This is a genomic window from Endobacter medicaginis, assembly GCF_014192375.1.
GTDB lineage: Bacteria > Pseudomonadota > Alphaproteobacteria > Acetobacterales > Acetobacteraceae > Endobacter > Endobacter medicaginis.
The window spans coordinates 1-55,491 of sequence record NZ_JACHXV010000005.1 but is presented as its reverse complement, the minus strand read 5'-3'; the positions used below and the strand labels follow the sequence as shown (position 1 = coordinate 55,491).

61 protein-coding genes and 2 pseudogenes (1 of these 63 only partly in view) are annotated in these 55,491 nt (G+C 62.0%); 45 read left to right on the top strand and 18 right to left on the bottom strand.

Annotated elements, in window-relative coordinates; genetic code table 11:
- Positions 1–260: the 5' end (the start) of a heavy metal translocating P-type ATPase gene (locus FHR90_RS07775; RefSeq protein WP_018308144.1), read on the bottom strand. Its footprint begins 2,164 nt before the window's first position; 260 of the gene's 2,424 nt are visible here — the first part of the coding sequence; it begins with the start codon at positions 258–260; its stop codon lies off the left edge, out of view.
- A 43-nt stretch (positions 261–303) separates the two neighbouring features.
- Here FHR90_RS07775 and FHR90_RS07770 point away from each other — a divergent pair, with 43 nt between their 5' ends.
- From FHR90_RS07770 to FHR90_RS07700, 15 genes are all read left to right on the top strand, one after another.
- Positions 304–576, top strand: coding sequence for a metal-sensitive transcriptional regulator (locus tag FHR90_RS07770; RefSeq protein WP_007284529.1), 273 nt, complete (start codon positions 304–306; stop codon positions 574–576).
- A gap of 486 nt (positions 577–1,062) precedes the next feature.
- Entirely contained in the window at positions 1,063–2,895 is a 1,833-nt protein-coding gene (locus FHR90_RS07765) for a copper resistance system multicopper oxidase (protein WP_176621533.1), read from the top strand.
- Positions 2,892–3,698, top strand: coding sequence for a copper resistance protein B (locus tag FHR90_RS07760; protein ID WP_023979778.1), 807 nt, complete (start codon positions 2,892–2,894; stop codon positions 3,696–3,698). Before FHR90_RS07765 ends, FHR90_RS07760 begins: the two co-directional genes overlap by 4 nt.
- An 80-nt stretch (positions 3,699–3,778) precedes the next feature.
- Positions 3,779–4,171, top strand: coding sequence for a hypothetical protein (locus FHR90_RS07755; RefSeq protein WP_018308139.1), 393 nt, complete (start codon positions 3,779–3,781; stop codon positions 4,169–4,171).
- Positions 4,172–4,236: 65 nt separating this feature from the next.
- Positions 4,237–4,800 (top strand): c-type cytochrome, encoded by a 564-nt coding sequence (locus FHR90_RS07750; RefSeq protein ID WP_023979779.1) that lies wholly within the window; start codon positions 4,237–4,239, stop codon positions 4,798–4,800.
- Positions 4,801–4,970: 170 nt separating this feature from the next.
- Positions 4,971–7,070, top strand: coding sequence for a 2Fe-2S iron-sulfur cluster-binding protein (locus FHR90_RS07745; RefSeq protein ID WP_183275013.1), 2,100 nt, complete (start codon positions 4,971–4,973; stop codon positions 7,068–7,070).
- Positions 7,070–7,798, top strand: coding sequence for a hypothetical protein (locus FHR90_RS07740; protein WP_010668179.1), 729 nt, complete (start codon positions 7,070–7,072; stop codon positions 7,796–7,798). The genes FHR90_RS07745 and FHR90_RS07740 overlap by 1 nt, the downstream gene beginning before the upstream one ends.
- The gene (locus FHR90_RS07735; protein WP_010668178.1) at positions 7,795–8,577 is read left to right on the top strand and encodes a hypothetical protein; all 783 of its coding nucleotides are present in this window, start codon (positions 7,795–7,797) and stop codon (positions 8,575–8,577) included. Before FHR90_RS07740 ends, FHR90_RS07735 begins: the two co-directional genes overlap by 4 nt.
- A gap of 997 nt (positions 8,578–9,574) precedes the next feature.
- Complete coding sequence (locus FHR90_RS07730; RefSeq protein WP_018308134.1) at positions 9,575–11,629, top strand: ParB/RepB/Spo0J family partition protein; 2,055 nt, start codon at positions 9,575–9,577, stop codon at positions 11,627–11,629.
- An 84-nt stretch (positions 11,630–11,713) separates the two neighbouring features.
- Positions 11,714–12,211: a DUF6878 family protein gene (locus FHR90_RS07725; RefSeq protein WP_010669160.1), complete on the top strand. Its 498-nt coding sequence runs from the start codon at positions 11,714–11,716 to the stop codon at positions 12,209–12,211.
- Entirely contained in the window at positions 12,201–12,563 is a 363-nt protein-coding gene (locus tag FHR90_RS07720) for a DUF6915 family protein (RefSeq protein WP_010669161.1), read from the top strand. Before FHR90_RS07725 ends, FHR90_RS07720 begins: the two co-directional genes overlap by 11 nt.
- A gap of 127 nt (positions 12,564–12,690) precedes the next feature.
- Positions 12,691–13,875 (top strand): hypothetical protein, encoded by a 1,185-nt coding sequence (locus FHR90_RS07715; protein WP_018308133.1) that lies wholly within the window; start codon positions 12,691–12,693, stop codon positions 13,873–13,875.
- Between the two features lie 83 nt (positions 13,876–13,958).
- Positions 13,959–14,399, top strand: coding sequence for a hypothetical protein (locus FHR90_RS07710; RefSeq protein WP_018308132.1), 441 nt, complete (start codon positions 13,959–13,961; stop codon positions 14,397–14,399).
- Positions 14,386–15,432 carry a DUF7146 domain-containing protein gene (locus FHR90_RS07705; RefSeq protein ID WP_010517764.1) on the top strand — a complete coding sequence of 349 codons (1,047 nt, stop codon included), beginning with the start codon at positions 14,386–14,388 and terminating at the stop codon, positions 15,430–15,432. The genes FHR90_RS07710 and FHR90_RS07705 overlap by 14 nt, the downstream gene beginning before the upstream one ends.
- A gap of 320 nt (positions 15,433–15,752) precedes the next feature.
- Complete coding sequence (locus FHR90_RS07700) at positions 15,753–16,682, top strand: DUF2493 domain-containing protein (RefSeq protein WP_010517762.1); 930 nt, start codon at positions 15,753–15,755, stop codon at positions 16,680–16,682.
- A gap of 30 nt (positions 16,683–16,712) precedes the next feature.
- Here the strand turns inward: FHR90_RS07700 and FHR90_RS07695 are convergent, their stop codons facing one another.
- Entirely contained in the window at positions 16,713–17,042 is a 330-nt protein-coding gene (locus FHR90_RS07695) for a helix-turn-helix domain-containing protein (RefSeq protein ID WP_018308131.1), read from the bottom strand.
- The gene (locus tag FHR90_RS07690; RefSeq protein ID WP_010517758.1) at positions 17,020–17,406 is read right to left on the bottom strand and encodes a type II toxin-antitoxin system RelE/ParE family toxin; all 387 of its coding nucleotides are present in this window, start codon (positions 17,404–17,406) and stop codon (positions 17,020–17,022) included. Before FHR90_RS07690 ends, FHR90_RS07695 begins: the two co-directional genes overlap by 23 nt.
- Positions 17,407–17,673: 267 nt before the next feature.
- Here FHR90_RS07690 and FHR90_RS07685 point away from each other — a divergent pair, with 267 nt between their 5' ends.
- From FHR90_RS07685 to FHR90_RS07675, 3 genes are all read left to right on the top strand, one after another.
- Positions 17,674–18,114 carry a hypothetical protein gene (locus FHR90_RS07685; protein ID WP_010517753.1) on the top strand — a complete coding sequence of 147 codons (441 nt, stop codon included), beginning with the start codon at positions 17,674–17,676 and terminating at the stop codon, positions 18,112–18,114.
- A 596-nt stretch (positions 18,115–18,710) separates the two neighbouring features.
- Positions 18,711–19,037, top strand: coding sequence for a DUF736 domain-containing protein (locus FHR90_RS07680; RefSeq protein ID WP_018308129.1), 327 nt, complete (start codon positions 18,711–18,713; stop codon positions 19,035–19,037).
- 340 nt (positions 19,038–19,377) lie between these two features.
- Complete coding sequence (locus FHR90_RS07675; RefSeq protein ID WP_010518334.1) at positions 19,378–19,530, top strand: hypothetical protein; 153 nt, start codon at positions 19,378–19,380, stop codon at positions 19,528–19,530.
- A 174-nt stretch (positions 19,531–19,704) separates the two neighbouring features.
- On the opposite strand, the gene FHR90_RS17855 is transcribed toward FHR90_RS07675, so the two are convergent.
- Positions 19,705–19,935, bottom strand: coding sequence for a hypothetical protein (locus FHR90_RS17855; protein WP_183275012.1), 231 nt, complete (start codon positions 19,933–19,935; stop codon positions 19,705–19,707).
- Positions 19,936–20,125: 190 nt separating this feature from the next.
- Here FHR90_RS17855 and FHR90_RS07665 point away from each other — a divergent pair, with 190 nt between their 5' ends.
- From FHR90_RS07665 to FHR90_RS07580, 19 genes and pseudogenes are all read left to right on the top strand, one after another.
- Entirely contained in the window at positions 20,126–20,389 is a 264-nt protein-coding gene (locus FHR90_RS07665) for a DNA -binding domain-containing protein (protein WP_010518332.1), read from the top strand.
- 138 nt (positions 20,390–20,527) lie between these two features.
- Positions 20,528–20,746, top strand: coding sequence for a transcriptional regulator domain-containing protein (locus tag FHR90_RS17230; protein ID WP_010518331.1), 219 nt, complete (start codon positions 20,528–20,530; stop codon positions 20,744–20,746).
- Between the two features lie 88 nt (positions 20,747–20,834).
- The gene (locus FHR90_RS07655; protein ID WP_231867261.1) at positions 20,835–21,314 is read left to right on the top strand and encodes a DUF2285 domain-containing protein; all 480 of its coding nucleotides are present in this window, start codon (positions 20,835–20,837) and stop codon (positions 21,312–21,314) included.
- A 222-nt stretch (positions 21,315–21,536) separates the two neighbouring features.
- Positions 21,537–21,788 carry a helix-turn-helix transcriptional regulator gene (locus FHR90_RS07650; protein WP_010668883.1) on the top strand — a complete coding sequence of 84 codons (252 nt, stop codon included), beginning with the start codon at positions 21,537–21,539 and terminating at the stop codon, positions 21,786–21,788.
- A complete protein-coding gene (locus FHR90_RS07645) occupies positions 21,785–22,876 on the top strand; it encodes a replication initiator protein A (RefSeq protein ID WP_018308126.1) in 1,092 nt (363 codons plus the stop codon). The genes FHR90_RS07650 and FHR90_RS07645 overlap by 4 nt, the downstream gene beginning before the upstream one ends.
- Positions 22,873–23,511 carry a ParA family partition ATPase gene (parA, locus tag FHR90_RS07640; protein ID WP_018308125.1) on the top strand — a complete coding sequence of 213 codons (639 nt, stop codon included), beginning with the start codon at positions 22,873–22,875 and terminating at the stop codon, positions 23,509–23,511. Before FHR90_RS07645 ends, parA begins: the two co-directional genes overlap by 4 nt.
- Positions 23,508–24,251 (top strand): DNA-methyltransferase, encoded by a 744-nt coding sequence (locus FHR90_RS07635; RefSeq protein WP_018308124.1) that lies wholly within the window; start codon positions 23,508–23,510, stop codon positions 24,249–24,251. The genes parA and FHR90_RS07635 overlap by 4 nt, the downstream gene beginning before the upstream one ends.
- A complete protein-coding gene (locus FHR90_RS07630) occupies positions 24,248–24,490 on the top strand; it encodes a ribbon-helix-helix protein (RefSeq protein WP_018308123.1) in 243 nt (80 codons plus the stop codon). Before FHR90_RS07635 ends, FHR90_RS07630 begins: the two co-directional genes overlap by 4 nt.
- On the top strand, positions 24,487–24,987 hold the full coding sequence (locus FHR90_RS07625; RefSeq protein WP_023979783.1) for a DUF2840 domain-containing protein: 501 nt from the start codon (positions 24,487–24,489) through the stop codon (positions 24,985–24,987). Before FHR90_RS07630 ends, FHR90_RS07625 begins: the two co-directional genes overlap by 4 nt.
- The gene (locus tag FHR90_RS07620) at positions 24,984–25,541 is read left to right on the top strand and encodes a S26 family signal peptidase (protein WP_023979784.1); all 558 of its coding nucleotides are present in this window, start codon (positions 24,984–24,986) and stop codon (positions 25,539–25,541) included. The genes FHR90_RS07625 and FHR90_RS07620 overlap by 4 nt, the downstream gene beginning before the upstream one ends.
- Before the next feature lies 1 nt (position 25,542).
- Entirely contained in the window at positions 25,543–25,881 is a 339-nt protein-coding gene (locus tag FHR90_RS07615) for a DUF736 domain-containing protein (RefSeq protein WP_023979785.1), read from the top strand.
- Between the two features lie 4 nt (positions 25,882–25,885).
- A pseudogene (locus tag FHR90_RS07610) lies at positions 25,886–26,557 on the top strand (lytic transglycosylase domain-containing protein).
- A gap of 294 nt (positions 26,558–26,851) precedes the next feature.
- A complete protein-coding gene (locus FHR90_RS07605; RefSeq protein ID WP_029604265.1) occupies positions 26,852–28,591 on the top strand; it encodes a relaxase/mobilization nuclease domain-containing protein in 1,740 nt (579 codons plus the stop codon).
- A 242-nt stretch (positions 28,592–28,833) separates the two neighbouring features.
- Entirely contained in the window at positions 28,834–29,175 is a 342-nt protein-coding gene (locus FHR90_RS07600) for an ArsR/SmtB family transcription factor (protein WP_018308121.1), read from the top strand.
- An 8-nt stretch (positions 29,176–29,183) separates the two neighbouring features.
- Positions 29,184–29,474: pseudogene (locus tag FHR90_RS17850) on the top strand (arsenate reductase ArsC); the annotation flags it as partial.
- Between the two features lie 189 nt (positions 29,475–29,663).
- Complete coding sequence (arsC, locus tag FHR90_RS17435; RefSeq protein WP_029604264.1) at positions 29,664–30,101, top strand: arsenate reductase (glutaredoxin); 438 nt, start codon at positions 29,664–29,666, stop codon at positions 30,099–30,101.
- Positions 30,101–31,396, top strand: coding sequence for an arsenic transporter (locus tag FHR90_RS07590; protein ID WP_018308119.1), 1,296 nt, complete (start codon positions 30,101–30,103; stop codon positions 31,394–31,396). The genes arsC and FHR90_RS07590 overlap by 1 nt, the downstream gene beginning before the upstream one ends.
- Positions 31,397–31,417: 21 nt before the next feature.
- Entirely contained in the window at positions 31,418–32,116 is a 699-nt protein-coding gene (gene arsH, locus FHR90_RS07585) for an arsenical resistance protein ArsH (RefSeq protein ID WP_018308118.1), read from the top strand.
- Between the two features lie 8 nt (positions 32,117–32,124).
- A complete protein-coding gene (locus FHR90_RS07580; RefSeq protein ID WP_018308117.1) occupies positions 32,125–33,195 on the top strand; it encodes an ArsO family NAD(P)H-dependent flavin-containing monooxygenase in 1,071 nt (356 codons plus the stop codon).
- 91 nt (positions 33,196–33,286) lie between these two features.
- Here FHR90_RS07580 and FHR90_RS07575 read toward each other — a convergent pair whose 3' ends face one another.
- The 6 genes from FHR90_RS07575 to FHR90_RS17790 all read right to left on the bottom strand — a co-directional run bounded on the left by FHR90_RS07575 (position 33,287) and on the right by FHR90_RS17790 (position 40,271).
- Entirely contained in the window at positions 33,287–36,406 is a 3,120-nt protein-coding gene (locus FHR90_RS07575) for an efflux RND transporter permease subunit (RefSeq protein WP_029604263.1), read from the bottom strand.
- Complete coding sequence (locus FHR90_RS07570) at positions 36,403–37,503, bottom strand: efflux RND transporter periplasmic adaptor subunit (RefSeq protein ID WP_243697795.1); 1,101 nt, start codon at positions 37,501–37,503, stop codon at positions 36,403–36,405. The genes FHR90_RS07575 and FHR90_RS07570 overlap by 4 nt, the downstream gene beginning before the upstream one ends.
- 272 nt (positions 37,504–37,775) lie before the next feature.
- Entirely contained in the window at positions 37,776–39,032 is a 1,257-nt protein-coding gene (locus tag FHR90_RS07565) for a TolC family protein (protein ID WP_010667678.1), read from the bottom strand.
- A 1-nt stretch (position 39,033) separates the two neighbouring features.
- Complete coding sequence (locus FHR90_RS07560) at positions 39,034–39,444, bottom strand: FixH family protein (protein WP_010667677.1); 411 nt, start codon at positions 39,442–39,444, stop codon at positions 39,034–39,036.
- Between the two features lie 137 nt (positions 39,445–39,581).
- Positions 39,582–39,953: a hypothetical protein gene (locus FHR90_RS07555; RefSeq protein WP_018308115.1), complete on the bottom strand. Its 372-nt coding sequence runs from the start codon at positions 39,951–39,953 to the stop codon at positions 39,582–39,584.
- A gap of 111 nt (positions 39,954–40,064) precedes the next feature.
- A complete protein-coding gene (locus FHR90_RS17790; RefSeq protein ID WP_231867259.1) occupies positions 40,065–40,271 on the bottom strand; it encodes an SHOCT domain-containing protein in 207 nt (68 codons plus the stop codon).
- 72 nt (positions 40,272–40,343) lie between these two features.
- Here FHR90_RS17790 and FHR90_RS17785 point away from each other — a divergent pair, with 72 nt between their 5' ends.
- Positions 40,344–40,523 (top strand): MerR family DNA-binding protein, encoded by a 180-nt coding sequence (locus tag FHR90_RS17785; RefSeq protein WP_010667674.1) that lies wholly within the window; start codon positions 40,344–40,346, stop codon positions 40,521–40,523.
- Here the strand turns inward: FHR90_RS17785 and FHR90_RS07540 are convergent.
- The 3 genes from FHR90_RS07540 to FHR90_RS07535 all read right to left on the bottom strand — a co-directional run bounded on the left by FHR90_RS07540 (position 40,517) and on the right by FHR90_RS07535 (position 42,424).
- Positions 40,517–41,566: a DMT family transporter gene (locus FHR90_RS07540; protein WP_010667673.1), complete on the bottom strand. Its 1,050-nt coding sequence runs from the start codon at positions 41,564–41,566 to the stop codon at positions 40,517–40,519. The two genes, FHR90_RS17785 and FHR90_RS07540, sit on opposite strands and share 7 nt — an antisense overlap.
- Positions 41,567–41,777: 211 nt before the next feature.
- The gene (locus tag FHR90_RS17635) at positions 41,778–42,002 is read right to left on the bottom strand and encodes a GDCCVxC domain-containing (seleno)protein (protein WP_035979039.1); all 225 of its coding nucleotides are present in this window, start codon (positions 42,000–42,002) and stop codon (positions 41,778–41,780) included.
- On the bottom strand, positions 41,999–42,424 hold the full coding sequence (locus FHR90_RS07535) for a hypothetical protein (protein ID WP_231367962.1): 426 nt from the start codon (positions 42,422–42,424) through the stop codon (positions 41,999–42,001). Before FHR90_RS07535 ends, FHR90_RS17635 begins: the two co-directional genes overlap by 4 nt.
- A 76-nt stretch (positions 42,425–42,500) precedes the next feature.
- On the opposite strand from FHR90_RS07535, the gene FHR90_RS07530 reads away from it, so the two are divergent.
- Positions 42,501–42,923, top strand: a complete 423-nt coding sequence (locus FHR90_RS07530) for a MerR family transcriptional regulator (RefSeq protein WP_018308113.1) — start codon at positions 42,501–42,503, stop codon at positions 42,921–42,923.
- A gap of 67 nt (positions 42,924–42,990) precedes the next feature.
- Here FHR90_RS07530 and FHR90_RS07525 read toward each other — a convergent pair whose 3' ends face one another.
- Together FHR90_RS07525 and FHR90_RS07520 are read right to left on the bottom strand one after the other, a co-directional pair.
- Positions 42,991–43,347: a hypothetical protein gene (locus FHR90_RS07525; RefSeq protein WP_023979792.1), complete on the bottom strand. Its 357-nt coding sequence runs from the start codon at positions 43,345–43,347 to the stop codon at positions 42,991–42,993.
- On the bottom strand, positions 43,344–43,721 hold the full coding sequence (locus tag FHR90_RS07520; RefSeq protein ID WP_010667495.1) for a hypothetical protein: 378 nt from the start codon (positions 43,719–43,721) through the stop codon (positions 43,344–43,346). The genes FHR90_RS07525 and FHR90_RS07520 overlap by 4 nt, the downstream gene beginning before the upstream one ends.
- 105 nt (positions 43,722–43,826) lie before the next feature.
- On the opposite strand from FHR90_RS07520, the gene FHR90_RS07515 reads away from it, so the two are divergent.
- A complete protein-coding gene (locus tag FHR90_RS07515) occupies positions 43,827–44,276 on the top strand; it encodes a MerR family transcriptional regulator (protein ID WP_010667496.1) in 450 nt (149 codons plus the stop codon).
- A 61-nt stretch (positions 44,277–44,337) separates the two neighbouring features.
- On the top strand, positions 44,338–44,943 hold the full coding sequence (locus FHR90_RS07510; RefSeq protein ID WP_010667497.1) for a cation transporter: 606 nt from the start codon (positions 44,338–44,340) through the stop codon (positions 44,941–44,943).
- Positions 44,944–44,953: 10 nt separating this feature from the next.
- Here the strand turns inward: FHR90_RS07510 and FHR90_RS07505 are convergent, their stop codons facing one another.
- The 3 genes from FHR90_RS07505 to FHR90_RS07495 form a co-directional block, all read right to left on the bottom strand.
- On the bottom strand, positions 44,954–45,277 hold the full coding sequence (locus FHR90_RS07505; protein WP_456305513.1) for a YnfA family protein: 324 nt from the start codon (positions 45,275–45,277) through the stop codon (positions 44,954–44,956).
- A gap of 336 nt (positions 45,278–45,613) precedes the next feature.
- Positions 45,614–46,567 carry a cation diffusion facilitator family transporter gene (locus FHR90_RS07500; RefSeq protein ID WP_176621661.1) on the bottom strand — a complete coding sequence of 318 codons (954 nt, stop codon included), beginning with the start codon at positions 46,565–46,567 and terminating at the stop codon, positions 45,614–45,616.
- Between the two features lie 50 nt (positions 46,568–46,617).
- A complete protein-coding gene (locus FHR90_RS07495; RefSeq protein ID WP_176621662.1) occupies positions 46,618–47,061 on the bottom strand; it encodes a MerR family transcriptional regulator in 444 nt (147 codons plus the stop codon).
- 75 nt (positions 47,062–47,136) lie between these two features.
- On the opposite strand from FHR90_RS07495, the gene FHR90_RS07490 reads away from it, so the two are divergent.
- From FHR90_RS07490 to FHR90_RS07475, 4 genes are all read left to right on the top strand, one after another.
- On the top strand, positions 47,137–49,296 hold the full coding sequence (locus tag FHR90_RS07490; protein ID WP_176621663.1) for a heavy metal translocating P-type ATPase: 2,160 nt from the start codon (positions 47,137–47,139) through the stop codon (positions 49,294–49,296).
- A gap of 78 nt (positions 49,297–49,374) precedes the next feature.
- Positions 49,375–50,589 carry a TolC family protein gene (locus FHR90_RS07485; RefSeq protein WP_176621664.1) on the top strand — a complete coding sequence of 405 codons (1,215 nt, stop codon included), beginning with the start codon at positions 49,375–49,377 and terminating at the stop codon, positions 50,587–50,589.
- A gap of 95 nt (positions 50,590–50,684) precedes the next feature.
- Positions 50,685–51,749, top strand: coding sequence for an efflux RND transporter periplasmic adaptor subunit (locus tag FHR90_RS07480; protein WP_236622836.1), 1,065 nt, complete (start codon positions 50,685–50,687; stop codon positions 51,747–51,749).
- Positions 51,750–51,751: 2 nt separating this feature from the next.
- A complete protein-coding gene (locus FHR90_RS07475; RefSeq protein WP_176621665.1) occupies positions 51,752–54,808 on the top strand; it encodes an efflux RND transporter permease subunit in 3,057 nt (1,018 codons plus the stop codon).
- Positions 54,809–55,491 lie beyond the last annotated feature (683 nt).

Genomic DNA, 55,491 nt, shown 5'->3' with positions numbered 1-55,491 from the left:
TGACAGGGGTCGGCTTCGAACTTTGTCTGACAGTGCGCGCTGCAGAAATACCAGGTCTGGCCATCATGGTCGGCATGATGCGTCGCCGTCGCGGGGTCGACTGTCATGCCACACACGGGATCCTTGACCGGGCGCGTCTTAACTCCGGTCGCTGCCGGGGTGGGACCCTCTCCATGGAGATGGGACGCGCAAGCTGCTGTATTGTCGTTCGTCATGAGGTCCCCTTGTTTGTGGCCGCCACGCGGCGCCAGACATGCCATAATCGCTTGCGCTCCATGGTATGCCCCTGTAGGGTATAGTGCAATGAGGCAGTCACGGGTAAAGATTTCGCAGGGCCTGAAACGGGTCGAAGGTCAGGTGCGTGGCATCCAGAAAATGGTGGACGAAGACCGCTATTGCGTGGATGTTCTGCTTCAGCTTCGGGCCGCCAAGGCGGCGTTGCATCGGCTCGAGGGGCTTGTTCTGCGCGAACATATCGCGGGCTGCGTCGTGGAGGCGATCGAATCCGGCGATCCGGTGGAACGTCAGGAAAAGATCGGGGAACTGATCGAAACGGTCAGCAAGATGACGGGGTAGATGTGCAAGAAATCGGCGCGACACGGTTGGGACGGTTGCTGGCCTGCCTGCTTCTGCAGGTGGGACTGATGCTGGCGTCCGTCATGCCGGGTCATGCCGCCACGTTGTCTTCTACAGTTGCTTTGGTTACCCAACCGATGGTTGACATGCCAGGGATGCAGATGCCATCCCATACGGATGCGACGACCGCACATTGCAATCATGAACCGTGCCACGACCATCATCCATCTCATCATTGCGGCGATTGCTGCGCCCAGGGTGCCTGCGTCGCCAATTGGCTGATGCCGCCCTCCGTGACCAGGGCGTTTGATTACTCAGGTGTTACGGCACCTTTCGGCCTGTCTCGTTCGGATCGCATCGTCGGTCATGGGTTCGCGCCGGCCCTGCCACCGCCCAGAGAGATGGCCTGATTCTGTTCTGACAGTCTCAGGGCTGGTCATGGACCTATGACCGGCTCCGCCTTCTCTCTTTTGCGGACTATTATTCATCTCAATACGATCCCTTGCGGGACGGAGCGCGATCACGCGCCGCCGTTTCGTCGTCGGGACGGGCCTGTGGGGAGCGGCGCTGGCCCTCCCGCAGGGCAGCGCGAGCGCCTACGCTTCGGTCTATACACCGGCGTCGGGGCGGCCCGACCCGCTGCCTGGTACCCGTTTCGACCTTACGATCGGTTCTGTACCGATCAATATCACCGGTGCGCGCATGCACGCGGTGGGTGTGAACGGCTCCACGCCCGCGCCGATCCTGCGCTGGCGTCAGGATGACACGGTCGAACTGAACGTCACCAACCGGTTGGATGAGCCCAGTTCGATCCACTGGCACGGCCTCCGGGTGCCGGCCCACATGGATGGCGTGCCCGGTCTGAGCTTTGGCGGGATCGCGCCGGGTGACACGTTCACCTATCGCTTCCCGCTGCATCAGAGCGGCACTTACTGGTATCACAGCCATTCCGGCTTCCAGGAGCAGACGGGCCTGTATGGGGCTCTGATCATCGACCCGAGAGACGGTTACGCGCAGCATTTCGACCGCGATTATGTGATGGTATTGTCCGACTGGACCGACGTCGATCCCGAGGACATCGTCTCAAATCTCAAATTCCAGAGCGATTACTACAATTTCCGCCAGCGTACGGTGGGCACGTTCTTCCGTGACGCGCATCGGCAAGGGCTGGGTGCGACGATCCGGGATCGCCTGCAATGGGGTGCCATGAACATGGCACCGACCGACATTCTGGATGTGTCGGGCATCATCTACACCTACCTGATCAACGGCCAGTCTCCCGGGGCAAACTGGACTGGCCTGTTCCGACCGGGCGAGCGCATACGCCTGCGCTTCATCAATGCGTCGGCGATGACGCTGTTCGACGTGCGGGTTCCCGGCCTGACGATGACCGTCGTTCAGGCCGACGGCAATGACGTGGAGCCCATCCCTGTCGATGAATTCCGCATCGGACCTGCAGAAACCTACGATGTGATTGTCGAGCCCACCGCCGATGGACCGTACACGGTCTTTGCGCAGGCCGAGGATCGCACCGGATACGCGCGCGGCACACTCGCCACCCGTCCGGGCCTTGCCGGGCCGGTTCCCCCCATGGACCCGCGCCCGCTGCGCACCATGACCGACATGGGCATGGGGAATATGGACATGAAGGGCGGCATGGCAGGCATGGAGATGGGGAGTCCGCCGGGGAAGCCCGGTGATGCCCCTGCCAGCGGCGGCATGGACAAGGATCACATGGATATGAAGCAGGCCAACAGGCCCGGAGCCGCCGCGATGGATATGCCGGGCACGGCGGCTGCGCCGCGGCATAAAACAGAGCTGAAGCCCGGCGTCGCGGTGCAGAGTGTCGCCATGATGCCGATCAACCGGCTGGCGGAGCCGGGCGACGGGCTGGAGAATAATGGTCGCCGCGTTCTGACCTATGCCGATCTGCGGGCCACGATCCCGGGCGCGGACCCACGCCCGCCGTCGCGCGAGATCACCCTGCACCTGACCGGCAGCATGGAACGCTTCATCTGGGGATTTGACGGCAAGAAGTTCTCGGAAGCGGAACCGATTCGTCTGACTTTGGGCGAGCGGGTGCGCTTCGTCCTGATCAACGACACGATGATGGAGCACCCAATCCATCTGCATGGATTGTGGAGCGAACTGGAAAATGGGCAGGGTGACTGCCGACCCTACAAGCACACGATTACCGTCAAGCCGGGTGAGCGGCTGAGTTACCTGGTCACGGCGGACGAACCCGGGCTGTGGGCGTATCACTGCCACCTGCTCTACCACATGGAGGTGGGCATGTTCCGCACGGTGGTGGTGTCGTGATCCGGGGTCTGATAGGTGGCACGGTCCTTGCCGCTGGACTGGCTACCGCGGTACCTGGCACGGGACGCGCCCAGTCAGTCCCGGCACGCCAGAGCGAAGGAACCCAGGAAGCGCAGACCGCCTCGGCTCCCGCGCCCGTGGTCTATGTCAACGGCATCCAGCCGGTCATGGACCATAACATCTATGTGCATGCGCTGCTCGACCAGTTCGAGGCGCGCTTTGGTGCCGATGGCGGGCAGTTCCGTTACGATGGGCAGGCTTGGTTCGGCACCGACTACGACAAGCTCTGGCTGAAATCCGAAGGCACGGTCGGCACAAACGGCAAGTTCGGTGATGGAGATCATGAGGCCCTCTATGATCGTGCCATCTCCCGGTATTTCGATGTCCAGACTGGCGTGCGTCTCGATATTGACAACGGCCCCACACGGGCCTGGGGCGCGATCGGGGTCGAGGGACTGGCGCTATATTTCTTCAATGTGGAGGCCACGGCCTATTTCAGTGACCGAGGCGCTGCGGGGCGTCTGCAAGGTTCCTACGACATTCTGCTGACCAATCGCCTGATCCTCCAACCCCAGGTAGAGATGAACTTCTATTCCGCGTCCGATCGTGCGCGCGGGGTCGGAACCGGGCTGTCCGATATCGATACGGGATTGCGGCTTCGCTACGAATGGCATCGGAAATTCGCGCCTTATATCGGCGTGAGTTACTCCGGCACGTTCGGTCAGGCCGCCGACATGGCGCGTTCAAGGAATGAGCGTGTCCATGACCTGAATTTCACCTTCGGGATCAGGACGTGGTTCTGACTATTCCTGCCCGATGTGAAATCGTCGCGGGGCGCATTGTGCGCCTTCGCATCCGATAACCAATGATGAGGAAAAGACCAATGCTGACCATTAATTTCAGATCATCGGCCCTTCTGGTAGCACTCCTGGCCACGGTCTCAGTTGCGCATGCCCAGACACCGGTTCCGGCACCAGCCCAGCCGCAGGGCCAGGATATGTCCGGAATGCAGGGTATGTCAGGCATGTCAGGAATGGACCACGACAAGATGAAAATGGACGGCATGCCCGGATCCGGCATGAAGGGGGCAGAGAAAGGCATGAAAATGAAAGGAAAGATGGGGGGATGTATGAAGATGAAGGGCATGGCCATGCCGAACGGTCAGGCAATGGCACCATCGGATAAAAAGATGAAAATGGGCTGCGGCGACATGGGCGACGGCATGAAAATGCCGATGGGCCCGCAGAGCATGCCCGACGCGGTTCATCAGCGCTGATCGGTTCCTGATGGAGCGGGGCGGCGTCATAAGCGTCGCCCCTGGACATGCCCAGGGAGGCACGCATGAAAAGATTAGCCTGGAGTCTCGCCGGCATTCTGCTGGTCGGGATCGGCGCGGGAACGGCCGTCGTTTTCGGTGGTCTGTATGATGTAGGCGCCACCTCGCCGCATTGGCGGCTGACCTATCGTGTTCTGGAAACGGCACGCTTCCATTCAATCCGGCATCACGCCGAGGGCATTACCACACCTGTCGATCTTGAGACGCAGGCACGGCTCGTCGGCGGTGCATCGCATTTTTCGACGCATTGCGCCTCCTGTCATTCCGCGCCGGGCGTCGAGGCCGAGGATATGGCGGAGGGGATGTATCCGAAGCCGCCGGTTTTGAATGATGTGGCGCAACGCTATACGCAAGGCGAACTGTTCTGGATCCTCAAGCATGGCATCAAGATGTCGGGCATGCCGTCCTGGGCGGATCATGGTGATGATGATCTCTGGAACATTGTCGCGTTTCTCAAAAAGCTTCCGGGAATGAACAGTTCCGACTACCAGGCGCTGGTCGCCCAGGCAGGAGCAGCTGGCGGACATCATATGCATCACGACATGGATATGCCGATGCCCCGACAATAGATGCCGCTGGGATAATTGATCGAGATCAAGGAAAATATGCCATACCCCTGTAGGGTAATAACCCGTGCCCTGACGACATCCGGAAAGCGGGCCGGTATGGGCTTTGCCGAGGATGATGGCGTGTTGGAGAAACCATGAGGCGTGTCTTTTTGAGCGTGAGTGTCGTGATCATGACGCTGCTCGTCAGCATGTCCGAGGGATTCGCTCAGGCACCGGGTGAGTCTCCCGCCGTTCCGGCCATGTCCAGCGGCACTATGACGGGGCCTACGACAGGCAGCCCGCCACCTTCGCTGGCGCTGCGGCGGGATCAGCCGGAAGACGATGGGCCGATGGCAGCGCCCCGGGATGCCGGTCATGGCGCCGAGTCGTCCGGCGGAATGGAGACGACCACCGCTCGACCCGACTCAAGTATGTCCGACATGGACGGCATGATGTCGATGGGTGGTGACGAGCATGCAAGCCATCACCCTGGCATGGGCGCGGCGGGGAACCCCGGTGCGCCACCATCCGGGCCGGCGGTGCAGGGCGATATGATGAGCCGCATGCTGCCTCAGGCTGGGCAGGCATTGAGTGCGGTTCCCGGAGCAGACAAGGCCGACGCGGGTTGTTGCGGAGCGCGCGGTCGCACGCCGCTTTATACTTTCATGATGACGCATCCGAAGCTGACCGACGCCGAACGTCAGATGCTGGCCGATATTGCGGCACAGAGGCTTCAGGACGGTCTTCGCGAAGTCGGCGCCGCATCGGTCGATGCCGCTCAGTCCCTGTCGTGGGAGACGATGCGTCGATCCAGCCAGCATCTCCATGAAGGCGTTGCGTTGCTCGATAGCGGAATGGCCGCGCGCGCGGCCGCGACCGGCCTCGTGAATCCTCAAATGGTGGCATTCAACTGGTTCACGGCACAGATGGGTCTGCCGACAGTCGCGGCGAGCCAGCAGAACGGCCTGTTTTTCGGATTGACGCCGGCCCACCTGGTGTTCATGACGATCCTGATCCTGGTATCGATCGCTCTGCTGATCTTGCAGGTCCTGCGGTTGCATCGCGTGCAAGAGATTCTCAGGACCACCACGGCATTCGCACCGAAACCAACGGTCCCGCCCACGCCACCATCGTCGACCGGCGGCGGTCCAACACCTCCTGTTCCGCCGCCTCCCCCTGTACCGGGACCAGGCGGTGGAACGGCCACTCCGATCGTCGGCGCACCTCGACACGGCCTCTGGCGTGGCGGTCTGAAAGTGGCCCGGATCATTCGGGAGACACCGGCGATCGTGACGTTCTATCTAGTTCCGGCCGATGGGGGGCGGATTCCCTTTGACTTCAAACCCGGCCAGTTCGTGCAACTCACCATCGAGCCGACGTCTGGCAAGCCCGCGAGCCGGTCCTATACGATCGCATCGTCGCCGGGGCAGGTCGAACATCTCGAACTAACGATCAAACGCGAGGAACATGGGTTGGTCTCGCGCTACCTGCACGACACGGTCAAAGAGGGTGATCTTTTAAAGATCGCGGGTCCATCGGGTATGTTCACCTTTACGGGTGACGAGGCAGACTCGATCGTCCTGCTGTCCGGCGGCGTAGGCATCACACCGATGATGGCGGTCCTGAGATACCTGACCGATATCGTCTGGCCTGGCGAGATCTACTTCGTCTATTCCGCTCATGCCAGCATCGACTATGTGTTTCGCCAGGAAATCGAGTGGCTGGAACGTCGCAATGACAAACTGCACGTTATTGCCACCATGCGGCGGTCGCCGGGGACAGAGTGGTCGGGGCCGGAAGGGCGCATCACGAAGGAACTGCTTCAGCAATCGGTGCCAGATCTCACAAACCGGCGTATCCATGTCTGCGGCCCACCCGGGATGATGGCAAGCATGAGAGCGTTATTGACGGATCTCGCTGTGCCGGAAGCCAATGTTCATAGCGAGGCATTCGGACCAGCCGCGATGAAGGCCGAACCTGCGGTCGGGCCTGTGGCGGCCCCCTCATCCCCGGCCGTTACGCCTGCCGCAACGACCATTACGTTTTCCACTTCAGGGAAATCGGCTCCGTTGCAACTGGATGAAACGGTTCTCGACGCGGCTGATGCGGCAGGTGTCAATATTCCATCCTCCTGTCGATCCGGTATCTGCGGCATGTGTACGACTCACCTGCAGCAAGGTGAGGTGACGATGGCGGTCGAGGATGGGCTCGATCCGGCTGACAAGGCCAAGGGTTTCATCCTGGCCTGTCAGGCGAAGACCACGGGTGGTCCGCTGGTCGTGGAGGCGTGATGCAGGAGCGCAGCGAAATCATTGTCGGCGCCCTGGTCGTCCTGCTGGTGCTGTTCCCGCTGGGCTTTCTGGTGCATGTCGCGCCACGCTTTCCTGGGAGTCTGGCTGGCAGCCTGATTGGCATTTGCGCCGCCATCCTGATGCTGGTGCCGCTGATTTACGTAGCGGGCAAACGCATTCCCGTCGTGCATCGTTATTTCGCGCCGCGTGTCGAGAGCCGAACCCTTCTGTCGGTGCATATCTATGCTGGCGTCCTTGCACCCATTTTGGGCCTGATCCACGCCGCCCATAAATTCGATAGCCCGATGGGGATCTCGCTAACCGGCATCATGCTCGTCCTCGCTATTAGTGGCTATGTCGGGCGCTACATGTTGATCCAGATCGGGCGCGGATTGCGCGGTCGCACCCAGGAACTGGCCCAACTGCGCACGTCTCTGGCAGATGCCGGGGTGGCGCATCTGATGCCCGAGACGCCGGATGTGCCCCATAATATCGTCCAGCGCCTTTTTCTGACCTCGGCCTATCCCGGTACGCGGGGTACATCGGATCGCGAGGCCACGATTGCCTCGGCGCTGGCCGATGTTGAGTATGCGGTCAGGTCGGAGAGGGTGGCGAACGCACTGTTCGGGCGTTGGCGCAAGATTCACGTCATCCTTGTGGTCATCCTCTATTTTCTGCTGATTCTGCATATCTGGTCAGGCCTGTATTACGGGCTGAGGTGGCTATGAAGCCCGCTGTCATACTCTATACGGTCTTTGCGCTTGCGGCTCTGATCGTCGGACTGGTTGTGCCCCTTGCCGTGCATCGTTCCGGCAGTAACGCAGTTCCTGGTTGGGAAGGGTTGGTGAATCCCGGACCGATCTCGAAAGCGCACCAGTTTATCGCGGGCCAGTGCGAGACATGTCACAGGCCTTTCACAGGTGTGGTGACCAATAACTGCGTGACCTGTCATTCTCTGGCGTCGTTCGCCGACAAGCAATCCACCCGGTTTCATGTCGCGGCGACGCAATGTACGTCCTGTCATGTGGAGCACGGTGAGCGGCCACATATGACCGTGATGGATCATAGTGCATTGACGAGGGCGGATTTCTGGTCAGACACCGTTGCGCAACTTCGCTCGGCCGGGCTGGTTGGAGCGTCGCCGATTCCGGGAAGCGCTGCGGCTATTCCGACTGATCATCGACTTGACCGTGATGCCGTTCTCCATCTGAATTGCGCAAGCTGTCACTCCAACGTGGATCCTCATCGCGCCCGCTTTGGTCCTGATTGCGCGAGTTGTCACTCCACCAAGACATGGCTGATCGCCGCGTTCGAACATCCCGCCGATCAGATATCGACGGATTGCAACGCCTGTCACAAGGCGCCGCCCAGCCATTACATGATGCATTTCAAAATGATTTCGCAGCACGTCGCGCATCAGGATGCCCCGGTGGAGCATTGCTATGCCTGCCATACCACCGATGCATGGAACAATATTCGAGGGTATGGATGGTATAAGCACCATTAAATCTTACGAAATTTGCGTCAGAATATCGCCATTTAACGCGCGTGTGTGATGATGAAATCACTAGAAGCGGCGACATTGCCCAAAAAAGATATTGTAAATCAGAAAATATATCGAACGTTACGTATGATTATTTCGCACGTCGTAAACCTTTGAAGAAAGCAGTTGGCTTACTCTGGCCCGAATAGGGTTATTTCCAGGTTACGGCTAGATAGAAAAATTGACATTTCTTCAAAAAAATCTATAATTATTAGGACACTCCTAGAAGGGTTCAGGCTTTACTATATGCTTACCATTGATGATGGCGGAGGAACGTTATGATCGCATACTTGAGGAATTCGTTTAAAATAACGACGTGTATCTCTTTGATCGCTTTGCTTTCTGCATGTGGCACGACGACAGATCGTCGACTCACTGAGGACGAACAAAGTTGCCGGAGCATGGGGCATACTCCGGGAACGGCTGAGTTCAAGAACTGTCTGGCGGATTTAAATGCCAGAAGGTGTGCCACTTCCCGGCAAAAGGGGTGGGGCGAACATCACGATGCATCGCTGGACTGCACAAGATTGCCCTGAATACGCCGTTTATTATGTTGTGAAACATCGTTTGTGTATATCATTATATAATTAATAGGTGTCATGATGTCGCGATCCGGCTTGAGTCAGAAGCGCCGAATGGTGAGGCGTCGTTTTTGTTTGAGACATTCGGTAGCTTTTTCTGTGGATTACGGGTGGTCTAACATATTCTGTCGACGGTGCGGTTCATGTTGGTGTTCTGACTCGGATACAGATCGGACATCGCATCTTTTGTGATGTATACTGCGAGTACACATGTCCAGTTTCGGGGAGCAGATAACACAGGCTGGACGACCGACAAGAGGACGGTTAGCGACTTAATCGGCCTCGGGTTTTTCATGAAAAGTCAGAGGGTGGGAGTGATTTCATGACGGATTCAGGGGTGGGAGAGAGGCTTCCGCCCGTCCGTCACGGAGTGTTCCGCCATGGCGAGCGCCATCCAGAAAATCGCTCTCAATGCGTCCCGTGATATCCCTTTCAACAAACTGGTGCTGTCGCAGTCCAATGTGCGGCGTGTGAAGGCCGGCCTGTCGATCGAGGAACTGGCCCGCGACATCGAACGTCGCGGGCTGCTCCAGAGCCTCAACGTACGCCCTGTTCTGAACGATGATGGGACGGAGACAGGTTCCTACGAGGTGCCGGCTGGCGGCCGTCGCTTCCGCGCGCTCGAACTGCTGGTCAAGCAGAAGAAACTGGCCAAGACTGCCCCGGTGCCCTGTGTCGTGCGCGAGGCCGGATCGGCCATTCTCGCCGAGGATGATTCCCTGGCCGAGAACGTGCAGCGCGTGGCGCTGCATCCGCTGGACCAGTTTCGTGCCTTTCGGGACATGCTGGAGAAGGGCATGTCCGAGGACGAGATCGCCGCCGCGTTCTTCGTCGTGCCCACCGTGGTCAAACAGCGCCTGCGCCTGATGACCGTGTCCGACAAACTGCTCGAGATTTACGAGCAGGACGGCATGAAGCTCGATCAGCTCATGGCGTTTTCCATCAGTGATGACCATGCCCGTCAGGAGCAGGTCTGGGAGATTATCGCCCAGAGCCATAACCGCGAGCCCTATCTGATCCGCCGCATGCTGACGGAAAAAACCGTGCGCGCATCGGATCGCCGCGTGCGCTTCGTCGGGCTGGATGCCTATCTCGCTGCCGGTGGCCATGTCATGCGTGACCTGTTCGAGGCCGATGACGGCGGCTGGCTGCAGGATCCGACCCTCCTCGACCGGCTGGTGATGGACAAATTGGCTGGGGCGGCCGATGACATCCGCGCCGAAGGCTGGAAGTGGGTCGAGACGGCGCTGTCCTTCCCGTGGGGACACACGCGGGGCTTCGCGAGGATTGAAGGCTCGCCGGTTGTGCTCTCGGAAGAAGAAGCCGCCCGTCTAACCGCTCTGCACAGCGAGCAGGAAGCCATCGAGGCGGAATACGCACAGGCCGATGAGTTCCCCGACGACGTCGATACCCGGCTGGGGGAGATCGAACAGGCTATTGAGGCGCTGGAAGAACGCCCTGTGTCCTTCGATCCGGCGGAGGTGGTCCGGGCAGGGGCCTTTATCAGCCTGGATACTGATGCCACGCTGCTGGTCGAACGGGGCTTCGTCCGCCCTGAAGATGTGCCGGCGGAGCCCGAGGACGGCCCGGATACACCCGAGGGTGATGATGACGCGGTCGTCCATCACGGCGCGGGTGATGACGTCGAAGGAACTGGGACGGAAGGCGCCCCCGGCACCGAGCCCGAAGAGGAAGATGGGCTGAAGCCGCTGCCCGACCGCCTGCTGACAGAGTTGACGGCCTGGCGCACGCTGGCCCTGCGTGACGCGTTCGCCGGCAATCCGCACATCGCGTTGACCGAACTGCTCCACACGCTGGTGCGCGATCTCTACTGGCAGGTGTCGGGCGCGGATTGCCTGGAAGCCTATGTCCGGGAAATCCCGCTGCGGGTGCATTCGCCAGACATGCCGGGCAGTGTTCCCGCTCATGAACTTCGCCAGCGCAACGAGGGCTGGAAGCATGATCTTCCCGATGACGAGGATGCACTCTGGCAGTGGCTCGACGGGTTGGATGATACCAGTCGCCTGGCCCTACTGGCGCATTGCCTGTCTTTTGGCGTCAACGCGCTGCATGAATCGTCCCATGGTCCGTCTCTGGCACGTAGCGTCAGGGAGCGCCTGGCGCGAGCCGGCCGGCTGGCGACAGTGCTCCAACTCAATCCGGCCGAAGCGGGATGGCAGCCGACGGTGGAGAACTATCTCGGCCGTGTCACCAAGGCGCGTATCCTCGAAGCCGTACGCGAAGCACGCGGCGATGAGGCAGCGGCCCGCATTGCGCATCTCAAGAAAATGGACATGGCCAGTGAGGCCGAGCAGTTGCTGGACGGCTCCGGCTGGCTGCCCGAAGCATTGCGAACTGCTGGTTTGACCGACGGTCATCAGAAACAGGTCGCTGTTATCCCCATCGAAACCGCCACGAATATCGCGGCCGAATGACGGGCGCCTCGTAATTCATGACTCCGAACCTAACCGGCCCTGGCTTCGGTCAGGGCCGTCCTGCTGATCCAGGAGAAACAGGACATGACCAATCCAGGAAATACGCCTGAACGGGCCGATACCTTCACCGCCTTTTCCGAGCATTATGAGGCCTATCGGAAACGGCAACAGGAATTTGGAGCAGTCAATCGCAAAGCACTGTTTGATTGCCTTGATGCTGCTGGGATCGAAACAGCGGTGGTCACCTTCGATGGTTGCGGAGATAGCGGCCAGATCGAAGATATGGCGGTCACTCCGGAAACCGATAATACGGTTCTGGAAAACTGCATGCCTTACATCTCTGTCGACTGGCAATGTGCCACGTCGAAAACTGATGATTGCAGCGTCAAGGATGTCATTGAGAACGTCTGCTACGACCTGCTTTCCGAAGCGCACGGTGGTTGGGAAAACAATGATGGTGCGTATGGCGAGTTTACCTTTGACGTCGCGGGACGGTCCATCGCCCTGGAGTATAACGAGCGTTACACCGCCGTCGAAAACTACGGCCATGAATGGACGGAGGAAGGGCACCATGGCGCATAGTTATCATCATGCCCTCTCCTCTGTGCGGAAATGGGGCGGTACGGTAGAGGATTACCTGCCGTTGCATACATGGTTCGATGAATCGAAACTGATCACGGCGGACTTCCGGCACCGGGCGCTGCGACACCATGCGGAAGGCATCTTCCTTGCCGAAAAACTGTTCGGTGTCACACTCACGCTTTCGACCGGGCGGGCAGTGCCGACCCGGCTGATCGGCGAACAGCACGTCCGGGAAGATTTCGGGTTTATCCCGAGCTTTGCGGACTGGGTGAAGGAAATCCGACCCTGTCCATGGATGGGACGCGCCAGGCCTCTCGATGTAGAGCATGAAACACCGCACAGTATGAGCTGATGCGGGATTTCGAGAAAGCGGCTTCCGTTATCCGGAAGCCGCTTTTTTCGTGCCGGTCCGGCCGGGAAGGAGTGAGAGGGCGGCTTCGCCTCTGATGCCGAATATCCGGCAAGAGAGGAGAGTCCCCATGTCCGCTTCCATTCTGTCTTCCGCCCGCACGGGCTTCCGGATTGATCCCTCCCGTGGCGAACGCAGCGCCCGCGTATCGTCCGAATGGTTCTCGCGCCCCGATGACGAACGCTATCTGTCGCTGTCCGACCTGCATGCTGCCACGCTGGCGCGGGCAGACCGGGCCACAGCCCGCACGGTGGAAAGCCGCGCCATCCGCGTCGAGGCCTCGCGCGACAATGTCGAGCGTCTGACCCTGACCGTGCCAGGACAGCATGAGCCGATCGCGCCGACGCATTGGTCCTTCGGCCAGATGTGCAGCCTGGTCAGCGCGCCGTCCTCCTATCTGCGCGACCTGCCGGCACCGCTGGCGGCGATCAATCTCCAGCACGGGCTGCTGTCGCACCGCGCCGAACTGGTGAAAACGCTGGAGACCGAAGACGGACGGGTAGAACTGCGCGCCGTGACCGGTCCGGATTATGGCCGCATCTGGGATCACGAATTGGTCGGGGCGGTGCGCAAGATCGCGGGTGACGGCACAGGCGATACCAACTGGAAGGTGCCGGGCGTCATCGACTGGGCCACCATGACCCATAATCCCTACGTCGATATCACCAAGGAAACTACGACGCTGTATGCGTCAGACAGGGACGTGTTCCTGTTCCTCGTGGATGATACGCATCCCATCGAGGCCGGACGCCTGCCCAATGGCGATCCCGATCTCTATTTCCGGGGTTTCTACGCCTGGAATTCGGAAGTCGGCAGCAAGAGCCTAGGCATTGCGTCATTCTATCTGCGCGGGGTGTGTCAAAACAGGATGTTGTGGGGCGTGGAAAATTTCGAACAGATCACCATCCGGCATAGTAAGTTCGCGGCCTCGCGCTTCGTGCATCAGGCGACACCAGCACTACGGAATTTCGCCACTGCCAGCCCGGCCTCGTTCGTCTCCGGCATTCAGGCCTCGCGTCGGGCGCTGGTCGCGAAAACAGATGAAGACCGCGAAAGTTTCCTGCGTCGTCGCGGGTTCTCGAAACCGGAAACCGCAAAGATCATCGAAACCGTGCTGCACGAGGAAGGCCGCAAGCCCGAGAGTGTGTTCGATTTCGTGCAGGGGATTACGGCGCTGGCGCGGACAAAGGCCAACCAGGACACGCGGCTGGATCTGGAAGAGAAGGCCCGCAGGCTGATGGAGCGTGCTTCCTGAAAGCCGCTTTTCTGTCTTTCCGTAAAGACGTTTTTACGAGCCCGGCCACTGCGCCGGGCTTTTTCGTTTCGGGAGTCATTCCGATGGCTGATTTCTTCACGCATTTCTCGTGCGTTCTCGATGTGGGTACGGTGGAAAACGCTGCCAAGGCGCTCGATCTCTACAATGAATTCATGGACGAACTGGCGGCGGAAGACCCGCCATCTGATGGGTTCCGGCTTTCTGTAGAACCGGAATATGGTGGCACCAAGCTTTGGATGCGCGATGAGGTGACTGGCGATCCGCATCAGGTCGTGGAATTCGTGCTACGCTGTGCGCGGGCCTTCCGGCTTCGGGGCCGATGGGGGTTTCAGTGGGCCAATAGCTGTTCACGTCCCCGGATCGGCGCCTTCAGCGGCGGTGCGCATCTGCTTGACCTTGGCAGGCGCAAAACGATTTCATGGATGACCACCGATCGCTGGCTGGCGATCGCCCTGGACGGAGGCAATCCCGACACAGGAGGGCAGGGCGATGACCTTGCATGATGCAGGCGATCTCGCCCGTCGGCTGGCGGAGAACGCGGAGGCGGTGTGCCGGCAGTATCTGTCCGCCGGTCGCCGTCACGGCAATTACTGGCTGGTCGGTGACGTGCGCAATACGCCCGGCCGGTCGCTGTTCGTCCGGCTCCACGACACCGCCAACGGCAGGGCGGGAAAATGGACGGACGCTCAGTCGGGTGAGCATGGCGACCTGCTCGACGTGATCCGCGAAAGCCTCGGCCTGGTGGATTTCCGCGACGTGGCCGACGAGGCACGCGCCTTCCTCAGCCTGCCGCATCCTGACCCAGTGCCGCCGTCACAGGACCGACCTGCCCGTGAGCGTGCTTCCGCCAGTTCTTCCGAAGCGGCACGACGGCTCTGGGCCATGTCCGGGCCGATCATAGGCACATCCGTAGACGCGTATCTCCGTAGACGCGACATTACGCTTTTGCACGGAACCGAAGCCCTGCGCTTCCATCCGCGTTGCTTTTACCGCCCGGACGAGGACGGTCTGACCGAGACCTGGCCCGCCATGATCGCCGCTGTCACCGACCTCGACGGCACTCTGACCGGTGTGCATCGCACCTGGCTGGCGGCGGACGGCCGTGGCAAGGCACCGGTCGACCATCCGCGCCGTGCCTTGGGCGGGCTGCTCGGTCATGCCGTGCGCTTCGGGGTGGCATCCGACGTGCTCGCCGCCGGGGAAGGCATCGAGACGGTGCTTTCGCTGCGGCAGGTTCTGCCCGATCTGCCATTGGCCGCCTGCCTGTCTTCGGCACATCTCGCTGCCCTGATCTTTCCGCCGCTGCTACGCCGTCTCTACGTCCTGCGCGACGACGATCCGGCCGGGGATCAGGCGCTGGCGACGCTGCACGCCCGCGCGGGTGACGCCGGGATCGAACTGATCGGCCTGTCGCCACGGCTGGGCGATTTCAATGATGATCTCCGTGCGCTGGGACGCGGCGCGCTGCGGGCGATCCTGCATCCGCAACTCGCGCCAGCGGACGTGGCACGCTTTCTGGAGGCCGCCGATACCTGAGCGGGCCGGAAAGAGGAGTGGGGGGGCCGTCTTCTGTCGGCGGGCCTGTCCTGCCTCCCGTCCGGCAGGTCCGCGCCCCGGCCTTTCAAGTGGGGAGCGGGCGTCAGCCGGGCCGGGCCTTCAATGGCGTGAGCCGGCTATTTTCCGTCGCGCCCTGTGGGGGCGCTTTACATCGCGAGGCAAAATAGCCGGCCCCCTGCCATCCTTCGCTGTGCTGCGGCCGCGCGCCAGCGCGCGGTTCCGGCCCGTCCCTGGTCTGCCGCTGTCCGCCCCCGGAAAGGCCGCGAAGGGCGCAGCCGGAGACCTGGGAGGACAGCCTCATGACCCGCATGACCGACGATTTCGAACCGCCGCACGCCGCTTCATCCACCGCGCATGTGCTGACCGAACTCCAGATGTATGGCTACCGTCCCTTCGCGGACGAGCCGGACCCCAGGCCGCTACCCGAAGCGCAGCGCATCGGGGGTGCTGTGGCCGACATCTTCGACGCCATCGCTGCGACGCTGACCGACACACGGCTGGAAGCCGATCTCGAAGCATTGCTCTGGTCCACCGTGAACATCTTCCACCGCATGGTCGGCCAGGTTGAGCGTGAGCTTGACCGCAACGAGCAGGCGCAGAAACGGAGCCAGCAGGAACAGGATGGCAGCGAGATCCGCTCGGTGGAACTGGAGCGGCTGATCGCCGAAGGGCTGACCCTGATCGAGCGCCGCAACGCCTACGAGATCTTCCGCGACGAGGCGCAGGAGCAGTTCGAGCGCCTGACCCTGAGCGCGTGGCGTCCGAAGGCCGGCTCGCTGGTGTCACGTCGCACCATGACGGCCTCCATGATCGACAGCCGCGATTTCCTCAACGCCCGACGCCGCGCCGAGGGCGAGTTGCTGGTCCCGCCCGGCCCCAAGGTGGTCGTGACCGGGGGCCTGGACTTCGACGACCATATCCTGATCTGGGACCGGCTGGATAAGGTGCGGGCCAAGCATCCCGACATGGTGCTGCTCCACGGTGGCTCGCCCAAAGGTGCTGAGTTCATTGCCTCACGTTGGGCCGATCACCGCGATATCGTGCAGATCGCCTTCAAGCCGGACTGGACCAGGCATGCCAAGGCGGCGCCCTTCCGTCGTAACGATGCGCTGCTCGACACTATGCCGATCGGCGTCATCGTCTTCCCCGGTTCAGGCATCCAGGAAAATCTGGCCGACAAGGCAAAGCGGCTCGGTATCCCGGTCCTGCGGTTCGGAGGCGGCGCGTGAGCGCTCTCTCCTTCCCCGCAAGCCAGCGTCTCAGGCAAGAACCTCAAGACCGTGCTTCTGAATGACGCTCAACAGCTTGAGCGCCATCCCGCTCGGCCGTTTGGCGCCGCTCTCCCACTTCTCGACCGTGCTTTCGCTCGTGTTCAGATACCGCGCGAAGACCGGCTGGCTGACATTGTTCGCCTCGCGGAGACGCTTGATCTCGATCGGCTCGATCGCAGGGGGCACCACCAGATGGCGCGTGTCAAAATCACGCATCGTCGCCTTGTCGAGCGCGCCGACCTTGTGCAGCATTACCGCCCCGGAATGAATGGCCTCGGAAATGTCGCTCCGGAAGCTATTTTTTCTCTTCATCGCCATGGCATATCTCCGTCAGGTCTCGATCCTTCAAAAGCCGTTCGACCTGTTCCCCGGTCAGCACGGCATAGGCTTTGGCGAGGGTCCGGAAGTCTTCCAGTTCATCGCTATCGATATTGTCCCGGTCCTTCTTCGCGAACAGATAGGCGTAGATCCAGTATCGACCGCCTTTCGCAAGAATAATGCTGCGATGCAGGTTCTTGTTCAGGCGCTTCTTGAAGACACCACCACCCAGATCGACGGCCTGACCCTTCATGACCTCCCGGATCGCTTTGCAGAGTTCATCGTCTTTGATGCGAGCTTTCCGGGCCGCCCTGGCGAACCAGGCGGTCTTGAATGCCCGCTGGGATGGCTCGGCATTGGTCATGACCTCCTATGTAGCACCAGGTGCTATGGATCGCAAGGTTCTTCGCAACGCCACCGGATCACGGGGGAAGGCAATAACGCTCGACCTGATTGACCGCAACGTCCGCATACCAGCGATAGATTTCGATGATATCGTCACCGGCGGGACGTAAGCCGCGCGGATTTTCGTTCCGGTCACCGTATCATCTGCGCTATAATGCGGGTTGCGCCGTGGTGGTGGTGGCAGGCGCGACCGTCCGACATTGTCGGTTGCACGGAGACCGCCGCCATGTTCATCCTTGCTCCCTTCCTGCTCGTCGCCGGCATTGGCTTCCTGTGCTGGTTGTTCTTTACCGTGGCAGTCTTCGCCCTGCCCTGCGCCATGGGTCTGATGGCCGGGTTCTGGGCGTATGGTGCGGGTGCTGGTGTTGTCGGCGGGATCATCGTCGGTTTCGTCGCGGGCGCTGCAACCTTCGTTATTGGCCAGGTCGCCTTCGCCTTGGTGCCGTGGATGTGGCTCAAGCTGCTGATCGTCCTGCTCTATACGGTGCCCGCCATTATCATGGGCTACAGCACGACACATGGGATCGCCCAGATGCTGATGCCGTCTCCGGCGTGGCAGCTCTTTTTCTCCATCATCGGCGCGATCGCGGTGGGCGTCACCGCTTTCATCCGCTTTACAACCGTGGCCCCACCCGGACCGTCCGGCGGCAATATCGCGCGGGTCTGACACCGCTCTGGCAACCGGCGAGGCAGGACAGGATCGGGGGCTTTCGCATCTGGCCGCCTCGCTGTCAGGAGGGTATGGCAGGAGCGATCGATGAGGCCCTGATTGCAGCATATTGGCTGAAGGTGCTCTTTCCCTGGAGCGTGGACGTCCAGCGCTTCCTGTCAGCATCGGCCGGTGGAATCCCGGAAGGCAGGGCGTGTCCGTGCGAAACGCAGTCCCGGAACGGGGCGTGTGCAGGGTCGGAAGCAGGGCATGACGATGCCTTCCCCTTCCTGGCCGACACTTGCGTGGGGCGCGGGTGGCCATAGTCTCCGTGATGTGTGCTCTGTCGGGCCGCGCACGCATGCCGCCTCTCAAGATGGCTGATCTAGCCGAAGGTCGGCTGCGCCTCGATCGGCCATGGCGCAACAGCGGTCCATAATTTTCTTCCCCTGACGGCTGCGCCGTCATTCCTCGCGAAACAAGAAAATTCCGTCCCGCCGTCCTCCGCTGCGCTTCGGTCCCTACGGGATGCGCCGCCGCTCGCCTCCGTCTGTCCGATCGCCATCGAGGCCGCAATGGTGCGGGCTCGGTAACAGAGATCACGGAGCAGTATCATGGCTACCATCGGCACCTTCAAGAAAGTCGGCAACGGATATAACGGCGAGATCGTCACCCTCTCGCTCCAGACCCCCAACGTCCGCATCGCCCCCGAGACCACGCGCCTGAACGAAAATGCCCCCAGCCACCGCGTCTTCGTCGGCCGGGTCGAGATCGGAGCGGCCTGGTCCCGGCGCTCCAACGAGGGGCGCGACTATCTGAGCCTCAAGCTCGACGATCCGAGCTTCAACGCCCCGATCTTCGCCAACCTCTTCGATGACGAGGACGGCGAGGGCTACAGCCTGATCTGGTCCCGCCCCAACGGCCGCCGCAACGGCGACTGAGGTGCCAGCGATCCCCCGCCCGGCCGGTCCGGGTGGGGCCTTCGCATGACCGATCGCGAACCGGCGGGTGGGCGCACCAGTCGCGCCGCGCCCAATCTGCCAATGTGTGGGCAAGAAAGGGGAACAGGGCTTCCCTCAGCCTTCCCATTGTACCATGCCCGGCGTGAACCGCCTCAAGGACGCGCGGTCCCCCCAATTTTGCCCGGCGCACCCTACGGGCACACCAGACAAAATCGGCTCCCCCGCGCGCCGCTGGGGCGGTCGCCTGCGGCGATCCTTGACCCGATTCACGCGCGCATGAGGCGACGGCCTGTCTTCGAAAAACGAAAGGAGCAGGACGATGACCACGCTACACGACCAGATCCAGATGCTGCGCGCCGAACTGACCAGCTTTCACCTCAGCCGTCGTGAGCGGGCCAAAATCGAGCGTGAACTGAACCAGGTATGCGCGCAATTCGCAGCAAAATGCCACGACGGGGAGGCCTCCGCGTAAGCGGGGGTCTTTTCGTCTGGTCGCCCGTACCGACGGCGGACCCCACTGACGGTCCTATCAGAAGCAGGACGCCGGTGTTTCCTCACTATCCAACTGAAAGAACGATATTGAATCTCCATTATACGACTATTATAGTCGTATTTCTGGTGTGCATGCCCTGCATGTCGGATGTGATCATGGATGATCACTGGCCGACAGGTAAGGGCGGCACGGGCACTCCTGAACTGGACACAGGAACGGCTCGCTGAAAAAGCCCTCGTAGCATTGACCGCGCTCAAGCGCCTTGAATCCGAGCGTGGCCTTGGTGTCCATGAGGGCACGATCGACCAGGTCCGCCGCGCGCTGGAAGCAGCGGGCATCCTGTTCATCGAGTCCGGGCAAGGGCGTGGTGTCATGTTTCTTCACGAGACTTCCGATCCACAGACGCGACAGGATGCGGGCCGTCGCAGACGCGCGCCGTCCTGATCGGCCTGGCCGCGCAGCCTTCCCACTCGGCCCCGCGTTGTTTTTTGCGTCAGCGCGGAACCGTCGAACGGTCGTCATTCCACGAATTTGTTATCGAACCGATCCAACAGCGCTATCACGAGGGATCGTCATGACCCACCCATCCTTCCAGGATCACCCGCCTCTGACGGCGCGTGTGAACGCCTATGACGAGCAGCATCTCGACCTTTATCTCCGCCTCCTGATCGCCGACGAGGAAGGTGCCGACTGGCGCGAAGTCGTTGCGGTGCTGTTCAAAATCGATCCTGTCTGTGAACCCGTGCGCGCCAGGGCTGTTTACGACAACCATCTTGCACGGGCGCGCTGGATGACCAAAGCCGGCTACCGGCATTTGCTGGAGCCGCGCCTGCAATAGCCGGGCTTCGCCGGCCCACGCGCTGGTCCCCCACGGCACTCTCCCCAATAGAAAATCAGGGTCTATGCGCTCGCGGTTCCGATCCGGCTAATTGAGGCTGCCCCCTTGCCGTATGAGGGGCCAGACAGGGAGGTCACCATGCCGACATCCTTCTGGCGTTCACAGGAAATACGCGACCGTATCAGCACTCTGGACCGTTCCGGTTTCGCCGTCGAGTTCCTGCGCCGCAACGCGACGTACCGTCGCGAGTATGCCCGCCTGCAACGACGCATCGCCCGCCGGGCAACGGACGCCGCCGCAGAGCGCGCGGCGTTCGCCGAACGCTGGGGGTTGGGCTTTTGTCCATGCTCCCGATGAACCCGCCCGCCGCGGCCGCATGGTCTGGAGGCCCGAGGTCTCCCCGGCCACGCTGATTCTCACGCCGGCACCCTCGGGTTTCGCGACGGTGACCCCGATCGAACCCGCCATGCTGGGGAATATCCTGGCCCGTCACGACGATGCGGATGGCGGGTGGCTTACGATCGGCGACGCGGTTGGCGATCTCTTTCTTCGGCTTCTGGACCCTTCGGCCTTGCAACGCCCCGCCGTGCTGCTGCCGCTGGACGCTGCCGGCGAGCTTCGTCTCGACGTGGCGTTGCGCTTTTTCCGGCATCTGCGTGGCAGCCGCGTTGCCCTGCTTCCACGCGCGCTCCAGCTCACGCCGCTCCAGCGTGCGCGGCAGATTCAGCTTCTGATCGCCTTCGACATTCAGGAAATTGGTGGCGGCCCACGTGAGGTCGCCATAGCCGCCGGCCGTTCATGGCAGGCGATTTTACCTTCCATCGAGTGGAAGAACACTGCGGCGCGGCGCTTTGCGGATCGCCTGATTCAGGACGCAGAGAACCGGGTAAACGGCGGTTACCTGGATTTCTTACACGGCAAATAGCATCAGCCGTTTTTCGCTCTCCTGCGCTGTTTCCCTCCATTTTTTCGACGCTGGCCTGCGCCCGGCTGCGCACGGTAACTCTTGCGCGCGTCATGGTCCGCCGAAGGTGGACACTGAGTCTGAAAAATCTTCGTCCACCCCCAACGCCTGCTTTCTTCGCCACCGTCATCCCGATCCGCCGCGACTTCGCCGCGACGCTTCAAAACCGGACGGAGGCATATCATGCTCAACAGACCCACGCCCTCACCGGCGCGCTATCTGCGCACCCATGAGGCTGCGCAAATTCTCGGACTTTCGCCGCGCACACTGGAAAAATATCGCTGCCACGGTACAGGACCGACGTTCCGCAAGCTTGGTGGTCGCGTCGTCTATCTGATCGATGACCTCGACGTATGGGCAGCCGCCGGTGCGTGCAAATCCACCTCCGACCCGAATTATGACGCGGCGCGTGCCGCCGGGCATGACCCACGATGAATGCCGCGCCGGGTATTCCGCGTTCCAGGCGCGCAAGCGAACGCAACAGGCTCGACCCGTTCGTGGTCTCCGGCGGGGATGCCAGCCCGCGCGATCAGCGCGACCTGATGGAGCGACCGTTCTTCTCGCTCGCGAAGACAAAGCGCACGGTGCCGATCTTCTATGAAGCCGGTGACGTCCGTGTCGAAGTCTTCGGCATGCCCGACCATGGCATGGCGACGATCTGGGACGCCGATGTGCTGATCTGGGCCGCCAGCCAGATCGTCGAGGCGGAAAATCTTGGTCTTACGACATCGCGCTTCCTGCGCTTCACGCCCTATCAGCTTCTGAGCAGTATCGGGCGTCAGACGGGAGCGCGGGATTATGGGCTACTCAAGGCGGCACTGACCCGGCTCCAGTCCACCGTGGTCGCCACTACGATCCGCAACGGCCAGAACTGGCGCCGTCAGCAGTTCTCCTGGATCACCGAATGGGAGATCTGTGCCAGCCAGACGGGCCGCGCCGCTGGTGTCGAGATCGTCATTCCCGAATGGTTCTATCGCGGCGTGATCGACCGCTCGCTCGTGCTTGCCATCGACCCGGCCTATTTCCGCCTCACCGGCGGCATCGAACGCTGGCTCTATCGCATCGCCCGCAAGCATGCTGGCCGCCAGCGTGCGGGCTGGACCTTCGAGATCGCCCATCTGCATGCGAAATCCGGCAGCCTGGTGCGTGTCTCGGATTTCGCCATCCAGATCCGGCATATCGCCGCCCGCCAGTCGTTGCCCGGCTATCGCCTGGGCATCGAGCGCGACGGCGCGCGCGAATTGCTCCGCATCCTACCGGCCGACTTATCCACAATTCCTGTGGATAACCATGTGAATGGTATCGGGATTTCACACGCAACCCTTATCGGGACATCACACGCAGGACTATCGGGACTTCGCACGCACGAATCGCAGCTAAGTCTTTGGCCTGAAACGGCGATTCCGGCCCTTAACTTATCTAACTTAGAATCTAACTCTTATGTTGATGGGGCGGGCCGCCTTGCGGATAACGGCCCTGGTCCCTCCGTTTCCGGCCCAAAAGCACGCGGAGACGGGCCATGATCGTGGCCCTCCTCAACCAGAAGGGCGGCGTCGGCAAGACGACGCTGGCGCTGCATCTCGCGGGCCAATGGGCTCGGGAAGGCCGGCGCGTGACGGTCATCGATGCCGACCCGCAGGGCTCGGCGCTGGACTGGTCGGCGCAGCGCGCACGGGAGGGACTGCCCCGCCTGTTCGGCGTGATCGGCCTGGCGCGCGACACGCTGCATCACGAGGCGCCGGAACTGGCTCAGGGGGTGGATCACGTCGTCATCGACGGTCCGCCTCGGGTGGCGGCGCTGCTGCGCTCCGCCCTGCTGGCGGCCGATCTGGTGCTGATCCCGGTGCAGCCTTCGCCGTTCGACGGCTGGGCCTCGGCCGAAATGCTGCGGCTGCTGGCGGAAGCGCGGCTCTTCCGTCCCGGTCTGCTGGCCCGTTTCGTGCTGAACCGCTGCGCCGCGCGCACGGTGATCGCCCGCGAAACCCGGCTGGCGCTGGTGGGGCATGAGCCGGCGGCGCTGGCAGCGCGGATCGGCCAGCGGGTCGCGTTCGCCGACATGGCGCGCACCGGCCGCTTGGTCTGCGACTTGCGCCCGCAGGGGATTGCCGCCCGCGAAATCGCCGCACTGACAGCCGAGATTGGGGGGCTGGTGTCATGACCCTGCTGACCGGCGACAGCGCGCTCCTGATGCCCTGGCACGGCCCCTACGACATGATCCTGGTCGATCCCCCCTATGGCGATACGTCGCTCGCATGGGACCGGCGCATAGCGGATTGGCCCGGCAAGGCGCTCGCTGCCCTGAAACCCAGCGGCTCGCTCTGGGTTTTCGGCTCCCTGCGGAGTTTCCTTGCATCCAACGCGGCATTTCGGAATGCGGGCTGGAAATATGCCCAGGAACTGGTCTGGGAGAAGCAGAACGGTTCCAGCTTCCATGCCGATCGGTTCCGGCGCGTGCATGAACTGATCGTCCAGTTCTATCGCGACGATACGCCCTGGCGCGCCGTCTACAACGTGGTTCCGACCACGTCCGACGCACGGGCACGCACGGTACGACGGAAACACCGGCCGCCCCACATGGGTCGGATCGATGCCGGTCGTTACGTCAGCGAGGACGGTGGCCCGCGCCTGATGCGCTCCGTGATTCCGGTCCGTAATACGCATGGCCGGGCCATCCACCCGACCGAGAAGCCGGTGGCGTTGCTGGAGATCCTGATCCGCACGAGCTGCCCACCGGGTGGCCTGGTGGGCGACTGGTTCGCCGGCTCGGGGGCTGCTGGCGTCGCCTGTCGGCTCGCCGGTCGGCGCTATGTCGGCTGCGAGATCGATCCTGTCATGGCGCAGAAAGCGCGCGACCGTATCGCGTCCGTGCTGCCGCTCGGCGAGGGAATATCGCCATGACAGAGCGTCGCACGCTACCCGGCTTCGCGTCGCGCCCCGCCGACCCGGAACGCTGGGTCAAGGCGCCGGACAAGCCTGCGGCTGCCAACCACTTCACCGCCCGGCTGACCATCGACGTCACGCCGGCGCTGCGCGCCCGCATCAAGGTCGCGGCGTTCCAGCGCGGCATGACCGTCGCCGACATGCTGCGCGCGCTGCTCGCCCGTGAGTTCCCTGACAATCCCGGAGACGTGCCATGAACGGACGATTTTCTACGCCGCCGCATCGCCGCGCGGCGTCGCTGACCCATGTCGAACTGACCTGGATCGAGAAGCGTATCGAGCACTGGTTGCGCTTCGGCCACCGCGTTGACGAACAGATCCTTGATGGTCGCCGCCGCATTTCCAGTTTCGCGCCGGGCAGCATCTTCGCCTTCGTCCGCTGGGCGTCGAACGATCTGGGAGCCACGGTCTCCCGCGTGGACATCGTGCGGGCGGTGGAAGCAGGAAGTCCATTCCAGACTCTGCCATTTGTGCGTCCCGGTGGCGAAATCCTCCTGCGTGTCGATAGCTGGCCGAGGGTCGAGCGCGTGCTTCGGGCGATCGACGCTGTTGACGCGCTGGGCATCGACCCGGCGGATGCCGCGCCCGATTACTGGCGGCATCTCCACCATCGCATCACTGCCGGACATGAGCCCCGCAGCTACACGCGCGAGCAGCACGCAGCCTGGCTCAAGCGGCGGCAGGTGACGTCATGACCCGGCGTGGCTGGTTCTTCGCCACCTATTTCGCGGTGCTCGGTGTGGGCGTTTCGCTGGCCCTGCATCCTATGCCCCGGCTGATCTGGAACGAAACGGCGAGCGTGCCCGTCGGGCTTTATCGGCTGCACACGGACCCTGCGCCGCATGTCGGCGATCTGGCCGCTGTCCGTCTGCCCGAGCGCGAGGCGATGCTGCTGGCGACGCGCGGCTACCTCCCTCTCGGTGTGCCCCTGCTCAAACCTGTAGCGGCCATCGCAGGGCAGTTCGTGTGCCGTACCGGACAACGCATCACCATCGACGGAAAATTCGCTGGCGACGCGCGATCCGTCGATCATCGTGGTCGCCCGCTGCCCGTCTGGCGGGGTTGCCAACACCTCGATCCCGGCCAGGTCTTCGTCATGAATCCGGCCGAGCCACGCAGTCTCGATGGCCGATATTTTGGCGCGCTGCCCCTCTCCACCGTCATCGGCCGAGCCACTCCGGTCTGGCTTCCATCCGGGAGCGGCCAGGCCGTCGCCTTATCCTCCAATCCATCCGCGAAAGGACACTAAGATGGCACAGATCGGTCTTTTCACCCGCACCAAAACCGGCTTTGCCGGGCGTATTCGCACCCTTACCGTGACGCAGGATCTTATCCTCATTCCGGCCGATTTTTCCGACGCCGAACATGCACCGGATTATCGCATCCATCTCACCGATGCCGACGGTCCGGAGGTCGGCGCAGGCTGGAAACGCACCGGCGAGAGGGCCGGTGAATACGTCGCCGTAGCACTCGACGATCCCGCCTTCACGCAGCCCATCCGGGCCAATCTCTTCCGCACCGCCGACGACCGCGCGGTCTGGGTGCTGAACTGGACGCGCCCGTCAAAGCGCGCCGAAAGAGGAGATTGAGACGATGCGACCCGCGTTCTTCCTCGCTGTCGGCATCACCGCGATCGGCGTATTAGCTGCTGCCGACCAGACACGGGCGGCGTCGGTTTCGACACTCGCCGACACCGATTCTTTTGCTGCCCAAATCGCTGAGGCAGTCCGCCGTTTCGACGTTCCTACCACCTGGATACGGGCGGTGATGCGTGCTGAAAGCGGCGGTGATACCAGTGCGATTTCGTCGAAAGGCGCGCTCGGCCTCATGCAGATCATGCCCGCGACCTGAGCCGACCTGCGTGTCCGCTATGGGCTGGGAAGTGATCCATTCGATGTGCATGACAACATTCTCGCGGGTGCCGCGTATCTGCGCGAGATGCACGATCGCTACGGATCACCGGGGTTTCTCGCAGCCTATAATGCCGGACCGGGACGCTACGAGGACTTCCGCGATCGGCAACGTCCGCTGCCGCCCGAAACCCTCGCCTATGTCGCCGGTCTTCTGCCTCTTCTCGGCCAGAACGGTGACGCAATACCGCTTCCGGCGGCGCGTCCCGATCCCCTGGCCTGGAGACGCGCGCCGATCTTTTTCGCACGCGCGAACGATGCGTCTGCCAACATCACCGCACGCGATCTGTTGCCTATTGCACCGCACTCCGCTGGCCTGTTCGTGACGGTTTCTGACAGGGAGTCGGCACCATGACCATGCCGAATCCGCCTCTCCTTACCGCCCATTCGCAGCCGGTCGCAGGTCAGCGCATAATCGTGGTCCGGCGTGGTCCAGCGTTTCTCATGACGGATCGTAGCAGGGATCAGGGACCGCACTGGGTCTGGGCAAAGGAGAGGCGAGATAAAAGGGCGCACATTGCGCCTCGGTTGGGGTGTTGGTTTTCCAGCGTTTTTTCCTTTCCTACACAATGTTTCTCCCTCTCCGCCAATGTTTGCCGACCCTACTTTTCCTTGTTGCACCTGTCTTTTTCGCACATTGGGGGCGCCAATGGCCCGCGAGAATGATTTCCAGCCCCGTCTGGGCCGCATCCGCTCGCCCCGCGCCCAGCGGCTCAAGCCCTTCGTCGCCCAGGCCCTCGCCTCGGCCCAGCGTGCCGGAGGCGGTGGCTTCCGATCGGGCCGCAGCGGCGGCGGTTCCCGCTCGTCCTTCGGGCGTGGCCGCGTCGCAGCAGCCAGGGCCAATCGTCTGCTGACCAGCCGTGTCCGCCGCGTGACCGTCAAGGCCCGTGTCGTGCGCCACAGCGGGCGCAAGGCGCCGCTCGCCGCCCATCTGCGTTACCTGCGCCGGGAAGGGGTGACGAAGGACGGCGAGAAGGCGCGGCTCTTCGGTCCTGGCATCGACGATGCCGACCCGAAGGCGTTCGCCGAGCGCTGCGAGGATGATCGCCACCATTTCCGTTTCATCATCTCACCCGAGGACGCGCCCGACATGGCCGACCTCAAGGGCTATGCCCGCGAACTGGTCGGGCAGATGGAAAAAGACCTCGGCACGAAGCTGGACTGGGTGGGGGTGGATCACTGGAACACCCAGCATCCCCATGTCCACATCCTCGTGCGGGGCGTAGCCGAGGATGGCAGCGACCTCGTGATCTCCCGCGATTATATCCGGGAGGGCCTGCGCGCCCGTGCCCAGGATCTGGTGACGCAGGAACTCGGGCTACGCAATGACGTCGAAATCCATCGTGCCCTCGAACGCCAGGTCGGCGCCGAGCACTGGACCCAGCTCGACCGGCAACTCGCCCGCGATGCGGGCCGCAACGGCATCATCGACATGGCGCCAGCGCCGGATCGGCAGCCTGATCCGTTCGAGGCCCTGAAGGTCGGGCGCCTGCGCCACCTGGAGGGGCTCGGTCTCGCCCATCAGGTCGGTCAGGGACAATGGATGCTGGATGAATCCGCCGAGGCGACGCTCCGCGAGTTCGGGGAGCGCGGCGACATCATCAAGCGTATCCACCGCTCGCTGACGGAGCGCGGGATCGAGCGGAGCACATCGAGCTACGTCCTGGCGGGTGAAAGCCTCGACGTTCCTGTCGTCGGCAGGCTGGTCGATCGGGGGCTGGACGACGAGCTGAAAGGCACGGCCTACGCCGTCATCGACGGCGTGGATGGCCGCACGCATCATATCCGTTTTCCCGATCTCGACGCGACCGGTGATGGCAGCATGGGGTCGGTCGTGGAGCTTCGCGCCTTCGATGACAGGAAGGGGCAGCGTCGCGTGGCGCTGGCCGTCCGTTCCGACCTGTCGATCGAGGATCAGGTGACGGCGCGCGGGGCTACCTGGCTCGACCGGCAGGCAGTGGCGCGCGACCCTGTTGCATTGGGGCAGGCGGGGTTCGGTGCCGAAGTGCATGAGGCGATGGAGCGGCGGACCGAGCAACTGATTGAGCAGGGTCTTGCCGAACGCCGGACGCAGGGGGTGATCCTGGCGCGCAACCTGATCGGGAAACTCAGGGACCGCGAGCTTCACGAAGTGGGAGAGCGGCTCGCCGCTGAGACGGGCCGGACGTTCAGTCAGTCGGCATCGGGCGAGTATGTCACCGGCACGTATCGGCAACGCATGGCCCTGGCCTCCGGCCGCTATGCGATGATCGATGACGGCCTCCAGTTCCAGCTCGTGCCATGGACGCCGTCGCTGGAGAAGCAGCGGGGCCAGCACGTCTCCGGCGTCGCACGCGACGATGGCGGGATCGACTGGAGCTTCACCCGGAACCGGGGGCTCGGGCTATAGTCGTCGTGGCGATAAGGACAGTTAAATTCCCCTGGATTGAAGATAGACCCGCCGAGGGAAAGGAAGTTGCCGACGCTCGGTTCGTCAGTGGATATAGAGAATGATGAACGACCGACACGGCCAATATGTCGGGAAAGCAGCCAATCGGAAATCGGCAATGACACTGCACAATCCGGCGACAGGAACGGCCCATCGGGCGAAAGGGAATTGACAATATTCTATATATCCACGAGTAAGGATATATGGATACCGAATCGACCCTGTTGGCCCTGAGCGCACTGTCGCAATCCACGCGGTTGGAGATATTCCGCCTGCTGGTGCGCCATGAACCGAACGGGCTGCCGGCCGGAGACGTCGCGCGGCATCTCGATGTCCCGCAGAACACGATCTCGGCCCACCTCGCCACTCTGACCCGTGCCGGCCTGCTGACCTCGCAGCGCCATAGCCGTGTGATTGTCTATCGTGCCTGCCTACCGCGCCTGCGGGAACTGATGCTGTTTCTCGTCAAGGACTGCTGCGGGCAAAGCCCTGAACTTTGTGAGCCACTGGTTGCAGAACTGTCGTCCTGCTGCCCATCCGAGTGAACCCCCCAATGACCGATCGCGTCTTCAATGTGTTGTTTCTGTGTACGGGTAATTCCGCACGTTCGATTTTGGCCGAGAGCATCCTTCGCAAGGATGGTGCTGGCCATTTCAGGGTCTTCTCCGCCGGTAGCCATCCCAAGGGGCAGGTCAATCCTCTCGCCTTGAAAGTGCTGGCGAGCTTCGACTACCCGACCGAGGGACTGCGTTCCAAGCCCTGGGATGAGTTTGCTGTTGCGAACGCTCCCGTTATGGATTTCGTTTTTACCGTCTGCGATGACGCTGCTGGAGAAGTCTGTCCGGTATGGCCGGGGAAACCCATCACGGCCCATTGGGGCATTCCCGATCCGAGTAATGTTTCGGGAACCGATGCCGACCGGGAGCGAGCGTTCGTCTCGGCGTTCAAGGGTCTGAAGAATCGTATTTCCCTGCTTGTCGCATTGCCGCTGGCCAAGCTTGAGACTGCCAGTTTGGTGACGAAATTGCGCGACATTGGCACCGAGCCAACTGGCGTCACAATCTATCATAACCCGAATTGCGGCACATCGCGCAATACGCTTGCCCTGATCCGAAATGCGGGGATCGAGCCAACCATCATCGAATATCTCAAAACACCGCCATCGCGCGCCGAACTGGTCAGTCTGATCACGCGCATGGGGATCTCGGTTCGCGATCTCCTGCGGCGCAAGGGCACGCCCTATGATGAGCTTGGCCTCGATAATCCGGCCCTGAGCGATGACGACCTAATCGACGCCATGATGGCGCATCCAATCCTGATCAACCGGCCCATCGTCGTCACCCCGCTGGGTGCGGCACTCTGCCGTCCGTCCGAGGCAGTTCTGGACATCCTGCCCAACCCGCAGCGAGGCGCTTTCGTCAAAGAAGACGGCGAGAAGATCGTCGATGAATCCGGCAAGCGGATCGTCTGATGCTGGCGCTTCTGATTTTCGTTGTCACGCTCGTTTTTGTCATCTGGCAGCCTCGGGGGCTGGGTATCGGCTGGAGCGCAATGGCAGGTGCCGCCGTGGCCCTGGCGGCTGGTGTGATCCACTGGCACGACATTCCTGTCGTGTGGCACATCGTCTGGGACGCGACCTTCACCTTCATCGCGCTGATCGTCATCTCGCTGTTGCTGGATGAGGCCGGATTCTTCCATTGGGCCGCCCTGCACGTCGTGCGCTGGGGCAAAGGGCGAGGCCGTACGCTGTTCCCGCTGATCGTGGTGCTGGGAGCGGCCATTGCGGCTGTGTTCGCCAATGACGGCGCGGCCCTGCTGCTGACGCCCATCGTCATCGCCATCCTCACGCAGCTTCGCCTCAGTCCTGCTGCGGCGCTGGCCTTTATTATCGCCACTGGCTTCGTCGCGGATACCACCAGCCTGCCGCTCGTCATCTCCAACCTGGTGAACATCGTCAGCGCCAATTTCTTTGGCATTGCGTTCGATCGCTATGCCGCGATCATGGTCCCTGTCGATCTGGTAGCACTTGGTGCAACGCTGGCCGTCTTGTGGCTGTGGTACCGGCGGCAGGTGCCTGCGACCTATCCCGTCGCCGAACTGCCCGCACCTGCCACGGCCATTCGTGACCCCCATGTGTTCCGGGCGGCATTTCCGCTACTGGCCCTCGTACTGGCGGCCTATTTCCTGACCGCGCCGTTTCATATCCCGGTCTGTGTCGTAGCCTGCCTGGCCGCCGGAACCCTGTTGCTCGTCGCCGGGTATGGCCGGGTGATCCCTGTTCGCAAGGTGCTGCGGGGTGCCCCGTGGCAGATCGTGATCTTCTCCCTGGGCATGTATCTGGTGGTCTACGGGCTGCGCAATGCCGGGCTGACTGACTACCTTGCGACCGCACTGGTCTGGCTCGGTCATCAAGGGACGTTCACGGCCACCATCGGCACCGGCTTTCTGGCGGCTGTTCTGTCGTCCATCATGAACAATATGCCGAGTGTGCTGGTCGGGGCGCTGGCGATCCAGCAGGCTCACGACATCACGCCGCTGACACGCGACCTGATGATCTATGCCAACGTCATCGGCTGCGACCTCGGGCCAAAATTCACGCCGATTGGTAGTCTCGCAACACTGCTGTGGCTGCATGTGCTGGCATCCAAGAACCATCGGGTCACATGGGGGCAGTATATGAAAGTTGGACTGGCGATTACGCCGCCCGTCCTGCTGGCAACACTCGCGGCGCTGGCCCTGTGGCTGCCCCTGATCAGCCACCCGTAATACAAGAAAGGACCGATATATATGACCGCTCCTGACCTGCCAGCCCTGCACCCCGAATATCTTGAACGGGTCGATCTCGCGCGGCTCGAACCGCAACCGCGTGTGGACCATCCGCCGCGTATCCTGCTGCTCTACGGCTCTTTGCGTCCCCGATCCTTCAGTCGGTTGCTGGTGCTTGAGGCGGAACGCATCCTGAAGGTGCTGGGGGCCGAGACACGGGTGTTCGACCCGACCGGCCTGCCGATAGCGGATTCCGTGCCTGCCACGCATCCGAAAGTGCAGGAACTGCGGGAACTGTCGATCTGGTCGGAAGGCCAGGTCTGGTGCAGCCCCGAACGGCACGGCAACATAACCGCTGTGTTCAAAAACCAGATCGACTGGTTGCCATTGTCCGAAGGCTCGATCCGTCCGACGCAGGGCCGCACGCTGGCGGTCATGCAGGTCTCAGGCGGATCGCAAAGCTTCAATTCCGTCAATGCCCTGCGGGTTCTGGGCCGATGGATGCGGATGTTCACCATCCCCAACCAGTCCAGCGTGCCAATGGCCTATACGCAGTTCGGTGACGATGACCGCATGAAGCCGTCCCCCCTCTATGACCGGATGGTAGATGTCATGGAGGAACTGATGAAGTTCACATGGCTGCTGCGCGACCGGGCCGACTACCTCGTGGACCGCTATAGCGAACGGAAGACGGAATTCCGTCTCCCGGAAAGCCTGTGAGCCGGGCAATGGGCGAGCAGTTCGATGTCGTGATCGTGGGGGGCGGTCAGGCGGCCCTCGCCGCGTCGTATTTTCTACGACGGACCGGACTGCGTTACGTCATTCTCGATAACGGGACCCAGGCAGGTGGTGCATGGGTGCATGGCTGGGACTCCCTGCATCTGTTCTCGCCCGCGTCCTACAGTTCTCTCCCCGGCTGGCCGATGCCCGACACGCCGGATGGCAGCTACCCCACCCGCGACGAGGTGCTTGACTATCTGCACCGCTACGAAGCGCGCTATGCGCCGCCGATCCACCGCCCCGTAATGGTCGGACGTGTGGAACGCACTGACCAGAAATTCCTGAATGTCAGCACCAGCGTGGGTGATTTCCTAAGCCGCGCGGTCATCGGCGCCACCGGCACATGGTCTGCGCCCTTCATCCCCGATTATCCGGGCCAAGGGTTGTTTGCGGGAGCGCAAATCCACTCCTCCCATTACCACAACGCGGTACCCTTTGCCGGTCGCCGTGTGCTCGTGCTGGGCGGGGGCAACTCCGGTGCGCAGATTATGGCGGAACTGTCGCTTGTCGCCCAGGCAACATGGGTCACGCTGCATGATCCCGTCTTCCTGCCCGATGACGTGGACGGACGAGTCCTGTTCGAGCGGGCGACCGCTCGCGTTCTCGGCGGCCCGTCGGCCATGCCCACTGGCGGCTTTGGCGATATCGTCATGGTACCACCCGTGCGCGCCGCCAGGGAGCGAGGCGCGCTCCACGCGGTGCGCCCGTTTGTGCGGATGACGGCTACGGGCGTCGTCTGGCCCGATGGCCAGGAAGAGGCCATTGACGCGATCATCTGGTGTACCGGCTTCCGACCCGCGCTTGGTGCATTTGCGCCGCTCGACGTGATCGAGCCGGACGGGCTGATCCGCGTTGACGGCCAGCAGGCCATCAGGGAGCCACGTCTCTGGCTGCTGGGTTATGGCTCCTGGTGCGGCCCCGCATGCGCCACCCTGCTGGGGGCGGGCCGTGTCGCGAGATCCATGGTCCGGCAACTGGCGGCCTGGCTTGCGTCGCCAACACAGGATGTCCGTTTGTAGAAAACTTGAAGGTCTTCATTCTATGATCAGGATGAGGGCGGAAGACGGCATGGAGATAATGCCCTATTATATGCCGACACGTCTGCCATGTTTACCCACGCGACAGCCGCCATCCCTTCACGAGAGCATAGAGCGCCGGAATAACCAGCAGGGTCAGCACGGTCGACGAGACCATGCCGCCCACCATGGGGGCCGCGATCCGGCGCATGACCTCGGACCCGGTGCCGGCGCTCCACAGGATGGGCACAAGGCCCGCCATGATCGCCGTGACCGTCATCATTTTCGGCCGCACGCGCTCCACCGCGCCGTGCATGATCGCAGCCCTCAAGTCCGCGCGCGTCAGTGCGCGCCCTTCGGCCTGGGCCCTGCCGCTGACGTCTGCCAAGGCATTGTCGAGATAGATCAGCATGATCACGCCCGTCTCGGACGCGACACCCGCGAGGGCGATGAACCCCACCACGACAGCGACACTGACATTGTAGCCCAACCACCAGGTCAGCCAGATCCCACCGACCAGCGCAAACGGCACCGACAGCAGCACGATCAGCGTCTCCGTGATCCGTCCGAAATTGAGATAGAGCAGCACGAAGATCAGAACCAGCGTTGCCGGCACGACCAGCTTCAGCCGCGCCATGGCGTGCTGCATATATTCAAACTGGCCGCTCCACGCGACGCGGTATCCCTGCGGGAGCGTAACCCGCTCGCGCACGGCGCGGGCCGCGTCGTTGACGTAGCCGCCGATATCGCGTCCGTTCAGGTCCACATAGACATAGGCGACAAGCTGGGCATCCTCGGTGCGGATCGAGGGCGGTCCCCCGGTGAGACGGATCACCGCCACCTGCCCCAGCGGGATCATCGCCCCGCCCGGCGTCGGCAGCAGCACCTGTTCGGCGATCGCCTGCGGGTCATCGCGCAGGTCACGCGGGTAGCGGACGCTCACGCCGTAACGCTCGCGCCCTTCCACGGTCGTCGTGACCGTCTGGCCGCCGAGCGCCGTGGCCACCACCTGCATCACATCGTCGACCGACAGGCCATAGCGCGCGATCGCGTTCCGGTCGGGTATAATCTCCAGATAGTGGCCACCCTCCAGGCGCTCGGCAAACGCACTGGTGGTTCCGGGAATGGTGCGCACGACCTGCTCGACCTGTTCCGCAATTCTGGCGAGCTGTCCCAGATCCGGCCCGAACACCTTCACCCCCACCGGGGTACGAATCCCCGTGGCGAGCATGTCGATGCGGGCGCGGATCGGCTGCGTCCACGCGTTGCTCACCCCCGGCAGGTCAAGCGCCCGGTTCATGTCGGCCTTCAGTTGGTCCGGGGTCATGCCGGCCGGCCATTCGCTTTGCGGCTTGAGAGTGATCACCGTCTCGAACATTTCCGTGGGCGCCGGATCGGTGGCCGTCGCCGCGCGCCCGGCCTTGCCGAACACCGACTGGACCTCGGGAAAGCTCTTGATGATGCGGTCCTGACCCTGCAGCAGCTCGACCGCCTTGGTGACCGAGAGACCTGGCGGCGTGACCGGCATGTAGAGCCATGTCCCCTCGTTCAGATCGGGCATGAACTCGCTGCCCAGATGGGCCGCCGGATAGATCGTACCGGCGCCAATCCCGATCGCAAGGAGGACGAGCAGGACCGGTCCCCGCAGCACGACGCGGATTACGGGACGATAGAGCGCGATCAGCACGCGATTGATCGGATTACGCGCTTCGGGAAGGATGCGGCCGCGCACGAAGGCCAGCATCAGGACCGGCACCAGCGTCACCGCGAGCAGCGCGCCGCCCGCCATGGAAAAGGTCTTTGTGTATGCGAGCGGCTTGAACAATCGTCCTTCCTGCCCCTCCAGGGCGAACACCGGCAGGAAGGACACGGTGATGATCAGCAGGCTGAAGAACAGCGACGGCCCGACCTCGTTCGCCGCCGCCAGCAGCGCCGGGCCACGCGCTTCACCGGGCGCCAGCCGCTCCACGTGCTTGTGCGCATTTTCGATCATCACGATCGCCGCATCCACCATCGCCCCGAGCGCGATGGCGATGCCGCCCAGACTCATGATGTTCGACCCGACACCGATCATGTGCATGGCCAGGAAAGCGAACAGGACGCCGACAGGCAGGGTCACGATCGCGACCAGCGCACTGCGGACGTGCAGCAGGAAGACGACGCAGACGAAGGAGACGATGAGACTCTCCTCGATCAGCGTGTGCCGGAGCGTGGCGATGGCACGCAGGATCAGGGCCGAGCGATCATAGACCGGCACAATGGAAACGCCCGGCGGCAGGCTAGGCAGCAGCTCGGCGATCCGCTGCCTGACGCTCCGGATCGTCGTCAAGGCATCCGCTCCGTCGCGCTTGACGACGATGCCGCCGACCGCCTCTCCCACACCGTCCAGTTCCGCGATGCCGCGCCGCTCGTCGGGGCCGAGTTCGACGCGCGCGACGTCTCCCACCGTGACTGGCGTTCCGACGGCGTCGACCTTCAGCACGATCCGCTCCAGATCGCGGACATCGCGCACATAGCCCCGACCGCGCACCATATATTCCGTTTCGGTCAGCTCGATGGTGCGACCGCCGACATCCTGATTGCCCTGCCGCACCGCATCGCCCACGCGCGACAGCGGGATACCGTAGGCCTGGAGCTTCCGGGGATCGACGACGATCTGATATTGCCGTTCGAACCCGCCAATGGCGGCCACCTCGGCGACGCCGGACGCCTTGGTCAATTGAAAGCGGATCACCCAATCCTGCAGGCTGCGCAATTCCGCCAGCGTGCGCTGTTTACCCTGGACGACATATTCGTAGACCCAGCCGACACCGGTTGCATCCGGCCCCAGCGACGGCGTGACACCCGCGGGCAGGCGCTTCTGCGCGAAATTGAGATATTCCAGCACGCGCGAACGCGCCCAGTAGAGATCGGTACCGTCGTCGAAGACGACGTAGACGAACGACGTGCCGAACGTCGAAAAACCGCGCACCACTTTCGAATGCGGCACGGCCAGCAACGCCGTGGTCAAGGGATAGGTGACCTGATCCTCGACGACCTGCGGCGCCTGGCCGGGATAGTCGGTATAGACGATCACCTGCGTGTCCGAGAGATCGGGAATGGCATCGAGCGGCGTGTTCATCACCGCCCAGACACCAGCCCCCACGAGGAACAACGTTGCCAGTATCACCAGCAGCGGGTTACGCGCCGACACCGCAATGATTCTGGCAATCATCGACCGGCACTCCCTGCCCGGGCAGGCTTGCTGTCCGGCACGGTAAAGGCCTGTAGGGCGGCGCGCAGATTACTTTCGGAATCGATCAGAAAGTTGGCGCCGACCACCACGCTTTCCCCCGCCTTCAGGCCATCCAGGATCTGAGCCTCGTCATTGCCACGCGCGCCGACGCGCACCGAACGGGGTGCAAAACGGCCCTCCCCCGTTTCGACCAGCACAACCTGACGGGTGCCGCTGTCGATAACCGACGAGGACGGCACGACCAGCACCGGCCCCGCCATGGACGCAGGGACATCGATCGCGATATCGGCATACATGCCTGCCCGCAGCACACTATCCGCATTCGGCAACACGATCCGGATACGTCCGGTTCGCGTCTCGGTGGAGACGCTCGGATAGAGGAAATCGACGGTTCCGTCGAAGCGACGACCGGGAAAGGCGACAAGGCTGGCGTGCGCCTGCTGACCGACCCGCACCGCGCCCAGATCCTGCTCCTGCACTTCGGCAATCAGCCAGATCGGTGCGGTCGCCGCCGTCCGGTACAGCGGTTGGTCCGGCCCGACGCGCGCGCCCTCCACCGCCATCTTTTCGGTCACGACCCCGTCCGCCGGCGCAACGACCGGGATGTGCCGCACGGCATGCCGGGTGCGTCGCAGCCGCGCGATTTCGGTCTCAGGCGCCCCAAGAGAGCGCAGGCGCTCCAGCGCGGCCGTTGCCATAGCCGGGTCCAAACTGGTGGCAATCAGATATTCCTGCTCGGATGCAACCAGATCCGGCGCGTAGATTTCGGCCATGACCTGGCCACGCCAGACAGGATCGCCTGTGGCAGCGATATCGAGATGCTCGACCCAGCCGCCGACCCTGCTTGTCACCAAGGCGATGCGCCGTTCATCGAACTGGGCAATGCCGGTGGCATGCACGCTGCGGTTCAGCACCGGCTGCACTGCGGCAACGGAAGTCCGCACGCCGAGGATCTGCAAACGACCGGGCGGCACAAAAACCGTTCCCGCATCCCGGATCTCGTTCTCATAGACAGGGAGGTACGCCATCCCCATGGCATCTTTCTTCGGCACCGGCGAAGTGTCGGGCAGCCCCATGGGATTGCGATAAAATAGCACCCGGCCACGATCCGCCGACCGGGCCGAGGGACCGGAGGATCGCGAGGACGCGGCACCAGACCCCTGTGACCCGTCAGCATAGACCGGAACATAATCCCGACCCTCCGACGTCTTCTTCGGATTGGCGGAATAGGCGGGCTTGCCGTCCGGATCCTGGTAATAGAGTGGCGTTCGGTCAGTCGCCGTCGCCGGTCCTGGCGTAGCGGTCGAAAGCGGGAGCAACGCCAGGACCAGGGACAGAAGACGCACCTTCACAGATCACCCCCGATCAGGCGCTCGATGGTGGCCAGTTCCGTCTGTTCGTCGGTCTCGGTCCGGAGAAGCTCCAGCTCGGTGTCGTGCATCTGATGTTCCGCCGCGATCGCTGCCGCGAGATCGCCATGCCCCTGGCTGTAGCTGGCCAGCGTCGTCCGCGAGAGCGCGTCCGCCTGCGGCATACGCTGGCGACGGAGGAGGCTCTCCACATCGCGCGCCGCCTTGAGGCGGGCCAAGGCTTCGGCCAAGGCTGCCTGGATGGTCGCCATCGTTCCGTCGCGACGGCGCTCGGCGGCATCAAGGCGCGCGGTCTGCGCGTCTTCGTCGGCGCGCTTGGCACCGAACTGCACGGGGATGCTCAGCGAGACCATGGCGCTGAACCCCGTCGGGGCATTGGTCTGCACGACCGGGCCGCCGCCGACCGTCACATCGGGATACCAGGCCCGCTCGGCCAGCCGTCTCCGGCTTTCCGCCTCGTCGATTGCCGCGCTGTTCGCATGGACGGCGCCATTCCCGCTGCGCGCCCGGTCGAGCAAGCTCTCCACGCGCGGCAGAACCGCTGGGATCGGACGTAGCCGCATGGGCTCGGCCAATGGGGCGCCCGGGGGGCGGGCCAGCAGCGCATTCAGTTGGGCGGCGGCGGACTCTCGCTCGGCCTCCAGCCGGCTCGCCTCGATGACGGTGTTCGTCTCCTCCTCCTGGGCCTGGATCACGCCCGATTGGGCACCGTCGCCCTGGCCGTAGCGCACCATGGTCGCCTGCCGCATCTTGCGGGCGAGCGTCTGGATCTGCCGGTTGACCACCAGCGCGCGGGTAAAAGCGTAATAGCGCGCGAAGGCAATTTTGATCTGCGCGTCGAGTTCGTCCTGGGCGGCCCGCTCCCGGCCGCGCGCCGCGTCCACCTCGGACAGCGCCGCACGATGACGCAGATCCCGCTTTCCCCAGAGCGGGAAAGTTTGCGAGATCGTGATGAAGTTCATGCTGAACAGGCCGCCGGAGTGATAATTCTGGTAATTCTCCGTCAGCACCGGATCGTCCAGCGCACCGGCCGCTTCCGCCTGGGCCGCAGCGGCGGTCGTATCGAGTCCGGCGGCCCGCACCGCGGGGTTCAGGCGCTCGCCGAGCGCGAGCAGGCTCTCTACGGTGGCACCCGGCGGCCCTTCAGCCGCACGAGCAGCCCCGGATGAAACGATAAGAGCAGCCGCAGCCAGGAGCAGGCGCCCCGCCGCGTCACGGTTCCGCCGGGTTGCCATGCTATTTCTCCAGCGTGACAACAACGGAACCGCGCACCGTCTCGGTTTCACCCTGCACCTTGGCCGCGAGCGTGATCGCCCACGGGCCGGGAGCACCGGCATCGAGGTCGATACGATAGAGCCCATCGCCTGACGCCGGCTCGATGGTCGTGGGCGAGGTCATCGTCGCCATGCCCATGGGGCTCATGTCGGCCTTGCTCTCGAAGATGACGGCGTCCATGACCGGCTTGCCGTCGGGCACATGCACAAGCCGCACGATCATGACAGCCTTGTCACCGCTCAGATGTGCCTGCTTGCCGGCAGCCTCGAAACGATAATCCGTCGCTGCCGCGAATGTCGGTGACACAAAGGCACCGGTCACGACGACGCAGGAGGCGAGCGCCAACGCACCCGCGATCAGATATGTACGCATGATAATGGAATCCTTCCCGCCCCGGAAATCCGGGGATAGAGCGCTGATCGACGTCCGGTTGCGGTCAGGACGCGCGAATACGCGCGCTCCTGAACGCAGGACGTGCGGAAACCAACGCCGTCACGGCGCCGGTGGGATCAGGCGGTTCTGGGAGGGAAGGAAAGCGGCTCGGGCGAGCGGCCGACAGGAACACGTTCGGCAAGGCTATAGGCGATCATGCTGTAGCGGACCGGGCTTCCGATCGCCGCGGCCTGCGTTGGGCGATCAGGCACGCCGAGGCACTGCATGGTTTTCAGGCACTCCGGCGTCATGCCCTTGAACGGTGCGGTCGTTCCGGCGGGATGCATCGAGACCGACCCATCACAGCATGGCATGGCCGCATCCAGGCTCGTGGCCTGCTCGGCATTCTGCGGCGGCATAGCCTGCACGGTGGCCGCGCCCATAAAGGCAAGACCAACGATAACGAATACCAGACGTCGGAGAAAGCACCACCGCATACCGGCCATCATCTCGCAAACAGGCAAAGGGGGCAATCTCTTATGCACGGAGCGGAAGTCATGCCGCGCTCTTGGGCCGGTCGTTTGGGCTGGGACATCCCTCGCCACGCGAGGCCGGGCAACTCACTTGAATGTCCGATCTGCGGAAGGGACTCGGCCGATCCGCGTCCTCCATCCCTCCGCGCACCACAGATACTTGACCAGTGCCGCGATCGCGAGCACGAGCACGATCAGCGTGAGCAGGCCGAACAGGCCCATGCCCCATCCCATGCCCTGCATGCAGTTTGTCATCATGACGGCCTCCCATGAGGCAATGATGCGGCCCGGCATGGCGATCCGCACGAACCATGACGACGTTGGCATTGTCCCGACTGTTTTCAATGCCAAGAAGGGCATTCCCGGATGCGTTCCCCGCACGTCGCGAAGAACGACGTCATCGCCCGCACGCATCTGGCGGAGATCGACGGCAAGATGCGTGACTTGCAGGCCCTGCGTCGGGAACTGGTCGCGATGATCGGGCAATGCCACCATGGCACCGTCGCCGACTGCCGTATCATTGAGGCGTTGGCACCGCGTCAGTGAGCGTGGCCGTGCCGATGATGCAGGTCGGGATAATGCGGATGCCGATGGACCATCGGCATGTGCCGGTGCCGATGCGTGTGCGGTTCGCCCGTCGGATCGCCAGGCCCGTGCGCATGCTGATGGTGTTCGTCATGGCGATGCCGGTGCTCATGTTCCATGGCCTCGTGCGCATGCTCGTGATCGTGGCGCTCCGACAGGTGGAGCCACAACCCGAAACCCATCAGGCCGCCGGCGATCAGCAACCTCAGCGACAAGGGATCGTGGAGCACCACAACCGCCAGCAGCGCGCCGACGAACGGCGCAAGCGAGAAATAGGCCCCCGTGCGCGCGGCACCGAGATGGCGCAGGGCCAGCACGAACAGGACAAGGCTCACCCCGTAACCCATGAACCCCACGGCTCCAGCGGCGCCGAGTCCCCCGACAGTCGGCAGGACACCGCCCCTCCCGAACGCCAGCAGAAGATTGACCGTCCCTGCGACCAGCCCCTTGAGCATTGCGATCTGCATCGGATCGGCCGCAGAAAGTTTGCCGGTCAAGTTGTTGTCGATCCCCCAGCACAGGCAGGCCGCTGCGATGAACAGGGCGCCCTGGTCAAGCATCGCATGCCCCTGCCATGATAATAACGCGGCGCCCGAGAGAATGGCGAAGGCGCCCAGCAGAAGCCGCCGGTCCACGTTCTCGCGGAATACGATCCAGGCAATCCCCATCGTCGCCAGCCCTTCGAGATTGAGCAACAGCGACGCGCTGGCCGCGTCGGTGCGCGCCAGCCCCAGCATCAACAGCAATGGGCCGGCAATCCCACCCGCCAGGATCACCAACGCCAACCAGGGCAAGTCCCCACGCCGCAACGGCGCTTCCGCAACGGGGCGTCCACGCATCCAGCGCAACAGATGCACCGCCGCCAGACCGATCCCGGAACCGAGATAGAGCAGCCCGGCCATCATCCACGGATCGACGGAGCCAAGGAGAAGCTTGGCGAACGGTGTGCTGGCTCCAAACAGGATCGCGGACAATAATGCGAAAAGGATGCCAATGCGGTTCATGGCCCGATCCTACCGCACGGTGGCTCAATCGAGAATGGGCCCCGCTGCAAGCGATGAGCAGACTACCGCCCGCGCTCTACGCTTCGATTTTGATGATAACGTGCCGGTTTTCCAAATGGATACACGATGCATGGACCGCACCGTCAAACGGCGATCGTCACATTACTGGCCAGGACGACACCATTACTTCATCGCCGCTGCCGCCCCAGGTCTATGTCGAACCGTCTCCGCAGCATGCCAGTCGCCCATGTTCCTGAACCGGCGGGCAAGGAACGTCGCCATAGGAGCAGAAGACGCAGCAATCCCCCGGCTTCGGTTTCAAGACGACGCCACAATGCGGGCAATCGTAAAAGAACTGGCAGGCATCGGTCGGCATGGTTTCCAGTGATTGCTGGCCACATGCGGGACAGGTCAGAAGCGAGGCAGGCCGAATCATCTTACAGACAGGCTCCTGAGCAGGACGGGTTCCAGGCGTGGCCACACCAATGCCGCCAGCACGATGAGCGCGGTGGCAAAGGATAGCATCTGGATAACCCCGATGCGTCGCCGGATAGACCCACTTTCCACACCCGCACAACAGACCCTGGCCTGCCGCCGATTGAGCGCCCAGGCGCTGACCAGCGCCGCGACCGCCAGCGCAATCAATGGCACGCGCCATGGCGCAAGTCTCGACAGAACACTGAAAACCCCCGCACCGGCGCCCAGAGAAGCGAAGGCGAGCGGAATGAGGCAGCAGGACGACGCGATCAGCGCACCCACACCGGCGGCCATACCGCCCGCGACACACAGGACTCCACCTCTTTCCATGCCCATGCGGCTACGTGATGTTCGTTGAGGCAGGTCCGCCGTCTCATCCATGATCGTCACTTTCCCATTGCGTCGCGCTTCATGCTACACCCCGTAGTGGCTACGGACTCAAGAGCAGGAGTGACGCATGGTCGCCATCACGATCGGCAAGCTGGCATCGGAAACCGGCGTTCATCTGGAGACGGTGCGCTACTATGAGCGCATCGGCCTCATTCCCGCGCCGCGAAGGGCGCGTAATGGCTATCGCCATTATCGGGCCGAGGATGTCAGGCGCCTGTCATTCGTCCGACGCGCGCGGGATCTTGGTTTCGACATCGAGGAAATCAGAACCCTGCTCGCCTTGGCAGAACCCGGCCTACCCTCCTGCGACGAGGTCAGAACACTCGCCATAGCTCATCTGGGCGACATCCAGAGCAAGATCTCCGACCTGCAACGGCTCGCATCGCTCCTGACAACAAGCATCGAACAATGCCGTGAGTCGGAGGCCCTGACTTGCCCGGTGCTCGATATGCTGGGTGCCTCTGCGATCGGAAGCACGCCCAACCCGTGACGTATCGTTCCGGGAGGCGGTTAAGGTCTTGGCGTGGGTCCAATAATGGCGTCCGATCCGCGGCAGGCTACCCGCGCAAGAACCCAATCGCCACCGGCTCGATCCGTGGCCAGAGCCATGCAAGACACCCCATGATCGTGGCGAACCCCATGATGCCGAGCGTCTGCCAGCCAGGCCTGTGTCCTGTCTGGTACGCCTGATAACCCACCCAGAACCAACCGACAGCAACCGCCAGGATCGCGACCGGCGTCAGCCAGCGATAGGCGTTGGCGAACCAGGCGAGAATACCGCCTACTGACCCGAGGATCGCGGCCGGCAGCGCGAGCGGCACGACGCAGCACACGCCGCAGGCCAGCGCCGCACTGGACGCCGTCATGGCAACCGCGCTGGCCGCCTTGTTTCCCGATGCGCTCGCCTCGCTCATGCGCCGCACTCCGCCGCGCACCCGCAGGTCTTTTTCATCGGCGCGGTTGCTGGCTGACTGCGCGACGCAAACTGCTCAAGCAGCGTTTCCGCAGCCTCACGCGCATACTCCGGGGCAGTAATCGTCAGAGTCAGCGCATCCATACGTTCAGCGATGTCAAACGCGAGGAACGCGCAACAGGTTCGTTCGCCTTCGACCATACGCGCGATATCGTCCCGTGCGGCAGGATCATAATCCAGCACGAGATGAAGACCATCTCGGTGCGCTGACCGAAGCGCCCTGGCGTTGAGACTGGCGATCCACTCCAGCCGCCTCGCCAGATCGCTGTTCTCCAGTGTGCAGGCAAGTGGGGCAGGCTCGTTTGGCTTCGTCACGATACTACTTCGATGCCGTTCCGCCCGTTCGCGTGACGGTCTGGCGCTTGTTTACGAGTTCAAGTAACTTGAGGTTCAAGATATTTTTTACGCGAGTTTCCCCCCATGCCCGGATACAAGATCGGCGAGTTGGCCGAGCGCACCCGTACCAATGCCCCCACGATCCGCTATTATGAAGAGATCGGCCTGCTTCCACGTCCGGAACGACAGGAAGGCAATCAGCGGCGTTATGCTGAAGACGATGTTCGACGGCTTACCTTCATTCGGCGCTGCCGGGCGTTTGGCTTTTCGATCGATCAGGTTCGGGCATTGGTCGAATTGGTACAGGACCGTACGCGATCCTGTGCGGAAGCCCGCGACCTCGCGCATACTCACCTGATGGACGTCCGGGCGAAGTTGCGCGAATTGAAGGCGCTCGAGAAAAGCATCGCCGGGTTCGTCGCGACCTGCGACGCACAATGCGCCGGCGGTCCCGGCTCCGAGTGCGTGATTCTTGACGAACTTGCCACCATCGAGCCGGCGGGGAACCGCGCATGCTGCGAAAGTGCGGTCTGATCTTCGCCTATAATCCATCTTCGGATGGGAGAAACCTGATAGAACGAAAGAGATAAAAACGATGAATTCCACACCACCGAACGACATGGCCGGCACCCTGCGACGGGTCATCTCTCTCGTGGGACTTCTGAATCTTGCCTATTTTGGCATCGAATTCACGGTAGCGCTTGCCATCGGCTCGGTCTCCCTGTTCGCGGATAGCGTCGATTTCCTGGAAGACGCCTCCGTCAATTTCCTGATCGTAGCGGCACTCGGCTGGACGGCGCGCAGCCGGGCGCGGGTCGGAATGGCCCTTGCCGCTATCCTGCTGGTTCCGGCGCTCGCGACGCTCTGGACCGCATGGCAAAAATTCAATCTTCCGACACCGCCCCAGCCGCTCGTCCTGTCGGTGACAGGATTGGGGGCGCTTGTGGTAAATTTCTCCTGTGCGCTCATGCTGACCCGCTATCGCTATCATGCAGGCAGTCTGACGCGCGCTGCCTTCCTGTCGGCGCGCAACGACGTGCTGGCCAATATCGCGATCATCGTCGCAGGCCTGGTCACGGCCTTTCTGTGGCACGCCGCATGGCCGGACCTACTTGTCGGGCTCGGTATCGCCGCGATGAACGCCGACGCCGCCCGCGAAGTCTGGCAGGCCGCGCGCAATGAGCACCGCGCGGCAGCATAGCCCCCTCAATTTACGTCCGGGGCGCGAGCAGGATCAGGCTGGCCCCGCCGAGGCACACCAGGGCACCAACAATCTCCCACCGGTCCGGGGTGCGCCCCTCGACCAGTCGCATCCACATGAGCGAGGTGGTGATGTAGACGCCGCCATAGGCTGCATAGGCCCGCCCCGCCGTATCCGTATCGATACGGGTCAGCAGAAAGGCGAACAGGACCAGCGACACCATGCCCGGAACGAGAACCAGCGGCGAACGCCCCAGCCGGAGCCAGCTCCAGAAGGCGAAGCATCCGCCGATCTCTGCAAAACCCGCGACGACATAGATGATGAAAGGTAGCACAAACCCCACTGTTACATACTTTCCAGTCAGGATCGTGAAGCAGCCACTCCACGATCACCATATCCCGCCATTTGAATGGCCCCGGGTTTTCGGAGACGTTTTCTATCCGGTTTAAGCGGCCAATGCATGCGATTTCTGTTGTACGTGGAAACGTGCCTCAGCCACTTCTGGCGGGATGTTTCTAATGGATGACAGAAGGCAACGATTATTGATCCAATTGACCCATTTAGAGGTGGCCAGTTCGATGCCGCCACGGGGCAGACACCACAAGGTTTGGCAAACGCGGCTTTGGAGTGGATACGCTGCGGATTACGGAGCGGCTCCGCGCCCGGCGGTTCAGGCCGAGCGAAAGTCCTGCTGCGGATAAATCAGTTCTTCGCGATTTTTGACGTGTGCGTGTCGGTCCGGAATGATGACGTCGCCATGCTTCGCCTTCTCCTCGGGCTCGATGTGAATGTTGATCACAGCCTGCCCGAGCTGCGTCCTGAGTGCGTGCTCGATGTGGTCGCAGATCTCATGCGCCCTGCCGACGGTTATCCCCGTCGGGACCACGAGATGAAATTCAACGAATGTCGTGTTGCCCGCGACACGCGCCCGCACGTCGTGGGCTTCGAGCGCCCCTGATGCATTTCCTGCGATCGTCCGGTCCAGGCGTGAAATCAATTCGGGATCGGAGACTTCATCCATCAGCCCGGCGACGGCTTCCCGCACGACACCATAACCCGCCCAAAGGATATTGACTGCGACCAGGCCGCCGATGGCCGGGTCAAGCCGGAGCCAACCAGTCACCGGGATCAGCGCAAAAGCGATCAGGACCGCAATGGTCGTCCAGACGTCCGTCAGGATGTGCCGGCCGCCCGCGACGAGCGCGGGCGACTTCCACTGCTTGCCATTGCGGATCAGTAGCAGCGCCCAGAACAGGTTTATAACCCCGGCGCTGCCATTCAGGGCCAAGCCCAGAAGCGGCGTGTCCGGTGCTTTCGGGTGCTGCCAGCCGATCCAGGCTTCCTGGAAGATCAGAATTGCCGTTGCGAGCACGAGGCCACCCTCGATGATCGCGCTCAGATATTCCGCTTTCTGGTGGCCATAGGGATGGTTTGCGTCTGCGGGTTGTGCGCTGACCCACAGGGCGATAAGCGCGCCGACGGCGGCCGCTACATTGACGATTGTTTCCAGCGCATCCGAGTAAAGCGCGATGCTGCCCGTCATCCAGTAGGCGGCAAGCTTCAGGGCCAGAACGACCAGACTGACGGCAAGTGTGCCCCATGCGGTCTTTATGGTGCGGTTCATGGGGACTACTCCTGCATGCTGCGACCCGTTTGCGATACTCGATGATTTGTTTACGACGCTTTGCACCCTGCCTCCGTGCCGAGATGTTCTGACGTGCATAAAGAATGATCGCTCAGGACCTGAATGATCCGACAGGTCCCGATTGTGTTGCATGAACACTGATCCAACATGCGTTGCAATTCGCCCTGGAGAGCCGTCAGGCGGGCAATACGGTTCCTGACCTCGATCAATTTGCGTTTTGCTATCTCATATGCGGCCATACAGTTTTGATTGGGATCGTCAGCAAGATCTAGTAATTCACGGATTTCATCTAGTGAAAATCCAAGTTCCCGCGCATGGCGAATAAAACTCAGGCGCTCTTTTGCTTCCTCTCCATAGACACGCTGCCCTCCTTCACTTCGGTCGGGCTCCTCAAGGATGCCGATCTGCTCGTAATAGCGGATGGTCGGCACCTTGACGCCAGTTGACCCGGATAATTTTCCGATACTGAACATAAAAGCCCCCTTGAACCTCTAGCGACTAGAGGAAGTAGATAACGGATTCGCTGCTGGGTGAACAGGAGAATCCGGATGCCGGACAGGCGCGAGTGGGATGTCACGGGCATGGACTGTGCTGCTTGTGTCAGCAAGGTGAAGGGCGCGCTTGGTCAAATCGCAGGCGTCCAGAATGTAGAGATTTCCCTGGTGTCTCAGAAACTGCGACTGACCATGGATGAGAATGCGATTTCCGTGACCAAAGTCGAAGAGATGGTCAGGAGCCTGGGATATGGTATCCGGCGCCTCAATCCTGCCACTGTAGCTGACATTGTATTTGCTCAGGATGCGACGAATGACGCCGCCGCGCCTGATACGCCCTGGTATAAAACCGGAAAGGGACGACTTGTTGTCACGACCGGTATTTTGTTGGTGCTGGCCTGGGGTATCAGCCTGATCGCACCAAACGAGATGAAACCCTGGCCATTTGTCGGGGCCTGCCTGGTAGGGCTTTTTCCGGTTGCCCGCCGCGCCTTAGCCTCGCTCCGGGTTGCTCAGCCGTTTTCCATCGAAGCCCTGATGATGATCGCGGCGATCGGTGCGCTATTTATCGGCGCGGCCCAGGAGGCTGCACTCGTCGTCTTCCTCTTCGCGGTCGGGGAACTCCTTGAGGGCGTTGCCGTCAGTCATGCCCGTGATGGTATCCGCGCGCTCGGAGCGTTGGTACCGAAAATCGCCTTGCGCGAAGACACTGCCGGTATCCGGGAGGTTCCTGCTGTCGAACTCCGACTAGGCGATGTGGTCCTGGTCCGGCCGGGAGACCGCATTCCGGCGGATGGAGAGATTATTTCCGGCGTAAGTGGCATTGATGAAAGTCCGGTCACTGGTGAGAGCGTGCCAGTGTCGCGTGGGCCGACGGATGCCGTCTTCGCCGGCTCGGTCAACACGGAAGCTGCGTTGCGGGTTCGCGTGACCCGCACTGCGGCGGACAACACCATCTCCCGCATCATCCATCTTGTAGAGCAGGCCGAGGAGGCACGCGCACCGACTCAACGGTTCATCGACCGCTTCAGCCGTTGGTACATGCCGACGATCGTCGTGCTTTCGGCGGTCGTCGTATGCCTTCCCCCACTGGCGTTTGCTCAGGCTTGGTCGGTCTGGGTTTATCGCGGGTTGTCCCTTCTGCTGATTGGTTGCCCCTGCGCGCTCGTCATATCGGTTCCCGCAGCCATAGCGTCCGCGCTGGCCCTGGGGGCACATAACGGGCTGCTCATCAAGGGAGGAGCGGTCATCGAGGCCACTGCGCGGGTGAAGACAGTCGCACTCGACAAGACTGGAACCCTCACACTGGGACGGCCTGACGTCACCGACATCATCGTGCTGGACAGCTTGCCCGAAACTCAGGTTCTTGCTGTCGCCGCCGCCGTTGAAGGCGCGTCCAGCCATCCATTGGCCCAGGCTATCCTGCGCCGAGCCCAGAGTAACGGGCCGGGTATCGACATTCCCGTTGCACAGGAGAGCAGGGCAATTCCCGGAAGAGGGGTGACAGGCCGCATTGACGGAATGGATTTCACGATCTCCAGCCCCCTTCAGGCGGTACGCGACGGCGCGTTGTCAGCTACTGACACCGCACGTGCCACCGAACTTGAGGCGGAAGGAAAAACCGTTGCCGTCTTGTATGGTGACAAGGCACTCGCGTTGATTGCCCTCCGTGACGAGCCGCGCGCGGACGCGGCAGAAGCCATGCGCCAGTTACGCAACCTCGGTATTACGCCGGTCATCCTGACGGGCGACAATAGCCGGACAGCCGCCGCGATCGCCTCAATGCTGGGGGCGCATTACAAGGCCGAACTGCTGCCGGAGCAGAAGTTGGCCGAAATACGGGCTCTGGCCGCGCAGGGCGGTGTTATGATGGTCGGAGATGGCATCAACGACGCGCCTGCACTCAAACAGGCAACTGTCGGGGTCGCAATCGGCTCGGGGACCGATGTTGCCCTGGAGGCAGCCGACGCCGCCATCCTGCGGAACAGAGTCTCCGATATTCCAGCGCTGATCCGCCTCGCCCGTTCGACCATGCGAAATGTTCGTCAAAATGTCTCGATCGCTCTTGGGCTGAAAGGAGTGTTCCTGATTGCCACCATCGCGGGGCTGACAGGGCTCTGGATCGCCATTGCGGCCGATACCGGGGCAACCGTTCTCGTCACCCTCAACGCGCTGAGGCTGCTGCGCTCCCGCAGCCTCGATGCAACATCGTAAAATATTATGAGAATTTTCAGTCGAATGTCCGTGTGTTGTGTTCGGTGTCGGTGGAAATCTGTGGCGGCGAGCCTCGCAATGGCTTTGGTGTCGGGTGGCGTGGCCACAGCCGACGATACGACAGCGATTCCCGCCACCTTGCATGATGTCATCGCAGCAGCATGGACGAATGATCCTGCCCAGAATGATCTCGCGACTCAGGAAGCTGGGGCAAAGAAACGCCAGCGTGCCGCGAAATCCTGGTTCGCAGGTGGGCCATCGGTCGATGCTCAATATTATGACGACAGACCCAGCGGCCGTAACTATGCGTACCGCACGACACAGGTGGGTCTCTCCGTTCCTCTCTGGCTGCCAGGACAAGGAACGGCAACTGAGCATGTGGCTGAAGCCGATGCACAGGCCGCTGTAGTACAGAAGGATGTCGCCCATATGGCGGTGGCCATTCGTGCCACGGATGCCATCGGGGCTGTCCTGCTCGCCGAGCGACGGCGATCTGCCATGGATTCCACACTGGCTGCGTTGCGACGCATGGCCAGGGCCGTGCGGGCATCGAGCCATGCAGGAGAAAGCACATCGGCGGAACAGCAGGCGGTGGATGCGCGGATCGCTCTTTCGGAAAGCGATCGCAATGCCATCGACGAGGAAGTCGAGGCCGCCCAGGCCAATCTGGATATTCTGACCGGCCATCCGACGAAAGCCGGTCTGTCGGAAATCGACACGCACTGGCCGCTATTCCTGCGAGCGACCGCGCGGCCATGGAGCGAGGCGAACGACCCGCGCGTGCGTGCGGCTCACCAGAGCGTCACGGTCGCCACGGAACAGGATCATCTTGCCGCTCACAGTTATATGCCCAATCCGGAAATCGGCGTCGGCGTGATCAATCAGGGCCAGTACGGTTCGCCATGGGACACGCAGGTTGGGGTCAGTCTCAGGATGCCGATCCCAAGTGACGTCACATCGGTTCCCGTGAGAACGGCCGCTCAGAGTGCGCTTTCCACCGCCATCCGGCAGGAGATCGCCACCCAGAGGACCGTCAGGGCCGAGATGGCGCGCGTCCAGGCACATCTGAAAAACACATCGGCCTCGATCGTCAGTACGGCTCAGGCCGCGCACGAGATGCTTGCGCGCGCGGACGCCATGGAGCGGTCGTGGCGATCCGGTGAAACATCACTCATAGAGGCGCTTCGTGCCCGCATGGATGCCTATAACGCCCTGCTGACCTTCAGCCAGGCCGAAATCGATTATCGCATTGCGATCGTCAGAACTGTTATCGCCTTGGGGTACATACCATGAGATCGACCTGTATCCTCGTTGTCGCAGCCCTATTCGTGGCTTTACCTCACCTGGCTTTGGCGGAAGAAACAGAGGGGTGGCAGCAGACCGTGACCATGGATGCAGAAGCCCGGCAGGCCGAGGGTCTTGAAACCGTCAAGGTTAAAAAAGGCTCCGTAAGACCCCGAATTCAGGCGATGGCGAGTGTAACGGAGAACATCGCGCGTTCCGTGTCCATACGGCCGGCAGGCGATGGCAAAGTCCGCGCGGTCTACGTCCTGCCCGGCCAGCAAGTCACCGTCGGCCAGAAGCTCGTCTCCTATATTGATCACTCATTGCATGTCGTCGATCTCCAGCTTGCCCAGGCGAAAGCTAGTCTGGCCAGCGCCCAGGCCAACCTCGCTGATACTGCACTGGCGTACCGTCGTGGTAAGTCATTGGCCGGGGCCACAGTCTCCGCGGGCGAAGTGTCGCGTCGCCTTGCCGTGATGCACGAGGCGCAGAACGCTGTCCACTTTCAGGACGCTGCGGTCAAAACCCTGACCCATCGTCTTGAGGAAGAATTCACCTCGCCAACGGAACGGATCGTGGACTTCGAAAATTCGGTCCTGATCGCGCCGGTTGATGGCATGGTCGAACAGGTCGGTACGGCTGTCGATAATGATATTTCGCCCACAGACGTCGTAATCAGGATTACGAGTCTGGAAACCGTATGGGTCGTGGCTAACGTCCGCCCCGAAGATGCATCAGACATTTCAATTGGCACTGAGATGACGTTCATGCCCGTGGGAGCCGATCCCGCGCAAGCCGCGATGGCAAAGGTTCAGACCATTGAAGGTACTGCCGATCCCGAAACTGGGCTGGTGAAGGTTGTCGCGACATTTTCGGATCCGCGTCGGAGATTCCGGCCCGGCACCCAGCTCAATGCCTGGCTTCCTGCGCAGGAGCAGGCCAGCGGTCTGATCGTGCCGTCCGCCGCCCCGCAGAATGTCGACGGGCATATGGTGGTGTACCGGCAGACCGGCGCCGATACGTTTCAACCTGTTCCCGTTCGTGTGCTCCTCGAAGGGCCAGAGCAGAGCGTGGTGTCCGGAGATCTCAAGCCTGATGACACTATCGTCGCAAAGGGGAGCTTTACGCTCAAGGCGATGGCGCTTCTGTCCGGTCTCGATGGAGACTGAAAATGCTCTTTGAATTCTTCCAGAAGCAACGCTTTTTTGTTTTCGGTCTGATTTTTGCCCTCCTGATAACCGGACTGGCCTGTGTCGAAGGGCTTCCTGTCGAGCCTGTTCCCGACATTTCACCCCGCCAGGTCATGGTGACGGTTACTGCTCCCGGGCTTGCGACCGAGGAAGTCGAAAAGTTGATTACCTTTCCGGTCGAGACCAGTCTGACTGCTCTTCCGGGTCTCATTGATTTGCGCTCGGTATCAAGGACGGGTGTATCTGCGGTCTATCTACAATTCGACGATGCGACAGACATCGACTTGGACCGCGCACGTGTCGCCGAACGTCTGCCGGCCGCTCGTGAGAGTGTCGCCGTTCCGGGTGTCAGCGTTCAGATGGGGCCGCGGACGACCGGCATGGGCGAGATCATGCAGTTCCAGATCCGCGGACCTGGCTATTCGCTCATGGACCTCAACCGCATCATGCACTGGACGGTCGCGCCTGAACTGAGACTTCTAGCGGGCGTGGCCGAGGTCAATATCAATGGTGGCGCGGAACAGACCTTTCAGGTCACGCTCGACCCGCTTCGGCTGCGTACCTACGGAGTCACGGTGACAGACGTCTATCAGGCAGTTGACCGTAATAACGCCTCGGCTGGTGGTGGCTGGATTGCCCACCAGGCCGAGCAGCAGGTGATTGTTGGCCGTGCCCTGGTCGGCGACCTGAATGATTTCGGTCTGATCCCGGTCAGAATCGGCCGGAACGGGCATGTCATCCGGGTCCAGGACGTGGGGAGTATCGCACTGGGTCCGCGGACGCGCCTCGGCGCGGCGACCCGGGACGGAAACGGAGAGATCGTCCTGAGCGCGGTAATGATGCAGGACGGAGCAAGCTCGAATGCCGTTCTTGCAAATATCCGCAAAGCACTTCCTGGTATCCAGAAGTTGTTGCCAGCCGGCGTGACGCTTGACCCCTACTATATGCGCTCGACGCTAACGGGAGAAACCATTTCCACCGTCAAGGAAAATCTCCTGATCGGCGCGGCTCTGGTGCTTGTCGTTCTTATCGTGGTTCTGGGTGACTGGCGCGCGTCGCTGGTCATTGCCTCCGCCATCCCCGCCGCGCTGTTGTCAGCCTTCATCGGCATGAGGGTTTTCGGGGTCTCGGCCAACCTGCTGAGCCTCGGCGCAATTGATTTCGGTATGATTGTCGACAGCTCTCTCGTTGTCGTCGAGCACTTCATGACGTTGAGGGAGGCTGAAGGCACAAAGCGTTCCATGCGGGACACAGCTATTGAAGCGGCGAAGTCTGTCGTCAGGCCGGTGACATTTTCGATTTTCGTGATCATTATGGTCTACCTGCCGATCCTCACTCTGGAAGATATCGAGGGCAAGATGTTCCGCCCCATGGCGCAGACCGTCGCCATGGCGTTGCTGGCATCACTGATTTACTGCTTCATTTGCATCCCCGTCCTTGCAGCAGTACTCCTGCGTGATCCGAAGTCTCACCAGGAGACGAGGTTCGTGCAGTTTGTGCGACGCTATTACGAGCCGATGCTGGCCTGGAGCGAAAAGCATAGCAGGACAGTGATCATCGTCACGATCTCTGTGTTCCTCGTTTCGGTTGGCCTGGCCACGCGGTTGGGTGGGGAGTTTATACCGACGCTGGAAGAAGGCTCCCTGACGACAACGGTCACGCGCTGGCCGAGCGCCTCACTGCCTACCGTCATTGATGAAATCGGGAAACAGGAACGAATCATCCGTTCGTTCCCTGAAGTTCAGACGGTGGTAACAAATATTGGCACACCGGCTGTTCCGACAGATCCTATGGGCCCCAACGAGTCAGACAGTTTCATCATTCTGAAGCCCCTCTCGCAGTGGAAGACCGGGCGGACCCAGGATCAGTTGGTTCAGGCGATGGCCGACACCCTCAAGGCGAAGCTCCCCAGTGCCAATTACGAATGGTCACAGCCGATCCAGATGCGAATGGATGAATTGCTCTCAGGTGTTCGCACTCAAATAGCTATCTCCGTTTATGGCGATGACTTGAAGGAACTGGCGAAACTGGCCGATGAAGTGACCTCAGCCGTGGCGGCGGTTCCGGGGGCTGCGGATGTTGCCCCACAGGGCGACGGAACAGTGCCCTTCATGCATATCGACATCAATCGGGATGCCGCAGCCAGACGTGGGGTGGCCGTGTCCGACGCTCTTGCCCAGATCACGGCTATCGGTGGATTGATCGGAAAACCTGTTGTTGTGGGCAACGCGATCATACCAACTCAGATCCGCCTTGATCCGACTTCGACCCTGTCAGTTTCGATGATCGGAAATCTGCCCGTGCGCAGGTTGGACGGACAAGGGTGGGTCTTGCTGTCGGATATTGCGAAACTACAGGTGATAGACGGCCCTTCCCGGATTGATCGGGACCGTATTCATAGGCGCGTCATTGTTCAGGCCAATGTCCGGGGGCGGGACGTCAGTTCCTTTGTCGCAGCGGCGCAAAAAGCGGTTGCGGAGAAGGTCAGACTCCCGTCAGGCTATCGTCTTGAATGGGCCGGACAGTTCGAGAACCTGAAATCGGCAATGCAACGTCTGGGTCTGGTTCTACCCATCGCTCTCTTGTTGATATTTGCGCTCCTGATTGCAGCATTAGGATCATTCAGGGCGGCCTCCCTGGTATTCATCAATCTCCCTATAGCAGCGACGGGAGGAATTTTCGCACTGACCTTGCGTGGGTTGCCGTTTAGTATTGCTGCCAGCATCGGTTTCATTGCGCTGTTTGGTGTGGCCATTCTCAATGGCGTCGTTCTTGTAAGTCAGATCCGCGCGCTTCAGGAAGCCGGCATTGATGCGGCAACGGCGGCATTCGAGGCAGCACGCGCCCGATTCCGGCCTGTCATCGCGACCGCAAGCGTCGCTAGTCTGGGCTTCTTCCCGATGGCGTTTTCGGGAAGCATGGGCGCGGAGGTCGAGCGGCCGCTTGCGACTGTTGTGATTGGAGGTCTTGTGACATCGACCCTGCTCACTTTGCTTGTTCTACCAACCCTTTATGCTAGCCTGTTTCGGAAGCGCTGAATTCAGAGGACATACGAGCCTTTTGTGACTACTTCATTTCACCGTTGCCGCCAACCATGGCGTTTGCATCCCACACTAACCTTCCTGTGCGGTGGATGTCGGTCGGTTAGGATGCGGCCGATCATCAGGAATTTCAAAGTCTGTACACTCGTTCGATTCACGAAGAAGACCTAGAAGTGCATCAGGAACGGGCTCATTGATAATGCTACCAAACCGCGCACGAAAATGCTGTTTTATCCAGAATTTGACGATCTGGTCCTCAGACTCGATGTCCATCTCCGAATACCTTCCATGACCGATCAGTGAATTAAGTCACGGTCCTGCGGCCCCAACGTCATGAGGTGATCCACGATATTTCGTACATTCATCCAGAATTGCGCGCTGTCGCTCTGACCCGCGTCAACACATCGCAAGACATGCGTATGCGCTTTGTTCCGCGCTCCACTCCATCCGAAGGATCGGATCAAGGCGTCTGCCATGTCTGACGCAGAACACTTATCGGAAGTTTCGTCATCGTTTTCTATCGCCAAATCCGCTCTCCGTCTCGCACGACATGACGACGACGGAAGCGAATTGAGGGCGTGACTCTGAGCTGCCCCCTTCTGAGTGGTCCATCGACTATGACAGTCTGGACCAAGGAAGGGACGACGCATGCCAGCGAAGAAGCACAAGCCCGAGGAGAT

Excerpts from the sequence above, each read along its gene's own strand:
- FHR90_RS07770 (WP_007284529.1), top strand. The coding sequence starts at position 304 with ATGAGGCAGTCACGGGTAAAGATTTCGCAGGGCCTGAAACGGGTCGAA.
- FHR90_RS07755 (WP_018308139.1), top strand. The coding sequence starts at position 3,779 with ATGCTGACCATTAATTTCAGATCATCGGCCCTTCTGGTAGCACTCCTG.
- FHR90_RS07750 (WP_023979779.1), top strand. The coding sequence starts at position 4,237 with ATGAAAAGATTAGCCTGGAGTCTCGCCGGCATTCTGCTGGTCGGGATC.
- FHR90_RS07745 (WP_183275013.1), top strand. The coding sequence starts at position 4,971 with ATGACGCTGCTCGTCAGCATGTCCGAGGGATTCGCTCAGGCACCGGGT.
- FHR90_RS07740 (WP_010668179.1), top strand. The coding sequence starts at position 7,070 with ATGCAGGAGCGCAGCGAAATCATTGTCGGCGCCCTGGTCGTCCTGCTG.
- FHR90_RS07735 (WP_010668178.1), top strand. The coding sequence starts at position 7,795 with ATGAAGCCCGCTGTCATACTCTATACGGTCTTTGCGCTTGCGGCTCTG.
- FHR90_RS07730 (WP_018308134.1), top strand. The coding sequence starts at position 9,575 with ATGGCGAGCGCCATCCAGAAAATCGCTCTCAATGCGTCCCGTGATATC.
- FHR90_RS07725 (WP_010669160.1), top strand. The coding sequence starts at position 11,714 with ATGACCAATCCAGGAAATACGCCTGAACGGGCCGATACCTTCACCGCC.
- FHR90_RS07720 (WP_010669161.1), top strand. The coding sequence starts at position 12,201 with ATGGCGCATAGTTATCATCATGCCCTCTCCTCTGTGCGGAAATGGGGC.
- FHR90_RS07715 (WP_018308133.1), top strand. The coding sequence starts at position 12,691 with ATGTCCGCTTCCATTCTGTCTTCCGCCCGCACGGGCTTCCGGATTGAT.
- FHR90_RS07710 (WP_018308132.1), top strand. The coding sequence starts at position 13,959 with ATGGCTGATTTCTTCACGCATTTCTCGTGCGTTCTCGATGTGGGTACG.
- FHR90_RS07705 (WP_010517764.1), top strand. The coding sequence starts at position 14,386 with ATGACCTTGCATGATGCAGGCGATCTCGCCCGTCGGCTGGCGGAGAAC.
- FHR90_RS07700 (WP_010517762.1), top strand. The coding sequence starts at position 15,753 with ATGACCCGCATGACCGACGATTTCGAACCGCCGCACGCCGCTTCATCC.
- FHR90_RS07695 (WP_018308131.1), bottom strand. The coding sequence starts at position 17,042 with ATGGCGATGAAGAGAAAAAATAGCTTCCGGAGCGACATTTCCGAGGCC.
- FHR90_RS07690 (WP_010517758.1), bottom strand. The coding sequence starts at position 17,406 with ATGACCAATGCCGAGCCATCCCAGCGGGCATTCAAGACCGCCTGGTTC.
- FHR90_RS07685 (WP_010517753.1), top strand. The coding sequence starts at position 17,674 with ATGTTCATCCTTGCTCCCTTCCTGCTCGTCGCCGGCATTGGCTTCCTG.
- FHR90_RS07680 (WP_018308129.1), top strand. The coding sequence starts at position 18,711 with ATGGCTACCATCGGCACCTTCAAGAAAGTCGGCAACGGATATAACGGC.
- FHR90_RS07675 (WP_010518334.1), top strand. The coding sequence starts at position 19,378 with ATGACCACGCTACACGACCAGATCCAGATGCTGCGCGCCGAACTGACC.
- FHR90_RS07665 (WP_010518332.1), top strand. The coding sequence starts at position 20,126 with ATGACCCACCCATCCTTCCAGGATCACCCGCCTCTGACGGCGCGTGTG.
- FHR90_RS17230 (WP_010518331.1), top strand. The coding sequence starts at position 20,528 with ATGCCGACATCCTTCTGGCGTTCACAGGAAATACGCGACCGTATCAGC.
- FHR90_RS07650 (WP_010668883.1), top strand. The coding sequence starts at position 21,537 with ATGCTCAACAGACCCACGCCCTCACCGGCGCGCTATCTGCGCACCCAT.
- FHR90_RS07645 (WP_018308126.1), top strand. The coding sequence starts at position 21,785 with ATGAATGCCGCGCCGGGTATTCCGCGTTCCAGGCGCGCAAGCGAACGC.
- parA (WP_018308125.1), top strand. The coding sequence starts at position 22,873 with ATGATCGTGGCCCTCCTCAACCAGAAGGGCGGCGTCGGCAAGACGACG.
- FHR90_RS07635 (WP_018308124.1), top strand. The coding sequence starts at position 23,508 with ATGACCCTGCTGACCGGCGACAGCGCGCTCCTGATGCCCTGGCACGGC.
- FHR90_RS07630 (WP_018308123.1), top strand. The coding sequence starts at position 24,248 with ATGACAGAGCGTCGCACGCTACCCGGCTTCGCGTCGCGCCCCGCCGAC.
- FHR90_RS07625 (WP_023979783.1), top strand. The coding sequence starts at position 24,487 with ATGAACGGACGATTTTCTACGCCGCCGCATCGCCGCGCGGCGTCGCTG.
- FHR90_RS07620 (WP_023979784.1), top strand. The coding sequence starts at position 24,984 with ATGACCCGGCGTGGCTGGTTCTTCGCCACCTATTTCGCGGTGCTCGGT.
- FHR90_RS07615 (WP_023979785.1), top strand. The coding sequence starts at position 25,543 with ATGGCACAGATCGGTCTTTTCACCCGCACCAAAACCGGCTTTGCCGGG.
- FHR90_RS07605 (WP_029604265.1), top strand. The coding sequence starts at position 26,852 with ATGGCCCGCGAGAATGATTTCCAGCCCCGTCTGGGCCGCATCCGCTCG.
- FHR90_RS07600 (WP_018308121.1), top strand. The coding sequence starts at position 28,834 with ATGGATACCGAATCGACCCTGTTGGCCCTGAGCGCACTGTCGCAATCC.
- FHR90_RS07590 (WP_018308119.1), top strand. The coding sequence starts at position 30,101 with ATGCTGGCGCTTCTGATTTTCGTTGTCACGCTCGTTTTTGTCATCTGG.
- arsH (WP_018308118.1), top strand. The coding sequence starts at position 31,418 with ATGACCGCTCCTGACCTGCCAGCCCTGCACCCCGAATATCTTGAACGG.
- FHR90_RS07580 (WP_018308117.1), top strand. The coding sequence starts at position 32,125 with ATGGGCGAGCAGTTCGATGTCGTGATCGTGGGGGGCGGTCAGGCGGCC.
- FHR90_RS07575 (WP_029604263.1), bottom strand. The coding sequence starts at position 36,406 with ATGATTGCCAGAATCATTGCGGTGTCGGCGCGTAACCCGCTGCTGGTG.
- FHR90_RS07570 (WP_243697795.1), bottom strand. The coding sequence starts at position 37,503 with ATGGGGCTGCCCGACACTTCGCCGGTGCCGAAGAAAGATGCCATGGGG.
- FHR90_RS07565 (WP_010667678.1), bottom strand. The coding sequence starts at position 39,032 with ATGGCAACCCGGCGGAACCGTGACGCGGCGGGGCGCCTGCTCCTGGCT.
- FHR90_RS07560 (WP_010667677.1), bottom strand. The coding sequence starts at position 39,444 with ATGCGTACATATCTGATCGCGGGTGCGTTGGCGCTCGCCTCCTGCGTC.
- FHR90_RS07555 (WP_018308115.1), bottom strand. The coding sequence starts at position 39,953 with ATGATGGCCGGTATGCGGTGGTGCTTTCTCCGACGTCTGGTATTCGTT.
- FHR90_RS17790 (WP_231867259.1), bottom strand. The coding sequence starts at position 40,271 with ATGCCGGGCCGCATCATTGCCTCATGGGAGGCCGTCATGATGACAAAC.
- FHR90_RS17785 (WP_010667674.1), top strand. The coding sequence starts at position 40,344 with ATGCGTTCCCCGCACGTCGCGAAGAACGACGTCATCGCCCGCACGCAT.
- FHR90_RS07540 (WP_010667673.1), bottom strand. The coding sequence starts at position 41,566 with ATGAACCGCATTGGCATCCTTTTCGCATTATTGTCCGCGATCCTGTTT.
- FHR90_RS17635 (WP_035979039.1), bottom strand. The coding sequence starts at position 42,002 with ATGATTCGGCCTGCCTCGCTTCTGACCTGTCCCGCATGTGGCCAGCAA.
- FHR90_RS07535 (WP_231367962.1), bottom strand. The coding sequence starts at position 42,424 with ATGGATGAGACGGCGGACCTGCCTCAACGAACATCACGTAGCCGCATG.
- FHR90_RS07530 (WP_018308113.1), top strand. The coding sequence starts at position 42,501 with ATGGTCGCCATCACGATCGGCAAGCTGGCATCGGAAACCGGCGTTCAT.
- FHR90_RS07525 (WP_023979792.1), bottom strand. The coding sequence starts at position 43,347 with ATGAGCGAGGCGAGCGCATCGGGAAACAAGGCGGCCAGCGCGGTTGCC.
- FHR90_RS07515 (WP_010667496.1), top strand. The coding sequence starts at position 43,827 with ATGCCCGGATACAAGATCGGCGAGTTGGCCGAGCGCACCCGTACCAAT.
- FHR90_RS07510 (WP_010667497.1), top strand. The coding sequence starts at position 44,338 with ATGAATTCCACACCACCGAACGACATGGCCGGCACCCTGCGACGGGTC.
- FHR90_RS07500 (WP_176621661.1), bottom strand. The coding sequence starts at position 46,567 with ATGAACCGCACCATAAAGACCGCATGGGGCACACTTGCCGTCAGTCTG.
- FHR90_RS07495 (WP_176621662.1), bottom strand. The coding sequence starts at position 47,061 with ATGTTCAGTATCGGAAAATTATCCGGGTCAACTGGCGTCAAGGTGCCG.
- FHR90_RS07490 (WP_176621663.1), top strand. The coding sequence starts at position 47,137 with ATGCCGGACAGGCGCGAGTGGGATGTCACGGGCATGGACTGTGCTGCT.
- FHR90_RS07485 (WP_176621664.1), top strand. The coding sequence starts at position 49,375 with ATGGCTTTGGTGTCGGGTGGCGTGGCCACAGCCGACGATACGACAGCG.
- FHR90_RS07480 (WP_236622836.1), top strand. The coding sequence starts at position 50,685 with ATGGATGCAGAAGCCCGGCAGGCCGAGGGTCTTGAAACCGTCAAGGTT.
- FHR90_RS07475 (WP_176621665.1), top strand. The coding sequence starts at position 51,752 with ATGCTCTTTGAATTCTTCCAGAAGCAACGCTTTTTTGTTTTCGGTCTG.